Raw genomic sequence first — 57,671 nt, forward strand, 5'->3', positions numbered from 1 at the left:
TCAGTTAATATAGGATTGAAATTTTGCTTCGTACTTCTGTCTACAGTCAATTTTTTATGTTTTTTACTCATCACTAGTCACCGCTGTAGATACTCAAATAAAACTCACGCATATCTTTTGTTGATATCACCACAGAGCTGTTTTCATTTGGTTTAAAATCGCGCCTAGCATTTTGCCACGGCGTTTCAGTATGCGTCAATGCTTCAAGTTCATTAGCAGTCTTGTTCCCATACGTATACCAAACTGATTCCAACAGATCATTGACCTGGTTATCAAACGTAAGTTGCCGATTTTGAATCAGAATTGGATTCCATCCGTACTTTGCATAAAGCTTTGGAGAAACAGGTCCGTGCACCCAGGCTTGAAATTCATCGTTTTTGATTATCGACCGATTTAATAATGCCCAGCCTCATGCAACCGCATAGTAAGTGAGTTTCTGCAATTTTTTATCACTCATTGATTCTTTGTTTAAAAACCAATCAGCAATGTCCTCGACTGCATAGCCTGTGTCCATGATTTTCCCTCCAATCTATTGTTTCACAACAATAGTTTCACACCTTCAATTACATACTAAGTAATGTTGTGGCGTTTTACAAGCCATAACCCGCAACAATTACCTGAACTGATATAACTAAAATTATACTAATGAAATGTAAAGTATTGATGGCGTTCACGTAAAGGTTTTGTAAATAATCTGCGTCCCTTGGCAAAGCCAGACCAATCAACCACCGCTTCTTTATATTTATTCGCAAGACGACGCTTAACCCTCTTTGCACTCAATAGACTTCTGCCTGCTGAACATAGTAGTTAAAAATACTTTCATCACTAATAATCGCATGCCCCGTATCTGCAGGCGTTAACCCTCTCCTCGCTAAAAGCCAAGGGTCCTCCTCATGAGCAATACTTTCAAACTGGTCCTCACTAAGATGGCCATAGATATCCTGCACCTCCTGTAATACTTCGGAAATTTCAGAAGGAAAATAGACCCTATCCTCCTGTAGCGGAATAACATTATCCCCAAATTCACGGTACTGCCGTGAAAGTGTCGGAATTGCTGGACCATGCACCCAGGCCATAATTGATTCGCTGAATAATCGGTTATTGAGGTGTGCAACATCTTCATTATTGACTGTCAGCACCCAGGCATACGCGTAATAAACCATCTTCTGCAATTTTTGTCGTGACATTGAATTTCTAGATAAATACCAATTTGCCGTGTCATCCGCTGTGTAGGTTTTGTTGATCAAAATAAATCCTCCTGTAGTTATTAGTCGATAAAAATAAGTTTTTCCTAAAAATTCCAGACGCAATCAGCCACATTTTATTGTCATTTTATAAAAGCCTAAAGTGCTAGTGATTGGTCTTATCTATTAACTACTAACTACGAAAAATTGATGATATGTTTTATTTACCTTTTAATTAATCCCGTTAACTATTATAACAATCAACGATTGATTTAGCATGAAATCAGCACAAAAAAAGGCGCTACTCAGTGCAAACCGCACCACAGCAACGCCCAAATCCACATTCAATTAACACTCACAATCCTCAGGCAAACAATCACACTGAATCGTCTCCGGCGCACTCTTCGCCTTCTCAGCCAGCTTAACCTGCAGCGCAGCAATATCACTCTGGCTCAACGTGGTGTTCTCCACCAAATCCAGCAGCGTTTTCCCGCGCTTCATCGCACAGAGGTTATCAAACAGCTGTTCCGCAGTGCTGTTCATTGCGGTGGACTCGGTAATCGTAGCGTCGTACTTAAAGCGCCGGTCTTCGCGGGTCGTCTCCAGCATGCCCTTGTTCACAAGGCGCCGCAGGAGCGTCTTGACAGTGGAGGCGGACCAGTCGCGCTTCGCCTGCAGCATGTCGATCAGCTCGCGGCTGTATGCGCCGCCCTTGGTCCAGACGATGCGCATGACTTCCCATTCAGCTGGTGAGATCTCGGCGACTCTTGTTTCGTCCATGGTGGTTCCTCCTTTTTTATCGGTATTCATACGGGTAGTGTAACGCGTTTTGTTTACAGTTGTCAACAAAACAGTTTCCGACAAGATGTCCGGTATCTAGTTTACCGCAATTGGGCTGAAAAGTGCCAACTTTTTGGGTGACAGACTTTGTGAAATCCAGCAGTTCCCCAGTTAGTCGTGAGACCCGTGGGAAACGATATCCATCATTATCGGCTGTTGTAGTCGGGGGTATACCAATAGTGTTTCATCAGTTTTTAAACAGATGTCTTTCAATATGACGCATACTTACCAATTTTTCACATTTGTGAGCTAATGTCTTGTGTACAATTAGTTTATTCGTATAATGACAGTTAAGGGAAATTACCCCGAGCACTCACAAGGAGGAGATAGAGACTATGGTAAAAGTAGGTATTAACGGTTTCGGTCGGATTGGTCGTTTGGTGTTACGTCGGATTCTTGAATTGAAGGACCCCGACACTGAAGTGGTCGCCATTAATGATCTGACCACCCCATCCATGTTAGCTTATCTGTTCAAGTATGACACCACCCACGGGACGGTGCCATACGACGTGACCGCCACCGAAGACTCACTTGTCATCGACGGCCAAAAGTTCCGCGTTTACGCCGAACGTGACGCCACCAATATTCCTTGGGTCAAAGAAAATGGCGTTGAGATCGTTCTCGAATGTACCGGGTTCTACACCAGTGCTGAAAAGTCCCAGGAGCACCTCAACGCTGGTGCCAAGAAGGTCTTAATTTCAGCCCCTGCCGGCCCAATCAAGACCATCGTCTACGGTGTCAACGACGACACCATCAACGCCGACGACCAGATCATCTCAGCTGGGTCTTGCACCACCAACGCCCTGGCACCAATGGCTTACTTCTTAAACAAACATTTCGGTATCGAAGTTAGTACCATGACGGTTATCCACGCCTTCACCAGTTCCCAAATGATTCTCGATGGACCAAAGGGCAAGAAGCTGCGGCCTAACCGGACAGCCTCTGCCAACACGATTCCTCATTCAACTGGGGCTGCGAAGGCTATCGGATTAGTTATTCCAGAACTGGACGGTCATTTACAAGGCCACGCACAACGGGTTGCTGTCATTGACGGCTCCGTTTGCGAATTGGTTTCCGTCCTAGATACTAAAGGCGTTACCGCCGATCAGATCAACGACGCCATCAAGCCTCACACTGACGGCAACGATTCCTTCGGTTGGAACGAAGACAGCATCGTTTCATCCGACATCATCGGCGACACCCACGGGGGCGTGTTCGATCCAACCCTAACTGAAGTTACCTCAAACGGCGACTTCCAAGTTGTTAAGACCGCTACTTGGTTCGACAACGAATACGGGTTTGTCTCAAACATGGTTCGGACTGCTAAGGCTTTTGCTGAAAAGTAAGTCTGCTTTGATGCTTTTGATTTAGGATTTGAATGCGTAAAGGCAATCACCTGGTTGGTGGTTGCCTTTTTTGGTGGTTAACGTAAACAGCTGCTGTGCTTTCAGGAATTAAGAGTCATCAACTGAAAATTTTGAATTTTATTTATTTTAGAATCATCGTCCCCTGATTTATGGATCACTGTGTATTATATCTATAATACGATAAGTAAATCGCACTATTTTCCTTGTGTAACTGGTTGCTTATCCTGTATGATGTCCCCGAGGGAGCACAATTTATTAAGGGGATGATCATTTGAAAGTTACATCACGTTTTTTAATTACAGGCCTAGTCTTTGTCACGTTTGGTGTAATAAGTCAATCAAACAGTAAGTTTGCCCATGCAGCCAGCTATTCCGGAACGACGCCCACCGCTTTGCGAGGAAGCTACTACCGTTATGCTGGGCAAAAAAATGGGATAAGTTGACGATTACTGCGCATACCGCAACGTTAAGCGGGCCAGATTACAAGCAAACAATCAAATCATCAAGTAAATCTGCCGCTGGAAAGCTTGCATATAAGCGAACCGGTACGATTGCTGGTCGGAAATATTTCACGTTACAGGCAACGCTGAAAAACAGAACCAATAGCGATTTCCCTGAACAGGGGATGAGCCTAACATCACGCAGGATTTCTGGTAAGAAGGTCACTGTTGTCCGTGGGTATCAAGGCGGTTCCTGGTTTGACTTTATTAAGAGTCATAAGGTTAGCCATGATTATAATGGCTATGCTAACGGAAAATACTGATTAGATTTAAAAAGGACTGGCACAAAAGCCGGTCCTTTTTGGTTATTGGTATTTACAATAGCGAAGCGTCACTATCTATTCGGTCATCAAAGGACTTGAGGGCATGCGTACGTAATTTCTGGTTTTCAAAAGTGGACTTTAGAAACTGTCGGACATGCGATACTGGTACATGTAGGTCATGAACACAATAAAAACAAAAGTCTTCAAGACTATCCTGGATTATTAAATGTTCCTCGCCATACAAATCTACGTAGGCATAATTTTGATCCAACACAACCTCACGAATGTCAAAGTCATTACTACAAATTAACGGTGTATCGGTCAATAAACAAGCTGCAATTGAGCCAATTTCTCCGCGATTTGCGGTTGTTTTTACCCTTTTTCCTGCTACTTGTCGCTTTCGGTTAACCTTTTTAAATCCAGCTTGCACCATGTGAACATAGTTTTTGTAGACGCTGGACTCTGCTTCAGACAAAGACCTATCATCAAAAATTTTCCAATGTCTTTTAACAATTTCGGCATTTATATAGGCTCTTTCAGTTAAAAGTTCATCTAGTACAACTCTGTGAATAATGATTTCTTTGTATAGCCCATCAACCCAATCAAACACAGAATACTTTTTAAAAAAGGCCGCATAAAGAAGGATATTTGTGTCGATAAATGCCACCTCAAATTGTCTAATCATCATCTAAGTCCGCCGATTGTCTATGCTGTACAAGATACTGCTTTGCACGCTCTGGTTCCACGTTCGTCATCAGGTTAGCTGCTTCCATTAAGGATAGTTGTCCTTTTTCAACTAAATCATCCGTTAAATGGGCGAACGCAGCAAACTTTTCAAAGATAACTGGTTGATCTAAGGGACTTAACGGAAAATCTGTAGTGGCAAGAAAGTCCTGCCACTTTTTTTCTGTCAGTTTTACGATTTTTGGATTATCTAGGAGACCTAGTTCACTTAATCGTCTAGCCACAGCAACATATGGCACTGCTGCAACATTTGCAATTCTAATAACTGCTCGTTTGAGCTGACCGTCATCATCACTTTCCCGAACAAGCTTATGCCAACTAAGCCGTATTGCGTTTTGTGGCATTAAAATTGCAGCTGCAAAGTGGTCTGCCGCGCGCTCAGTATCAAAGCCTGTCCGTTTAGCTTGATCGCGGAGAATGTCGGCTGAAGTACCAAGGAGATCAGAGGTAATGCATAAATGCCAAAGTTCGTGGGCCGCACTAAAATAGCGATTTCTCAATGATTGGTGCGTGTTAAGTGCTACAAATGAATGCCCCTGGTACAAAATGGCGGCACCAGAATAACTAGAATCATCAACGTTTTGATAAATTAAAGTGGTCTGTTCACCCAAAATGGTTTCAATTTCAGACCCAATAAAAATATCAGGATTTAAATACTGGGATAAGAACGATTCAGCGGCATAATTAGCGATAATTTCAGCAAGGTTTGTGCGTTAATCATGGTTTCAGACATTTTGCTTGGCCTCCAAAAGCGATACGTACCGCTGGATATCCCACGATAAGGCATCTATTTTATCCTCAGAATCCGGCTTGCTTAAGTGTCCTCGAAGCTGAATTTGGGGTGTTACATCTGCCTGTTCCTCTGTATTTTGGGTAATCAATTCAATTGACATCCCCATAATAGCCGGCAGCTCTAAAATTATCTTTGTCTGAAGCTTACGTTTTTGATTTAAAATTTGACTTAGCAGTGCTGGTGTAATCCCTAGCTGATTTGCCAACCACTCCTGGGATTTTTGGTTTTGTGTCAACCAATTTCGAATATTATCAATAATGACTTGGCTGTTCATTTGCTTGCCTCCAACTCTGTGCTAAATTAGGTGTTTCCTCAAATTTAGTATACTTAATTCTGTTAATATTAACAACAATTATGATTAATTGTTAATAAACGAAGTGCCCTGTCAGTTCCGATAGCGCAACTATCCTGTATCACTGATCCCATTTAGATAAAAATAAAAGGCAACCACTTCAACAGTGATTGCCTGCGTTAAAAGTTGATAACCCATCAAATTTTAGAAAGTCTTTCCAATGTCTTTATAATTACTGGATCTGAATATACTCGCTTAAAAACACGTTCCTTATGTTCCTTTAAAAATCTTTTTCCTTCGGGACTGTCTTCATCTAGATAAGCTGGATTAACTAAATCGTCTTTATGATCATTCAATTCTTTTTTGTCCAAGATTATCCTCCCGTTCAATAACAGCAGTATATAGAATCCCGGCAGAAAAAACACTATTTTGCTCGCTACATTTAAAATAGCGCCAATTTTGGGGAAATACTATCCATACCTGCTTACTTCTTCCCCCGCTGATTCAACTTCTGAACAAGCGCTTTCAAATCCAAATAAGCCATAAAATTCGGCGCCGTCCCCTTCACCTGTTGCCGGGGCGTTTGCCCGGTTCTTGACCCACCACGCGGGTGATCATCGCTCAACCGCAACACCCTGACCTGCTCATCACGGGTCAGCACATACAGTTCATCGTCGCGCTTCAAATCATCCAAGAGTGGCATATCATGGGTCGTAAACCCGAGTGACGCTGCGTTTACGTTCATGGTGCTATCTGAAAAGAGGTCAACCAAATCGCGCACCAGCTACTGGTCCAGCTGCCGTTCGATGTCATCAACTAACAGCGTGGCACCACTTTTTAGCACGTCCATACATGCGTAAAACAGTACCAAACTGCGCATCGTGCCGTCCGACAGATAGTGGACCAGCTCAGAAAATTGGTTCACTACCACCTGTTGCCCGGTCTTATAGACGAGCACATCGTTCAACACCCGCCCGGCATCGTCGCGAATAAACGACAACGAGGCAATCGACGGGTCAATGTAGCGAGGAGCTCAGTAGGCACCTGATCGCCAAAGAGCTTCACGTGCGTCGTGGTCGTTTCCCCGACAAGCACCAGCGGAACCGGTTGCGCTTCAGGCACGATGACCCGGAAAACGGAATCCCGGGTGCCAGCAGCCGTTGCCCATCCGTCGATAACTGTGTGCGGTCAACCAACTGTTTCATTCGCGCCACGTGGCGGTTCTGCGATGACCCAACCAGTTTAGCGGCCGAATCATCCGCACTGGACTTCGCATACACCTCTTCACTGTCCACGACCCACTCAGTTGTTTCCTGCAAATCTAGCGCACCGCGGCCGCTCTGTTGCACAAACCGCGTCTTCACAACATAGCGCTGATCGTCATCCGTTGCCAAATAAGCGGTCACCGCAACTTCATCTTCCTGTGTCCATAATGCGCGCTGCAACACCGTTTGATTGATTGGTTTTTGCCCCAGATAAAAATCGTTCAACCCTTGAAACAGTTCGAGCAACGTACTCTTGCCCGTGGCGTTAATGCCCACAAGCCCGACGACCCGGTTCAAGCGCAACCGCGCGTTGAACTGCACCGTTCTGGACTGATATTCTCTCCCTGGCAGCCCATCCGTGTGGAGCGTAAGCGTTGTCCCGTCCTCGAACAACGCGTGCCCAAACAGCTTAAACCCAGTGAGTCTAATTACATTCGACATCCCCGAAAATCTCCTAAATTGTGCTTAACTGCGCCACCTAAATACTCAAGTAAAACTAAAGTGTTACGCCAAAATGCTTGAGGATTTATTGATAGTCTGTTAAGTTCATTTGTTCATATTCTATTATCCTAAAATGGCGCTTACATTACAATACTTATTTTTGGAAAGCAGCTTGATATAATTTTGGTATCGAATTACTTGATAATTTTAAGTAATTATTAGAGATTGTAATTTTTTGTAGACAAAAAGTATCAAAATAGTTAATGGCGTAAATGAATACGTTATATTATTGCAAAAAGGACTTATCTACTTCTCTGAACAACCTTAAAAAGTGAGGCCAATAACCATGGTTCAAAAAGAATTCTATAATTCTGAAACAGGAACGACATCAACCTATACTGAAGTGATTTTACCAGAAGTCGTTCCAGTTGGTGATATCACTGATTTACGAGTGACACACCACTACTGGAAGGACAGTGAGGGCGAGCTTTGGGGTGATTTTGAAGATCCAATGGAGAACCTACGAACAGACTTTGCTGTTTATCGTGCCAGAAAACACTACCTCTCGCCAACGCAAATCACACTCCTTAGGGCGTCATTAAATAAGTCAGTAGGCCAATTTGCAGAAATGCTTAACGATAAACCGTCGATGATAACACAAATGGAAACGAATCAAAGGATACAAACAGATGAACAGGAGCGAATATTGCGTACAATCGCAAATCAATTTAACGTGCGCTAACCGACATCACGGCGTATAATGAGGGCCGCGATAGAAATGAGAAACAAAATAAATAAACTGTAATATAAATAGGAGGCCCCCCACCATGAAAATCACCAGTGCATCATCCACCTTCACCATCCCAGACGAATACGGCTGCAACGTGACCGCGTCGCAACTCACGCACGGCATCAACCCGTGCTCGTTTCCCTTCGGCGTGACCGACATCCCAGCTGGCACCAAGTACCTGGCCGTCACCCTGCAGGATTTCGATACCATCAAGCTATTCGGCTTCACCTACATCCACTGGGTCATGGCAGACTTCCCCGTAACGGGCGATACAGTCGATTTCCCAGCCGATTTTAGCCAAACGACTTTGGCTCCCCAGGGCCGCAATTCCAATCATTCAGCAATGAAGCAACGCACCGACCCAGAGTGGGACACCTATGACAACCACATCAATCTGGAGACTCACTACACGGGCCCGCGCCCACGGTTTGGCACGCATAACTACCGACTGAACGTGTACGCGTTAAAAGATGCCATGGGTTTCAAGCAAGGTGAATTTGATCTCGCTGACGTGATGAATAAGCTGGATGATCTCGTGATTGACCAAACGGTTCAGAACTTTTCGTATGAACGTAAAATTGCTGCGGATAAATAAGTTAAAACAATGGTGCTCTTTATGGAGGACCATCTTTTTTCTGTTTTATTGAATGGTTGTTCTAAAATAAAATAGTACTTTTGCCTGTCCCCTAACCTTACCGCAGTGTGCTACACTGATACCAAATAACCATCACTGTTAAAAGAGGTGCGCCGCATGCTCAACAAAAAATATCTCCTCACTAAGGAAGACCGTGACGCCTACGATGCCGAACTCACAGACGCCCAACGCAACTTCCTGCAAAACAACATCTTCCATTTTGCGCAAAGCCTCTTCTTAAACCAGGACTTCGCGGATGGCCACCAATGGCGTTTGATTGCGCTCAACCACAACCCTAACCAGCAATTGCGTTGCGAATGCGGGCGAAAACTCAAGAACCAGTATGTCATCGAAGACGCCGAGACCCATGAAACGCACAAACTGGGGTCTACCCACTTTGCGATGCACATGGGCATTTCCGATAAGTTGGCCGGTCAAGTCGCCCGTCACGCGCACCAGTTCAATGTGGGCCTGGATGAAATTTTGTATAAGCACCACCGTGACCAGTTCCCAGATGAGGATTTTATTGCATATATCCAAAAACAAAACACCAGTCGCAGCAAGCAGATCCAGCGGTTTCTCGATAACGACCTACCACCCTACGACAGTTGGCTGGCAGACTTTCAGGATGACTATAACCTGATTTTAGCCACCAAACAGGCTGAACAGGATCGGGCTGAACATGACGCGCGACAAGCGAAACAGCAAAAACTTTGGGCCAAACAGGAAAAAGAACTACGGGCAGAGCAGCAAGCCTACGAACAAAAGATCAAGCAGGAAGAGGCGCGCTTTGCTGCTGAAAAACGGGCCAAGGAGCAAACGCTAGATAGCACCATCAAAGCCCGCCAACTCACCCACAAACAATGGCTGACTGAGCGGTACATGCCCTACCAGCAGTGGTCACGCAACCATGGCCGGAAACTCATCGAACCGTTTGCTACTGGGCTGACCAAGCGACCGATGAACGACCCGCACCCGATTTTTATCAGTCCGATCGAATGTGGCCTGATTGCGCTGTACCTGCACGACCATACGCCAGGTGACCTGATTACCGTCACCGAAACGGCGGCTTGGTTGGCTGAGATCGTTGGTGAAACTCAAGACGACCAGGCTGAGGCAACACAACGGTTGTCGAGAATTTTAGGACGCGTGTTTCAGCGATTAACAACACAGCGATTGCTGACGAGTGCCGGTGACGATGGCGCTTACTTTTTGATTAGTGATGCGTTTGCGGACTTGCCGGATTTTAAATCATAGTTTTAAGTGAGCAAGTTCTTGGTTTCGAAATCTAAACCCTTTAATCGCTAAAAGAACCTTATCGCTAGCACATCATTTTCTAGCGATAAGGTTCTTTTAGGCAGGATCCGCTCGGTCCTATTCGTTATCATTCATTAACGCGGTAACAGAGTTAAAACTCGAAACCTCATCCCGGTCTCTGCCACTTACCGCTTGATCAATTGTATGCTGAACGTCCTCAGCGGCAATCTCATCATCTTTTAGATAGTCATTTGCCATTTTCTATCACCATTCCTACCTGTGATTCATTGAAAACCCATACACGTTCTTTGGCGTGTTGCTCAGTATTTTCTGTCCCAAAATTGTTTAAATAATCTGCATGTTTATTGTTAATTGCATTTTTTGTCTGTCATCTCTTTAAACAGGACTCAGATTCCCAATTAATTCAACATAAGTATCTTAAACTATTTTAAAACGGATTAACCGAGATGTTCTCAATTAATCCGTTTTTCATTTTTTAATAGATGTACTGTTAATAAAAGCTTTTATAGCGTGCTACATAATCGACACGTTACCTTCATTCAGATCCACATCATGCAAATACGCAGTCTGATTATACACATCCAGAAACGCGCCGTCTGGTCGCAACGCCACAATGGACGTCGACAGATTTTTCAGTCCCAGCAGATGCTCATTTCCAGTCAGTTCCTTGATGCCAAGCTGAGAAATGCCGCCATGGGAAAACACCAGCGCGGTGTCATCGGGGCCAAGCTGCTCCCCAATCTCGCGAATGGCTTGCGCAAACCGTGCCCGCGCGGCCGCAAAATTTTCCACACCGATGGCATCTAATTCAGGAGTATTAACTCGTTGTGACAACTTACGAAACAACGCGGGCTGTTCCGCGACCAATTCATCCTTGGACTTGCCTTCCCAGTCACCAAACGTCAATTCCGCCAGGCCAGCATTGGTCTGCAGGGTTGGTACCGGCTGCGTGAAGTTGTCCGTCACCAGTTGCGCGGTGTGAATCGCCCGCTTAATTGGACTCGCAAAGACCACCTGGTAGCGATACTGATCTAAATACGCCGCTGCCTGCTGATACGGGGTCAGGTCATCCGTCAACAAGTCACTATCCGCATACCGCCCCTGAAGTCGGTGTTCCAAATTCCACTGTGTTTTGCCGTGACGCACAATAAAGATCCGTTTCATGACACCCTCCGTTTGACTACTGTTTAAACTTTACCGACCGTATCAGCCCGCAGTCCGCGACGCAGCGTTGCCACCGAAGTTACTTCATCGTGCGCGATGTTACCAAGGTTTACTTGTGGGCCATATTTCAAAATTAGCGCTGTTTGCTGCCCTTTAAGCGGTGCTTCGAAAATGATGTGGTCAATGCCGTCTGGTGTTAACGCATCCAGCTCGTCGGCCACGATGTTACCGTTGGCGTCATAGATACCAATGTTCTTGCCGGCTTCACGCGCTTCGATGATGACGTAGTTGGAACCGTTTTTCAGGTCTTCGTTCATCAAAGCCACCCGTTCAGCAGGTGTCAGGTCGTGGTCAAGTTCCGGATTCTTCTTCCCGACTTCGGAGATCACGTAGAACCCAGCTTGCTTGGCTTTGACGATCAGTTCGCCACGCGTTCTTGAATCAACCGTTGTCGACCCATCACTGACTTCGATACCCTTGAAGCCAAGGTTCTTCGCCTCATCCAAGAAGGCGTCGTACTTACCGGCAGCTACTGAAACTTCCAGCAACGTCCCACCAGGATAAGGAATGATTCCCGCAGCGTCGTACTTGGCAGTCTTGGCCTTGATCAACTCGCGGTCCATCGTGGCAGCCGTGCCCCAGCCAAACTTCGCAAAGGTCATGTAGTCACCCGCAGTGGCAATCAGGTCGTCCACTTCGTTTAAACCCAGCCCCTTGTCCAGAACCATCGTCTTGCCGAGTGTTTGGGATTTATTTTCCAGAAATTCAAATGCTTTCATGTCTGTAGCCTCCGTTAGTGTCGTTTTTGTGCATCGTCCAAGCTTAATGACGCTAGATTAACTGGGCCTTAAAACGCTCATTCGTATGTTCTAGTGTAAAACAGTATTGGAATTATGTTCAAGGTTATTATGGGTGAATTTTTTGTTGGGTGATAGAAAATGTAAATCACCTAATGCACCTGTGTTTTGTCTGAATCAGATCTATCAGTGATTGTTCTTATTATGCATAATTAATATGTACAAGCTCAGAGGCCTACCGCTCATACACCAAATACACCGTCGCCGCCGACGTATCGCTGCCATCCACAGCGGTCATCCGAACATGCGTCAACTTATACCCCGCATACCGATACCCGCCAGCAATACCCTTCACCGAAACAATATTAGCGCGTGTCGTCTGACCTAGCGATTCCTTCAATTGTAGCGTCTTACCATCCACTTGCCAGGTGCCCGAATCCGGATCACTCGAGTAATCTGCAGCCGTCTGTGTGAATTCTCCGTTCTTATTAAAAACCAGCTTACTAGCGCCACTATTGTGCTTTTCAATGGCGGACGGCAGCTCATTGGCGGGCGTCCCCACTAGAAAGTACCAGGGATTATGACGCACAGGTTGCCGCTTCGGCGTGCGATGGTAAAGGTGCACCCCAATACCTAGTATGACCACAACGATAATGACCCAAGTCAGGGCCTGAATGCGCCGATCACTGCGATACCGTTTTAAAAATAGTTGCCGTCCTGTTTCAAGTCGTTTCCCCACGTTCATCCTGCTACCTCCAGCCACCGATACGGTCACCCACTACCTGTTGTGGTCGTCTCTTTTTAAAAGCAGTATATCATAGAAGTGTTTTAACTGACCGATCAGGATCTGACCTCTGCTTAAAGACCATCAAACACAGTGTTAACCCTACCCCAAAATACGTATCATACTACTCGATAATCATCCTATATATACGTGTGGAATATCCATCTCACAAACCACCAAATTCAACTTATTTGCTGGTAATCCACGTGAACACTTGTGTTCAGCAAAGTCGCGACCCCCAACCCATAGATGTCAATCCCCAATATCAAGTAGCGACAGATTACCCCTGGTGTCCCAACTTCAAATTTTGGAATATCCTTAAATTCCCGTCCTATCGCCGTTTTGTGTGATTAGCCGGAGACCTGTCTAGCTACTATATATTGAAATTCCGTCTAAATGAAGATACTATATATAGTATTCACTACAGATTTTTGGAGGTACATATCGTATGCAAATGCTTAAACATGAAATCCTGGTTCAGTTGTCAGATGACTTCATTGAATCAGTAAAAAAACTGTGACACCTCACTGGGGCCCCTTAGGCTGGGTCACCTACAAGCGGACATACGCCCGTTATCTCGACGATAAACAAAGGACTGAGAACTGGGACGAGACCGTTAAGCGCGTGGTTGAAGGAAACATCAACCTTGACCCGCGGTTACACCAGGACGACCTGGATCCTCAAGTCTACGAAGAACTGACTAACGAAGCGCAAGAATTGTTTAAACTCATTTACGGGCTTTCTGCGACACCATCTGGCCGGAACCTGTGGATCTCAGGGACCGACTACCAGAAGCGTAACGGTGACTCCCTCAACAACTGCTGGTTCATCGGCGTGCGCCCACAACCATACGGCGACAGCCACATTGTGCCCGACTACCTTGATCATGATCAGGACGCGGTTTCAATGCCATATTCCTTCATGTTTGACCAACTCATGAAGGGCGGCGGTGTCGGCTTCTCCGTTGTTCAGGACAACGTAAAGCAGATTCCAGCCGTTGATCAGGCCATCAACATGACCATTTTGGTGTCACGGGACAGCGCCTCACACGATGAGTCAATCAAACTTGGCGCCGTTGACAAGGAAGACTGGCTCGCAAGTCACAGCCTCACGGACGGCCGCTACTACAAGCTGCCTGACACTCGCGAAGGCTGGATCCTCGCCAACGCCAACATGATCGACCTGCACTTCTTTGGGACCAACGCTGACCACGAAAAGAACCTGATTCTAGACGTCAGCGACATCCGACCAAAGGGTGCGAAAATTCACGGTTTCGGCGGGACTGCTTCCGGCCCAATGCCACTGATTGAAATGTTAACGGACATCAATGCCATCTTGAACGACCACGCTGGCCGTAAGCTGTCCTCCGTTGATTGTACCGACCTTGGAAACTTGATTGGGAAAACGGTCGTGGCTGGGAACGTTCGTCGTTCAGCTGAATTAGCCTTGGGCTCTGCTGACGACGATGCGTTCATCACGATGAAGCAGGATCAAGATAAGCTTTACCACCACCGTTGGGCATCCAACAACAGTGTTGCCGTGGACAGTTCTAAGACTGATTACGACGCCATTGCTGATTCCATTACCCACAACGGTGAACCTGGTATCGTGAACCTGGAGCTCTCAAAGAACTTCGGTCGAGCTATCGATGGTCGTCAAGAAGCCATTGATGGCAACGTTGAAGGCACTAACCCTGTGGTGAAATTTCACTCGCAAACGGTGAACCTTGCAACCTGTTTGAAGTCTTCCCACCAGTTGCTGTTGCACAAGGCTGGGATTTAAAAGAAGCCTTTGCGTTGGGAACACGTTTCTCAAAGCGGGTCACCTTCAGCCCATACGATTGGGAAGTTTCGCGTAACGTCATCGAAAAGAACCGTCGTATCGGGATCTCAATGTCCGGGATTCAAGACTGGATCTTAAAGGAATTCGGCCACCGTGTTGTGACTGGCTTCAAGGACGCTACTGACCCTGTGACTGGCGAAACGATCAAGCAACCCGTATACGACCAGGCCGCTATTGACCGCGTTGACGGGCTGTACAAGGCCGTTGTTGCTGCTGACAAGTACTACTCAGAAACCCTTGACTGTGCCCCATCGATCAAGCACACGACCGTAAAGCCATCAGGGACTGTTGCGAAGTTGGCTGGTGTGTCTGAAGGGATGCACTTCCACTACTCTAACTACCTGATTCAACGGATTCGGTTCCAAGACTCTGACCCGTTGTTGCCAGCGTTGAAAGCTTGCGGCTATTTCATGGAACCAGACGTTTACACCAAGAACACCGTTTGTGTGGAATTCCCAGTTCGGGCAGCCCACGCCGACAGTAGTGAATTCGCCTCAGCTGGTAACGTTTCGATGGCTGAACAGTTCGCAACTCAGGCCTTCTTGCAGACGTACTGGTCAGATAATGCGGTCAGTTGTACCGTGACGTTCCAACCAGAAGAAGCAACCCAAATCAGCCCATTGATGCGCCAATACCGCTTCGTAACGAAGTCAACGTCCCTCTTGCCATACGCGGGCGACGCCTTCCAGCAAGCACCTAAGGAACCCATCGCAAAGGATGTCTACGAAGAAAAGCTAACAGAGATCCACGGCGACGTGGCAACGGTCTTCGCAGAACAGAATGGCAACCATGATCAAAAAGATGTTGAATTGGTCGGCCAAACGGATTGTGAGGGTGGGGCTTGCCCAATTAGGTAGAGTGTGGAGCAAGGCGTTTTGAGGGCGGACCGTAAGCTAACTCTGGCAGAAATGCCCGAACTTGGCATTTGTGCCAGAGTTGGCTTACGCAGTAGCCCTCAGCCTTGCGGAACACGTTTCGGCTATGTAAAAGTCAACAGCCGTAGCCAACACTACTCATCACAAAAAGTACCATCCCAAAGTAACCAAACTGCAAACCAAAAAAGGTCTGAAATCCAGTATTTCAGACCTTTTCTACTAAACTAACCCAACAAAACAGGAGGCAACACCATGGTAAAAATCTACACCAAAGTCGGCGACCAAGGCTACACCAAGCAAGTATCCGGCAAAATGATTCCCAAATACGATCTACAAATTCAAGCACTAGGCGCCATTGACGAACTTGATTCATGGTTAGGCTACGTCATCGCTACCCTCTCCCCAAAGGCTGAGGAAATGAAGCCGGAACTGATGGACATCCAACGCAACTTGTATGAACTCCAAGCCGACATCATCGTCAAGCGTCACCATAACATTACGTTAGAGCTAGTCGCCCACTTTGAAGAAGAGATCGACAAACTCAACGACAAGCTGCCCGTCATCAAGGCTTTCATTTTACCTGGTGGGACGCAAACGGGTTCCAGCTTGCAGTACGCTCGTGCCCTAGCGCGAAAAGCAGAACGACAAACGGTCGAACTCAGCAATAAGCAACAGGAACTCGACGCCCCAATTTTGAAATACTTGAACCGGTTATCCGATTATCTGTTCATTTTGGCCCGGTATGCCAACTTCCTTGAAGGCTACGACGAAAACCGCAGTAAAGCTTAGATTCTAAGAGTGCTATCAATAGACAAAGAAACCCGCTGATCATGTGCAATGACCGCGGGTTTCTTTGTCTAAAACAGGAACAGCAGACACTATTTGAAAGATGTCCAAAATAGTGCTAACATTAATTTAAAAGATATACGTATAACCATAATGTTTTATAGTAGTATTCAGCCTATTTAACCCGTCAATTCTTAGAAAGAAGTCTTGATATGATGATTCGATTTTTCGGCCAACCCCAATTCACTGCTACTGATCACACGATCAAGGGTTATGAACTCTTTCTCCGGGAAAGTGTGGATCATAAGTGGGTCTTTCCGGATGACTTCAAAGCCTTCACAGCATACGAAACGGCAAACCTCTTGGTGCAGACCATCCGGCCAATGCCAAAAACGGTCACCTCAGTAGCATTTAACCTGGACCCTGACCAATTTGTCGACCCAGCCTATCAAACGTATCTGCCGAAGGTTCAGGAGCTGATTGCGCCGGTACGGCTGTTCGTTGAACTGACGGAACATCCGTGTGCGCCAAAGATTGCGAACGCTAAACTGGTCGAAGCAGCGGAAGGGTTTAAGGCCAATCACCTCTACGTTGTCTTGGATGACGTTGGCACCGGCAATAACACCCCACCGTTTGCAGAATTATTAGACAACAACCTTGCTGAATACAAGTTTGCGATGCAGAACTTTCGCGAATCGCACGACCCCCATGAGATCACCAAGAAGCTAGCTTACTGGCACAAGATGCTGATGATGAGCATAAGTGGTTTGTGATCGAGGGCTTTGAGACGAAGTACGAATTAAAGCTGTTGAAGGACTATCCAGCTGATCTGATTCAGGGGTACTATCTGGACCGACCGGGGTTGTTGCCAGCGGATGATCAGGTTATTTTGCCGCATCATCGGGCGTCGTAATGAAAATTAAAAACACGTAAAAGCGCCGTGACAAGCTGTCATGGCGCTTTTGCGTACAGTAGAATATTTAATCGGTACTAGTTTTCTTCTTTAAAACAGTTTCCCACTTTGGAAAGGCTCGGCGATACCAACCGTGAATCATCGAAAAGGCCTGCTGACCGGTTAAGGTACCCAGCATCAAAAAGCTCGGCAGAAATTGAATTAAATATCGACTCCGACCACCCTCAAATAACAGTAAATATACCATGCCGCCAATGATGGCCAGCCGGCATATTTGGCTGAATTTACGTTTATCACGCCATCCAAACGCCACCATCGTCAACAATAAGACCCAGGTAACTTGCGCAAAAAACCGAAAATCGCCGAGACGTGACCCATACAGATACACAAACGAGCGCAACGTGCCAGCAAATCCCTTTTCGTTTGGCACCGGATCAGCATTAATAAAGTGCCCTTCTTTGATCCACGCAAAAGTCCCGTCAGCAGTATCGTTTCGCTGCTTTTTAACCAAAAACTTGGCGTACCCAAGAACGCCCTTTGCCTTCAATCGTTTGATCAGAACCTTTTTTGAATAGTCCGAGCGCGCTTTAACAGTTGGTAGTTCTGCCATTTTTAGCGCATCCTTTGGATTATAACCGCCGTCACCTGAAACACCCATGCCCATAAAATGAATCGCCGGAATTTCACGATTTTTCTGCAATACGATATATGACTGTTCATTATTTAGTTTATTAAACGTCCAATAGCTGCCACCGGTAACACCAAGAAACAAAATGAGCAAAGCAAATCCGCGCCAGACCTCGTTTGGCGTCAAGACGTGTTTTCGCGGATGAAACATGTACAGCAATTCGACGATTACAATAGCAATAACGCCCACGATAGCAGACGGTTTCATCATATAAGCCAACACTGCGTTAAGACCAAACAGGATGGCGCCTAAACTGCGATACGTCCAATCAAACGACGCTTTATTGAGCATCGCAAAACCCAAAAAATAACCAGAAACAAACGGGAGCACCCAAGCATCCGTATAGGGCACGATGATCATTGGAAACAGTAACAGCCACATCGCGTGAATATAGAGCGCCGTCGTGGTTTGTTTTTTGTCGATCACATAAATGGTCACAATATTCAAAAGAGCCGAAATATCTACTAAAATGAGCGTTACTAGATCAAAAAGAAGCCAGGATGTCGACCCTACCGCCTGGGCAATTGCGTGTTGCGCTAATAGTAGCGGCATGTTGTTATAGTTCAAACTAAAATAGGCGACGATATCAGGAGTTTTCGTATCCGTCAGAGCTTGGTGAACAGCCCCCACGTCAAACCCAATTACCGGATGAAAGCTAAGCACAAAAACGACCTGCCAAATCACAACCGCAACAAAAAAGAGTGCTGCAGTCACTCGCGCATGCCGCACCAACACCGTCCATAACAGACGTTGAAAGTTTGGGTAGGTCTGATAGCAAATAACGATGCCGCCAAAAACAATTAAGACGCCCGTTGTAAACAAAGTTGTGCCAGCACCCGTTATTTTATTATCACCTAAGATAAGGTTCGGTGATGTCACCGCAAACAGCAGTGTCGCAAAGATAAAAATCAAAAATATACTCTGCAAACATCGGTTTCCAAATCGGAATAGTTTGGCCAATATGCCACTCCCTTACTCGTCGTCTCGAACGGATATACAGTATGCCCGGTAGGTGATTCACTGACCTCAATTCGGATCAGTTTCGCCTGTTCCTCACGCAAGGCTGGCGATATCAAGTCAAATAACCATACCGTGACATTTTCAACTGTTGGATTAATGTCTTTAAAATACGGCAACGTGTTTAAAAACTTCCCAGCAAAACTATTGAGGATGTCCTTGATCGTGTTTTCCAAATCATTAAAGATGATCATGTGATCGTTCAAACTGTGGATTTCACAGACGATCTCCCACGTATGATTATGTTCTTTACCCTCGCCATCTTCCCACCGCATCGCGTGGCTGGCATTCACATATGACTTAATCTTGTAGGTATGATACTGTCGTTCTTCTCCCATAATTACTTCCCCCGTTTACGAGTAAAATCGCTCTTGATAACCGATTTTATCTGCCTCGTTTCCTGACTAAACCGTGTTGAATTCCAGGTTGATTTTGCGTCAACCATACTATTTAAAATCCCGATATAGCGGATCCACGAACAAATGAAGTTATAAATTGGCAACGTAAACGCCACCCACCACTGTCTGACATAGTAGTGGCGCTCTTCACTTGAGCCCCTTAACAATTGGACCACACAAACGTAATTTAACAGACTGACCAATGCATATAGCAGATAAATGATAACGTAGGACATCCCCATCATAATGGGTGAATACCGTAAAAATAACAGTGCGATACTAGCAAACATCCAGATCATTCTTGGAAAAAGGAAAGTGTGATCCATCATCATCCGCCGTACCAAAAAGTTTTTAAAGAAATCAGACATGGTTGTTTTATCCGCATACTCATGCGTGACTTCCATTTCACCCTTTTGCCACCGTTGCCGTTGAATATAGAGACTATCCAAACTATCAATTGTTCAATATAGAAAATGGCTTCGGCACAAATCGCCACTTTTCGATGCAGCTTATCCCGAATTTGAAACGTCATATCTGTATCTTCGCCTATGGTGCCCGTGTTGTAGAGAAAGGTGTTCAACAGGGCTTCCTTGCGAAACGCAGAAAAGGCACCAGACATGGTAAACAACTGATTTTGTTGTGATTCAATACTGCGTCCTGATAAAAATGCCTGCGCATATTCAAAGTACTCGTTGTGTTGTAAAAAACTTTTACCCGGATGACGCCAATTGTCGATCATCCGGTGCTGCGGCAAAATAGTGCCCGTTAGTGCAGCCATCTCAAAATCATTTTCAAATCGCAGTACCATGTTCATTAAGGCATTCTTTTCGAGAATACCATCACTATCAATGTTGATCACATAGGTCCCAATCGCGTTATATATGGCCGAATTTAACGCTTTGGCCTTCCCCTGCTCAGTATGAAGCAACTGCATATTCATATCAGCAAACCGATTTTGAGCTCGGGTAAACACTTCAAAACTATCATCCGTGCTTTGGTTGTCAGCTAAAATGACCTGAACCAACTCGTGCGGATACGTTGACTCTCGAATGGATTGAATACAGGCAAACAAAGTATCTTCAGAATTGTATACAGGCACCACAACAGAAATAAACGGCATCTTATCAGGCATCGCTAATTTTTTCGGCCGAAACGTTTTGAAAAAGAGCCGAATTCCCTGGACAAACGCTGGTAAAATTTCAACCACAACAGGAATTAATGCCCAGGTCAGCCAAAAGCCCATTTTAAAAACCGTTTGCTGTAACCAATACATCATGGGCTAGTCTCCTTTCCGAAAACTAAGCCGCTTACGCCACCGATCGCGCCACTTAATAAAGTTGCGGTACAGACTGTGTGAAACTTGCGTGTAAGTAAACACGTTATAGTACATCGCAATGACCAGTGTGTAGAACACAAGCCGGCCAATGATGGTATGCGCTAAATAATATTGCCCGCCACCCATAAAATGAACGATCGTCACCACTACGGTCAATCTGATCACATTGGCACCGTAGATCCATAACGTCACAACGACACCAAAGAAGACACGTTCCACACTGTTGTACATTGGGAAAAAGGCAACCATCCCAATATACGCTGTCGTTTCAATAATGCCAGAACACTCATAATCAATACTCATCATGACCGGTTGTGTTGGGTTATTGATGGCCACCAACCCATAACGGTTCATGACGTCACACATCCCAGTCACGTCGCCGACCCATTTCACGCCATTGATCACTGCGTGGGTGAAAAACCATATCCAGTACGGATCACTCAACGATATAAGGATAAAAAAGAGCCCGGCACTCCCCACAATAAAATGAAATGCCGAGAGACCTGCTCTTTTTAATATCGATAAGGCATACAGCCAAACGACAATACCAATAATTAAATAGATGCTCATTTATTACCCCGCCGCTTTTTATTCTTTCCGCGTGCATTTTTGACAAGTGCCGCGCCAGCGATGACGAAGCCAGATGCGACTATTACGGCTGGGCCAGTGCTCCCACCAGTATCCTTGACAGTCCCCTGCCAACCATTCGAATTGGTTAACGTAATCGAACTTGCTGACGAATCAGATGTTCCGCCCAATGCTGAGAATGGAATGGCACATTCGAGCTGCCAAGTAGTGTTCGTGGTTGTCCCACTGCCCGAAGTTTCTTGAAGGTTCTTTAAACCGACGTAGGCTGTCCCGCTGGTTGTATTATCACTACCACCAGATGAAGTTCCAGATATCTACCGAAACTGCCTGCGAGTCGCCAGCTTTTGACAAGTTAGCCGAGCCAAAGGTAATATAATATGTTTGGTCGCCGACTTTTAACTCATAGCCATTACCCTGAAAATTATTACTTGATTGTGACAATTTGGGTGTTGATTCAACATAGAAGTAAACGTTCTTGTCATCCGACAGCAGGCTCACTTCAACACTATTATCATTATCGATATTGATATCGGTAGGGTTCTTATCAGCCCAGTCGGCATACTGGCCGTCGATCGTAATTCCTAAATTGCCACTGATGTTGTTGTTATTCGCCTGTGATGAACTTTGTGAAGTAGCACTATCAGAGCTCGACATGGCTTCTTGCGCGTCAGTCTGTGAGGAACTACTGTCACTTTCTGATGATGCTTCTTTCAGTGTTGTCGCCACCGGCGTTCCAGCCAAACTTGGACCCGTCAAACTCACGTCACCTAAAACGGACAAACTTTTGCCGACACCATTGGATAAGCCAGCGTCTTTCAAGTTAACGGTCGCATCTAAAACCGTTGCTGATTGACTAATTGTGGCAGTCCCGACCACCGTCCCTGTCGAATTATCTAAAACGTTGACTGTACCGTCCTTATAAGCACTTAATTTAAAGACCTTATTCACTTTTGAAAAGCCACTACCATATGAAGCTGAGAACGTCTTAAATATTTCTGTAGTTGATTTTTCTGTTTCAAGATAGACATACAGATTGGTCCCATCATTGCTTGCCCCAAGTCTTGCTGGTTTAGCTTGGAGCAATTCAGTGGTATTGGCATCTGTCCAAGAAGGTTCACTGGCGTTTGCCGCTTTTGTATACAGCGGACTTGCTAAAATAGATAACACTCCCATACACGTGAGCGCAGCTAACATTATTTTTTTCTTCATAGTCATTCCCCTAACTATTCAGCGCGACGTGACACCCGAAATCGTCGTTCATTATAAATTAAATGATGAACGCCATTACGTATTTACTCTACATATTATTATACGCTTATACACTAACGTTTGTTAAGTCTTAATCAACACATTACAGTTTATTTGTATTACATTTTGATAACATCGTGTGCATTTCAATTGCTACAATATGACTTATATTATCGGAAGATTCCAGCCATTGCAAAACAAAAATTGTTAAATTGTTGCTTTATTTGCATAGACTTGGTAAATGCGGGGTAGATGTGGTTGTTTTCAGCACAATTTTGAGATAGAGCAAGGTAGTACTAAATTTAGTGTTCTAGTTTATCTAGCCTAAACGTGTAAAAAAAGGCCGCTCCCGGCCATATAAGGCCCCTAAACCAAAATCCAAAATCGGAATTTTAGTTTAGGGGGCCTTATATTCTGGGAGCAAGTTCGCCTTTTTTTACACTCTCACAAAAAACACCCACCAGGCCTTACTGGGGAATCCCTGGTGAGTGTTCCTTTTATCGATAGTAATCTCAGCCATGTCCAGCCGCAGTCAGCATACGCTGACACCAGCTGAAACCTGGCTCACATCGGCGGCCAGATGATGACTGAGTGAGACATGGACCCTCCGTGGTGGCCGGTCGACCGGCAAACATGCCAGTTAACCGGTTTTTAATATTGCGTCATCGTTACTCGGCACGGTGGAGAGTGCACAACCTACGATGACGGCAGTGCCCGTATCAAGCAGCGCGCTACAACAATGAAAAGCACCTGCTGCGGGTGATGACCGGCAGAAAAATCCTGTTCTGCACAGGCATTTTGAACCCGCAATAACGACGACACAAACCCAACGAACGATCCGTGATCACAGAAGACCAGGAAATGATTACCCATCTGCCTACTCCTAGACAGTAAGATGCTGAACGGAATACGATCGGAGTGGGCGTACCCCGCCCGGTAAGTCTCTTAGCCTTCCTAACCACCAATGTCAATTTCGTAATCGGTGATTAGTGATCATAGTAATCCCCCCTTATCATTTCAAAACAAGTGTCCTGAAAAAATAAGCTTACTATCTGTATTCATAAGTTTACCTAAATTAAAAACGGCCTTCAAAGATTATCACTTTCCGAATGCTAAAACGGGTATTGGCGGGGACAGGTTATCGCACTAGTGAAGTGGGTTATCCTCAATTGTTCTTATTATTTTGACACATCTGTTCAAAAAACAACTTAGGATTGATAATTGTTGCGCGTATGCCTGCTGCATCACTGTTATCGCGGTGTGTGCTACTATTAAAGGCCGAATTTGAGCACAAGGTTCAATGTCAGAAACAGACTGTCTTTTATCACTCAGAAGTGATAAAACGTGAAGATCTATTCTTTGCCGGCTGGATGTCTACATTAAAAATCTAAGTTATTTTTCATGAAAGCGATTCTTTTAACACGCTAACGCTCTCATTTTCAGAAACTTTAACAAATTGATGCTAACCCCTTATCAAGCGGGCCGTTTTCTGATATAGTAGGGCCTATTGTCTTTTGAGGATCGGCTCAAAGCTGTGGCGAGTTCGCCCACGGCTTTTTTCTACGGTCTTTGTTGAAAACTTATTGCGTTTGTTTACATTTTTTACAGTGTTTTGATTACTTGTTCTATATTTACATTGCTGATGCGTGCGCTTGATGGGTGGATTGACCCTTCTTGGGCACCGCTGTTTTCGTTTATATTGTCGAAACGTGCTCCGGGAGGCAGAGGACTCCTGCGTAAGCAACTCTGGCAAAAATGCCAAGTTCAGGCATTTCTGCCAGAGTTACTTACGCTCCGCCCTCTAACCGCCTCCCTCCGCACTCTATGAAAGGAGCCCCACTTGCGCGATCTTACCCAAGGAAACCCACTTAAGCTTATTTTGATTTTTACCCTGCCATTATTCATTGGTAATCTTTTTCAACAACTCTATAATTTCTCAGATGTCCTCATTGTGGGTCAGACCTTGGTGTTAAGCCACTCGCAGCGGTTGGCTCCACCAGCAGCCTTAACTTTTTGATTATTGGCTTTGCGAACGGCCTCACTGCTGGCTTTGCAATCGTCACCGCCCAACGCTGGGGTGCTCGGGATCTACCCGGGGTTCGCAAGAGTTTTGCGACCAGTATCGTGTTCAGCATCGTCGTCACGATCGTCTTAACAGCGCTAAGCCTGCTCTTTTTGGACCCCGTCATGCATATGATGAGCATTCCAGCCGACATTTATGGCAACGCAAAATTGTTTATCTCGATTATTTTTGCCGGCATCTTCTCTTTCGTGCTCTTCAACATGCTCTCTAACGAATTGCGGGCACTTGGGATTCACGGACACCGCTGTTCTTCTTGATCATTGGGACCGTGTTAAACGTGATCCTGGAATTGTTGTTCATCCTTGTGTTCCACTGGGGCGTTGCCGGCTCCGGCCTCGCAACTGTGACGTCACAGCTTGTCTCAAGCCTGTTATGTATCGTCTACATCATCAAACGGGTTCCGATCCTGCACGTTGAATGGTCTGATTTCAAGGCTGTGCCTGCTGAGTTTGCCAACCATGCACGTTACGGGTTGCCCATGGCATTCCAGACATCGATCATCGCCGTTGGCTCCCTGTTCCTGCAATCCGCACTGAACAGTCTTGGCACCGACGCCGTGGCGGCCACAACTTCAGCGTCCAAGATAGACCAGCTCGCAACCTTACCCATGATGTCGTTTGGCATTACCATGGCCACTTACACGGCCCAAAACCTTGGTGCTGCCCAATTTGAACGGATCATCAAGGGCGTCAAGCAAGCCCTGATGGCCTCCGTCAGTTTCAGTATTCTTGTCGGCGTGCTCATCATTCTTTACGGGCAACGGATGGTGATGCTGTTCATTGGCAACCAGGACGCTCACGCACTGACACTGAGCCAGACCTACTTTAACATTGTTGGGGTCTCCTACTGGATTCTGGCGATTCTGTTCATCGTGCGTTACACCCTACAGGGACTCGGTCAAAGCCTCATGCCGACCCTCGCTGGGGTTGCAGAACTCTGCATGCGCTCGTTTGCGGCCTTCATTTTGGTCCACTACTTCCAGTACGCCGGCGCTGTTTTGCCAGCCCGCTAGCATGGCTAGGGTCGACGCTGGTATTGATTACCTCCTACGTGACCGCGATGCACACGCTGCACAATATGCAACGGATGCAAGAGCAAGTTACCGGTAACAATGACCCGCAATTTACCGAATCGTTCATCCGTCGTGTTGAGCAAACCTTTAAAGTGACGGTCAATAAAGCAACGTTGGCACGGTTAAAACATACTGAACCAGCACCAAAACCGTTAGATAACGAAGCTTAACGATTAAGCCTCTCACCGCCCGTCCATGACGACGCGGTGAGAGGTTTTTTGTCTCCGATGTGTCTATACCAATCCGCTGGTCACAACCTTAATGATGACCCAAACCTTCTAAGAAAACCGCCACAACACAATTTTAAAAGACTGTTTCACATTGTTCATAATGTTGATAATATATACCATTAACTATTTACGCATGCAACAATAACTGCTAGAATACTCACATAGAGGTTACCCAAAAACCTCTAAGTACGTCTAGCGAGATCTTTCCATGAGGGATCTCTCCTTATTCCCATCAACGTTATTCCCCTAAATAACGCTGACCAAAGCAAATGGCCCGACAGTTTATGACGCTGTGTGGGTCACTTTTAGAGTGTGGAGGGAGGGCGCTCAAAGGTGGAGCCTAAGTGACTTTGTCCGTAAAAGCCCGGGCTTGGCTTTTACGGACAAAGTCGCTTAGGTGCAACCCTTTGAGCGCCCTCCCGAAACACGTTTCGGCAATATAACTGAGACCCACATCGCAATTAAATCGTTGAAAATAAGAATCACTAACTTCTCACACAAAAACACCAGCGGAGGAATAATTTGCAGCCCTCACCACCACCAACCCCCACCAAACCTAAGGCTTAACATAAGCAAACCCCTCATCCTGCCGTTTCACCAACTCATAAACACCAACCGGCACCACCACGATACCGTGCTGAATCGTCGATGGATCGACCTGATGACCGGCCATCGCTTTTGCACAAGCCACAACCTTGACGCCCGCATTGATCATTGGTGCCAGATCAACGCCTGAAGCTGTTTCCACACTGATAATTGCCTTACCGTTGACCAAGATCTCAACGGCCCCGGTCTTACCCTGTTTGTCCATTTCCTGCAAGTAATTTGCAACGTTGCTCAAAACGGCCGACCATTTTTCTGGTTCATTAATATGAAAGATCACGTTCATGTCTATCTCACCTTCCGTGTTGCTGTTACCAGCACCTTATGACGCGCAGTTCTATCGCGCTATCCTCTTTAATAGTACCCGAAGTTACCCGGTTTGTGCAATCGCTTTCTTATTAGAATCTGAACATTCACTATGGTGATACGAAAGGAGAACCTGTTAATGGATCTCGGACAAAGACTGCTCCAAGAACGCCAAACAAAATTTTCTCATGGCTTATACCATCACACTCAAGTGTTAACAGCCTACCAAAATACACGAATAGATGGTAACCATTTATCCCTAGCACAAGTCAGCGCGCTTTTTGAGACCCGCGCTATTTTCAGTGACGACCGGCATCCCGTCTACGTTGATGATGTGTTTGAAGTCAGCAATCATTTCAAACTTTTCGATTACCTACTAGATACTTTCAACTAACCGCTGTCTAACACCACTTTTAAGGCCTGGCATCAGATACTCAAACGCGGCACCTGTCAGGCCGATGATTGGCGGTATAACGTTGGCGGCTTTAAACGATTTCCAAACAGAATTGGGCCAATAGTATTCGTCTCACCTGAACAAGCGCCAGCGCAATTAGCGACCTTGTTAAGCGCCTGGGAAAACGACCCAGATTTCTCACTTCAGGGTCTGGCAACGCTTCACGCCGAATTTGAAAACATCCACCCGTTCAGTGATGGCAATGGTATCATCGGGCGCTTGCTAGTCATTAAGGAGGCGCTTCGTTTTGACCAGTTCCCATTGAGTATTCAACCCACTCATCAAAGAAGGTACATCCAGGGGTTACGGCGGTTCACAACTGATCCGAAATATTTGATTGCCCTATTCAAAAGCGAACAGGCGGTTTACCAAAAACAAATCTCGTTTTTTTACCCATCTGGCTGGATTAGGCCGCCTGCCTTTCAGCCGAATCGTCCACCGTTTTGAGCTTTATTGTTAATTAAGTCAGATTTCAAAGCACCGCGCACCATAAATAAACCGTTTTCAAGTACACTGTAAGAAAACCACAACGGGCGGTGATTCCTATGAGTCAAACACGAAAAATGGGCTTTGCCTCAGTCTTTCTTCTCGGCATCAATAGCATCATTGGATCGGGTATCTTTCTGTTGCCCGGCGAATTATACAAAGCCGTTGGGCGCTTCAGCCCTATTTAATCTTGCTAGCAGCAGCCTCTTCCATCCCGATCATCCTGTGTTACGCCAAAATGGCGGCGACCTACACCGAAACAGGTGGCGCCTGGTTCTACGCCTATGAAGCCTTTGGGCGTTATCCCGGGTTTCAAATTGGCATCTTCAGCTGGTTGCTAGGCGTGATTACGTTAGCGGCCGAAATTGCCGCGTTTATCAACATTGCGTCGGTTCTGTGGCCCGTCCTTAAAACACCAAGCGCGTATATGATCACCAGTATTGTGCTGATTTTATTGCTGTTACTGATCAATCTCATTGGCGAAAAAGCGACTCAACTGGCGGACAATATCTCGTCTGCGATGAAGATCCTCATGCTGGCACTCTTCATTGGCGTGGGTCTCGTGGTCCTTCACTTTAGCGGCCAATCGGGCAGTGTTGCACCCAGTGGGACCGACGTCAACGGCGGATTTAGCACCGCCTTTTACATGTTTTCCGGGTTTGCCTTCTTACCAACTGTCGCGAGTGACATGCAAAACCCCGGGCGGGACATTCCACGGGCGCTCCTTGCCGTTATTTTAACGGTTGCCGGCATCTACTTTCTCGTGCAGTGGCTAACGATCTCACAGTTGGGTGCCGGGGTCATGAACCAGGCCTCACCCGTTGTCGCAGCGTTTGAACAACTAGTTGGCCCGCTTGGCAAGCAGATCATGACGCTGGGCGTGATGGTCTCCATCCTAGGTGTCACCATTTCAACCTCGTTTAACACGCCCTTCGTAGCCTCCTCACTCGCCTCAGAAGAACACCTGCTACCCGCCTTTTTCGGCAAACAAACTAAGAGCGGTACGCCTTGGGTTGCTGTTTTGATCACCCACATCGTTGCGGTCCTCCTCTTGCTGTCCCGTGACTACCTTTTTCTGGTATCCTGCGTGGTGATGGTGTCGCTGATTCAGTACGTGACAACCTCCGCCGCGGCGTTTAAATATCAAAAACCACAGTCAAAATACACGCTACCGGGTGGCAAAATGATTCCCGTCATTTCGCTGATTGTCTGTGTCTACTTATTCGCTGGCCTGAAACTGAACGCGATCCTGCTCGGCGTTGGGATCTTTATTCTAAGTATCCTACTGTATTGGGCCGACAAACGCTACGGGACGCCTCGTGAGTTAAACCACACCACTAAATAACCTACAAAAAATGTCACCGTAAAAGGGGCTTTTCATTGTTGGGTGAATCAAATATTGCTGACATGCCGCTTCGTTCCACCGTTCGGCCCTGCAGGCTGAAGTGGGGTCGTTCTGGGGAGTTATTGAATGTCTTGGCAGAAATTCAAGGATCTTCTACGTCTCCCTTGGTCGTAACCGGCTACAGGACAGCCGCTAACGACCACCAACACCACAGCTTGCAATGCCGAACGGTTCCACTACGCTAAAATTCTGGCGTAGTCGTCAAAGTTAATAAGTCTTCAAAAGTAGCATCACAAAACCTCTATATTAATCGTTACTAGTGACTAATACGTCATGAGAAGCATTGCTATTAATAGCCTTATAAGCAGTCGAGGGCGGATTCTTTGCGAACTAGTTTTAACGCAATTGTGATGCTTAACTAGTGGTAAAAAGTAAGTTCAACGTTAGTGGAATGCAGCAATTTGGCACGGAGCTGTGGTGTCGACATCAGTTGGCGACAGTACTTTGGTCGGTTACTGATGTGCGAGACGACTGAGATCCACTCGAGAGCTGCGCAGCAGAAATCGAGTTAGCTCAGTCGCGAGCCACCACAGCGGAGTGCCAAATTGCGGAATGCAACGGACTATCACCTAACATTTAAAAGGCCCCCGTAAAAACAATGCGGTGGCGTTTTTCGTAGTTTCTATCGTGGTCCTTAACCCTGATACCCAACAATTTTTGCGGTGAAGCGTTTCCAACTCGCAGTACCGCCAATTTCAACTTTTGAATTCATGACAGAAGTTGTACCATTGAAAGTGGACTGCTAATCAGCACGACACTAAAAACGAAAGAAGCGAACCCCTTGTCTAGACGCAATATTCTCATCGTTACCTGCGCCCTGCTCCTGTCAAACGCCATGAGTGGGCTGGATAACACGATTATTAACACCGCACTTCCTGCTATTATATCTGACCTTCACGGGATCGAGCTCATGGGCTGGATCGTCGCGGTCTTCCTACTGGGAACGGCCGTCAGTACCCCGCTTTGGAGTAAACTCGGTGAACACGTGGGCAACAAAACGGCCTACCAGTTTGCCGCAATGTTCTTCGTGGTGGGCTCCCTGCTTGAAGGCCTTGCGCCAAACATCTGGTTTTTAATTATTGCGAGAACCATCGCCGGAATCGGAAACGGCGGTGTGGTGTCTCTGCCATATATCATTTACGCCCACATGTACGAGAACCCCCGCAAACGGATGCAGGTCCTCGGCTTCGTTTCAGCCAGTTACAGTATCGCCACCATCGTGGGGCCGCTGGTCGGCGGATACATCGTCGACGCCTTCAGCTGGCACTGGGTCTTCTATATCAACGTCCCAATCGGCATTATTTCCGCATTGTTGGTCCAGCTGTACTACAAGACCAATCCCAAATACATCCGCAAGTCGCCCGTCGACTACCTCGGCGCGGTACTGATGACCGTGGGCTTGATCAGCTTATTAGCCGGCATCGAACTGATCGGTGACGGCAGTCCGGTTGTGATTGCCGGATTGCTGATTGTTGCTGTCATCCTATTTGCTGCGCTGATGCATGTTGAAACGCACGTCAGCGAACCGATCATCCCCAGCAGCCTGTTTCGCAACCGGCCGCTGGTCATCGATTTTGTCCTGTTTGCGCTCATCTGGGGGGCCTTCATTGGATTTCTGATCTATAGTCCCATGTGGGCCCAGGGTCTGCTTGGTACCTCGGCACTGATTGGGGGTGCGACCCAGATTCCAGGATCGGTCACCGACCTCATTGGTTCAAACTCAGTTGCCCCGCTCCGGCGTCATTTAACACCCCAGCGCGTCGTGGCGTTAAGTATCGTGGCGTTAACCATGACCTTTGTCTTGATGTTGCTGTTTGGCATCCACACACCATACTGGGTCATCCTGCTGGCCGCAGCGTTTGAGGGCTTCGGAAACGGCGCCTGCTTCAACGAGTTGCAGGTAAAAGTCCAGCAAGATGCTGACCCGCACGACGTCCCGATTGCGACCTCCTTTAGTTTCCTCATCCGCATGCTCAGCCAGACGCTCACCGCAGCTGTTTTTGGCATCATCATGAACAACGCGCTCCGCAGAGGTGTAGCGCAATCCGGCGGGACCATCACCATGAAGATGATGAACAAACTCTCCGATGCCACTAATCTCAGTGCGTTGCCGGCAAAACTGCTGCCTCAAATGCGTCAGATTCTATACAACGGTCTGCATAACATTATGCTGGTCGCCTTGATTTTGATGCTGCTGTCATTGGCCTTAAACATCTGGGCACTTAAACTCGAACACGAAAAATACGCCCGTTTGCGCAAGGTCAATGCGCAACAGGTGCATTCTTAACAGAAAATTCAAAAGAACCGACAGCCCAATCCGAGTGATTGCGCTGCCGGTTCTTTTTTAAATTCAGTATTTATGCTGGTGTTTTCCAAATTATGGTGCAGAACGCCGTTAAATACTAATCGGATCCCACAACTACTTCAAATGGTTCTTCAACATATACGCCTCATACTCATGTTGAACGATCTGGTCAGTACTGCCTTCATCCGACGTCGTAAACACCCGTCTCAGGTGACTGACCTGGGTTTGAGACGCGGCATCAACGCCGCTCTCAACGTTTGGACGACCATCACATCCTGGCGGCCGAACTTGCGTGAACACACTCGCAATCGTTCCCAGGGCTGGCAACGTTGCCGTTTTCTTGCCCGTTGTGGCATTCTTCGTGTACATCCCCATCCGCCAATAAAAGATCTTTTCGGTATTGAGATGTTGCTGCCCGTTATCGTCAACGTTGATGTGCAACGCCCCGATAATTTGGGTTGGCATCACTTGTTTTGGTGTTGCTTTTTTCTTCTCTCTCATTTAACGCTCCATCATTTTAATCCTGACCACAACCAAAAAATGCCTGATTAAATTGGTTGCTTCCTCATACTGCGACAAATAACCAATGACATGCTCCATATTCCTAAAATGATGAACAGCCAGATATTATCTTACCATGACTTTGCGGTTTTTGTTATAAATTCCGCAACTCTTTAAGTAAATTTGTCCTTAATTTTTCAGTCAATTTTTTCTTATGATGACGTTGGTGTGGCGCCATGCTCGGCGTGAATCGTCGCCATTGCCGAAATAACAGTGTTTCTCAGAATTTCATCCGTAATGAACGGTTGCCGCTTCAAAATCTTAAAGCACTGGTCGTGAACCCGACCCAGCAAAAGGCGCATCGACCGGTGCTGCGTATGGCCGTTATGCATGAACCGGTAGTCAAACGTCAGCCAGCTTGGAAAGAATCGGCTGTCAAATGACGGTACCCGCGCGGAATGCATAATGTCCATAATACCGGCTTCGTTCAGTCGCAGTTCGATACGCGACACGCCCGTTCCTGTTTTCTCGTGCAGCAGCGCCATTTCCGTCGTGTTTAAAAATCCGTGGCCGCGCTGGTCATGCATGCGCTCGACGCTCTTCATATACAAGTAATAGGACGCGCGATTGCCCGATTCAACAATGATGGCGTCATTAGTCTGCCGCACTTTTTCCTCGTGGTCTTCGGTGCTCTTGGTAAAGAGCTTAAGCTGCTCAGCATCCGCTAAAAAATCGTAGTTAAAGTCAACCCGGTGCAACCGCACGTGGGTCAGTAAAGGAAGGACCATTTCGTTCACAAACATATACAGCGGCTCATATTTTCGTTGGTCGATATCGGCCACAAAATGGCAGGGGTTAAACGTCAACGAGACCAGAAAGTGCGTGTCGTCTTCCGGCTTCATCGCCACTTTAAGCGACTGCGACATATGAAACCATCGCGGCTTTTCTAGCTTATCCAGCATGATGGGTGACTGATAGAACCGCGGCGCATCATCCACATCAAACCCAGCATCTTTCATCAACCGAAAAACATTCTGTGGTTTAAACGTGCAGGACCACGCCTTACGCGCCATTTTGTCGCCGCCAGGCACCACGGCCGTTTCACAAAAATTAGAACCGAACGCCTGCATCAGCCCCATCAACTGGGTCACGTGGATCAATTCAAGATCCCCTTGCAAGATGATCTGGTCATTAAACACCGTTGGGACAAATGTTTTACTGATACCACGACGATACGTTGCCAGAAGTTCCTGCCAATAGACGGCGACCTGACGCGAGATCGTCATATCCAACTGTGGTGCCCCAACCTGTGTCAGTCGGTTAAGATCCTCTGTAACCCCATCGCGAAGATGCGCTAACCCCTCGTCCATTCAGTTTGCCCCCTTTTCGATTTAGATTTGCTGGTACGCTGGTTGATCATGCCTATGTACGTAAACACTTCTTGTCACTCATTATACATGTAACCGTGGTCATTATACCGCTTATCGCTCATTAATTTAAAGACTCAGGTTATTTTTTCACAAATTTTCTTAATCATTACAGATTTTCAGTACTTTTGCAACAATTTCGCCTACTCTGTGTTCGAATTTTTAGGGAGTACCCCGCTGACCCGTTATATAATATTGACTATACATGTCGTTTTTAACCAAGCAATTCCACTTGTTTATTTAGGGGATACATTAAGGGGTCAATCGTTATATGGATATTCGAACCAAAAAGACGCGAGCGCTCATCGCAAATACTTTTCTGACGTTACTGAAAGAAAAGCCGATCGACCACATCTCCGTGGCTGAACTGACAACCCAGGCACATATCAATCGCAGTACGTTCTACCGCCACTACACCGATATCTATAACCTCAGGGACACCATCACCACAGCATTCAGCGACGAGATCGTCACGCATTTTGACGAGCATCTGCCTGAAATGGAACACGGTGAATATCGCGGCTGGATCACGGAGTTGCTGGACTACTTGGCTGTTCATAAGGACGCCATCATTTTAACCAACAAAAGTACGGATGACCCAACGATGATCAACCGGCTACGCACCATTTTCATCGATAAGATCTTCCACTACCAAAATATCAAAGTCACCAGATTTTCAAGAATCATCGCAACGGACTACTGTGTGTCAGGCACACTGAGTTTAGTGTACGACTGGATCACTGGGAAATTGGATGTGAGTGAGGATCAGTTAGTTGAGGATATTGATAAGTTTATTGGGGATGTGCAGAAATAGAGTGTGGAGGAAAACGGTAGGAAGCGGAGTGTAAGCCAACTCTGGCCAAAAAGTCCGGGCCTGACTTTTGGCCAGAGTTGGCTTACATGCAGCTTTCTGTTTTCCGAAACACGTTTCGGCAATGTAAACTACCCCCAACGTCGCAAGGATTCCTCACTGCTAACAAAACCACAACACTACCTGTATAAACGCCCAACACAAAAAAGCACCACACCAACGGCGGATTGCTGTTAGCGTGGTGTTTTTTAAACCCCTATTCCAAAAACGAATAAGCACCATAGCAAACTGCTCATCCCTTAAGATACAGAGTGGTCTGCTATGGTGCTTCTTGATTACGTTGCTCTAAATGTTACTACTTTCTAGGCGTCATAGCCGAAACGTGTTCCAGGAAGCAGAGGCTACTGCGTAAGCTGGCTCTGGCACAAATGCCAAGTTCAGGCATTTCCGCCAGAGTCAACTTACGCTCCGCCCTCTAACCGCTTCCTTCCACACTCCTATACAACACAAGCGTCCATATCGCCGTTTTAAGCGACTTTCCCGCTCTTACCGGTATTATTATGCAACACTAAAACGTGCTCTGATGTCCATTTTCGACCCCCTAGACGGTTTTAAACAGACATCCTTATCTTTTTATGTAGAGTGTTCACCAATCCGCGGCCTCCAAACCGTATGAATTGCTAAACACTACTCCTATGGTGAAACGTACTAGCTGCGAGCCAGTGCTTCGAGCTGGGCCGAAACTGTTGGGTAAGCTAATTCAGCAACTAAATCAGTTAACTCAGCTTCAGTCAGCGTAACCCGGACAAAGACCCAGTCGCGCATTAGGCCAGCCACCCCATAAACAACGGCTGTCACTTGCGCTTCGTTGCGATCATCCGTATCGACACCTGAAAGGGTATCGGATTGCATGATCCGGTCTTGAACTAAGTCAAAGAAGAACTGATTGCCGTCATCAGTTGACAGCAAATACTGCAGCCGTTCGCGATTATCATTTAGGTAATCGATCATTTCCATGGTCGCTACCTTAAAGGCACCCATTGTCAGGTTTGGTCCTTCAAATGAAAGTTGGCCATCAAGGTCACCCTTGACCTGAGTCATAATTTTACGCTTCAGGTCGTACACATCATGATAATGTGCGTAGAACGTACTCCGGTTCACCCCAGCCAAAGACGTTACTTCGCAAACGGTAATCTTGCCGATTGATTTCTCGTTCAGCAATTTCAGAAACGCACCTTCAATAGCAGCTTGCGTTCTTTCTATACGCTTGTCCATCTTGCCACCTCCTCGTTAGTATGACAATTCTGAAACAATATCCAGCACTTACTGGACATTTGTAATCTTATATTAACAAAAAGTAAATGTCAAAAGAAAGTTACCAATGTTGCATTTTAAACACGTGTTCAATATCTCAATTCCATATTTATCAGCCGATTATTTGAGGAAGTTATAACGGGTTTATAACCCGACACAATGGTATAATGTGCGCAATGCCGAGGGAGCAGACCAACGGGTAATAAAGGGGTGTCATTTACCATGGTAATAGATCGTCGAACGATTCGTACCCAAGCTGCGATCGAAACGGGCTTTATTGAGGTGCTCAGTCAAAAACCGCTCAACAAAATTACGGTTTTGGAATTAACGGAGCAGATCAATATTGGTCGGGGAACTTTTTATAGTCACTACAAGGATTTATTCGACCTGTACAACAGGATTATGCAAGAAACGACCAGAACCCTAAGCCGGTTATTTGATGAAAATTATCCGGATCCGGGAACTGACAGTTATGAATTCTTTGCTAATCAGATGATCACCTACGTCGACGAGCATCGCAAACTGTTTACCAGTCTGATGCACAATGACTTGGGTGCAAATTTGCGATTCAACTCAAGGAAATGCTAATGCGAAAAGTCGAGGAGCACCAAAACATCACAGGAACAGATACCCGGGAACACGGCCGCGTATCCTTCACCTGCTCAGGTGTGATCGGTCTGATGGTCGACTGGCTGGATGATAAGCTAGCAATTTCGGCGGATGATTTAAGCGATTTGGTGGCGGAGTTGATTGTGAATATGTATGCCTAGAGCGTGGAAGAAGGCGGTTAGAGGGCGGAGCGTAAGCTGACTCTGGCAGAAATGCCTGCACTTGGCATTTGTGCCAGAGTTGGCTTACGCAGGAGCCTCTGCCTTCTGGAACGCGTTTCGGCTTGAAGACAGTAGAAAGCCAGAGCGTGGAAGAAGGCGGTTAAGGGGCAGAATGTAACGGACTCTGGCAGAAAATCCCGGGTTTGGATTTTTGCCAGAGTCCGTTACATGGCCGCCCCTTGCCTTCTGGAACGCGTTTCAGCTTGAGGACAGTAGAAGACAGTAGCTTCTACCACTCTGTGACGTTAACCCACCCACTAAATTCGTGGATGTAAAAACAACAGCGCAGACGAACCTCAAAAGCTTTCCCAACCATAGCGCAGTAACCGCGTCAACTCTATCGCGCTATCGTGGAAAAAGGTAGACATCAAAACACATTCAACACTGTCGAACGTCGCAAATTGTAATTATCACATCCATAAGCATCACATATATCATTGCGTTGCATAATAGAAAAGACAGTTTCTTATTCAGTGAAGGCTGAATTGGGAACTGTCTTTTTTGGGGTTTACAGATATTGATTGTATGGGTGAGATTTCTAATGTTACGTTGTTGGTTTATTAACGTCGGCGTAACCGAGTAACTCATTATCTGTTTGCTAGAGGCCCTCTTTACACTTGTTCCTCGCTGTCCTCGAGACTAAATCGGCTACAAGAGGCAGGGGGCTACTGCACAAGGGACTTCGGCCAAAAAAAGGCAGGGCCGGCCTTTTTCCTTACTCTTCTAAAAGCCCTCTTTATACTTGTTCCTCGCTGTCCTCGAGACTAAATCGGCTACAAGAGGCAGGGGGCTACTGTGTAAGGGAGTCTGGTCTAAAAGGCAGACCCGACCTTTTAGACCAGACTCCCTTACACTCCGCCCCCTAAGCGCCTCTTTCCGCACTCTTCGAAAAAAAAAGCCCTCCACCCGGGTAGCAACCCCGGGGGCGGACTCTCAAACGGTTGGCGGATAATCGGGCCGCCAGTGATTCATTGCACCACTATTGCTAGTGGTTGCTTATATTATATAACGGGTTGGGGCTGACGCAAAGGAAACTGCTTAGTGCCCTACCTGCCGATCAGATGTGTCATGTCACTCACGAGCAATTGTCTCACTGGCAGGTCAAGACCCGCTAGATAGACACTCAAGAAAATGGCCAACAAGGCCGCTACTGCAACTAACGCCCACATGGTTTTCACTAACATCTGACCGACACCTTTCTCTTATCCGCTGATCAGGCAGGATCCGGGTCGACGTACCAGCCGTTATCTAACAGCTGGTGGTAGTGGCGCCCGACCGGCACCCATAGTTTTGCCTTTAGAATGGACTTGCACTCGTCCCAAAATAGGACGTCGTTGCGTTCATCCAGTGACAGATTCAACTTGATGTATTCCCCCTCTTCGGTTTGCGCGATGATGAAGGGGTAAAAGATTTTAACAAGCTGTGCTGCGATAATGTTTTTAATGGTTGTGTTTTGATCGATTAACATAGAAATCACTCCTTTTTGAAGTGACTTAATCATATCGAATTCGTGGAGGCGAAAACAGTACCAAAAAAAGAATTTATTCTGAGTTTTTTTCAGATTACGCAGTGGGCTGCTCAGCCGTGAACTGTTTGTGAGCTAATCGGAACGAGTGGTCACATGCCGCGGCAACGCTGGTTTCATGGGTCACGATGATGACGCACTTGTTTTCCTCGTGAGCCAGTTTCTGAAAGAGGTCAACAACGTCTTTCGTGTTGGCTTCGTCCAAATTACCAGTCGGTTCGTCAGCGACAACGAGATCCGCGTCACAGGCCATGGCCCGCGCAATGGCGACTCGTTGCTGCTGCCCACCTGATAGATGGGTGACATTTTGACCCATCTGATCCTCCGCTAATCCAAGTTTTCCTAGCAGTTGTTTTGCGTAGGCTTTATCACCCTGGTGCTTGGAGTTCGTAATGGCCATGGCGGTCATCACGTTATTGACCGGTGACATGTAATTAAACAGGTTATACGCCTGGAAAACGATGGAGACGCTGTGTTTTCTGTAATTGGTCAGGCCAATCTTGCGGATGTCCTTGCCATTGAGCTCGATGCGCCCAGCTTTAGGCGTATCCAGACCAGCGACTAACGAGAGGAAGGTCGTTTTCCCGGATCCGGACTCACCAACGACTGCGTAGGATTGACCCGCTTCAAAGTTTAAATTAACGTTTGAAAACAGTGCATCATCTGGGTGGCTATACCAATAGCCTAAATCAATAATATCTAACATTTAAACCCTTCCTTTCATTAATCCAAGAGGATCTTTTTCGGCTGCAATCGTAAAATGTTGCCGGCTGCCAGCATCACTGACAATAGTGTGATCACAAGGCCCATCGCACCGAGTTTAACAAGTTGCACAGCGGACAATTTCACTTCAAGATTTGTCTTCTTAAGTGAGGCCGAGCGCGCACCCATCATTGATCGGTTACCCATTTGACCACCCATTCTGCCAGATGGCGCCTGCCCGGTGCCCTTCATCCCGCTCGGTGCTTGTGTCCCTGAGCTAGAACTGGTCGAGAGGCTGGACGTCTGCTGACTCACGAGCTGATTGCCCAGCTTGTTGCCGATAAACTGTCCGCCGATGCCCGCAATCACGAGGCTGACGAACATGACAATGCCCATTTCAACAAAGAACTGACCAATAACCTTGCCGCGTGACTCGCCAAGGGCTAGCAGGACACCAATTTCATGCCGGCGTTCGCGAATCTGCAACATGATGATCAACGCAAGAATAATCGTGCCGGCAATCGCAACCAGCCAGACGATCTTGTTGGCAAAGGATTCAACGCTGGCCATCGACGCCTTCACACTCTGGTAACTAGCATCATCCGTGCTCAAACTGTACTTGCTGGTATTGATAAGTTTCTTCCCGGCGGTCTTCACGCTGCTGACCTTGCTTGGGTTCGACACATTAAATGTCACTGAGTCGGCGGTATTCTTATACTTAGTACCCTTCACGGTGTTTGCGAACGTGTACGATGTGTAAATGGTATTCGATGGGTCGCTCGCACCAAAGCCCATCGACGTCGAGGCACTGGACTTCGCCTTGTAGATGCCGACGATCTTCAAGGTGTACGTCTTCTTACTGCTGGTCGTCTTCACCTTGATGGTGTCGCCCGTTTTCAGCCATCTGCCTTAGCGAGTTCTGACTCGATCACAGTATTATTGGTGCCCGTATCAGCCGTTGTCAGATTGCGACCGGACGTGATCTTATCGGTGCCATCTGAGAAATTGCTGGCCGACGCGGTGCTGGTTACCCCATCAATGGTGATGTCACCAGTACTCGTTGATGAGCCGAACCCGCGACCGCCCATTTGCGACGAGGCAGTGCTCGTGCTGACCGTATCGAAGCCGTCAGCGTTAACGGAGGTCGTTGAGGTGGCGTTGTAACTGGAAACGTTATTGAGCTTCGCAATCTTCTTAGCGTCACTCAATTTGACTGGCGAAGTCGTCAGTGTCGGTCGACTGCTGGAGCTGGAAGACCGGCTCTCTTGCATCTTCTTAAAAGCGGCGGCGCGATTGGCGGACAGTGTCACGGTTGCCCCGACACTTGCCTTGGCTTGCTGGGTCGCCTTATCGGCTGCGCTGTGAATCAGCAGCCCCGCAAACACAAATAACATAATGGCTGACATGACGATCAGCATTAACAGGGAGCGCCCTTTTTTGGCGAGCAAACTCAGCCAGGCGCGTTTGAAAAAGTTCATACTTATGAGCTCCTTTGACATGTTTTTTCGAATCCATAATAGCTGGTCGTGTGCACCACCCTGAAACTGGATGTGGTACAACTGAACATGTCATTTTTATACGCTGACTGACTTAAAGATAACTTAAAGCAGCGGTTAGGTATGGCTGATATATTGGCCGGCCGTGTAAACCTTAAGATGCCGAGTTTGACAAATGACCGGATGCGTAACGATGCGCCCCATTCTGAGTCAGTCGTCTTAATTTTGGTTAAATCCCGCGAAAGGTAATTAAGAATACGATAAGCGGTGACTTAAGCTTATTTGTATGTCGCAAATGCTTCTCCAGATTTGAAGTTGTATCGTACAACCGCTACGCAAAGCACAAAAAAAGGATGGCGTCCGAGATGCTACGTCATCTTTTTTGAGTATTTATTTGAAGTAGGCTGTGTAAAACAAGTACAGCCCCAATAACATGGCCGCAATCGAAATCACCGTTCGCGTGAGTTTAACCGGCACATGTCTGACCGCAATCGGTCCCATGTAGCCGCCAATAAACATGCCCACCGCTAGCGGAACCGCCAAGAGCCAGTAGACCTTGGTCGTGAACGCATAAATGATCAACGACAATATATTGGTCATAAACGAGGTAAAGTTCTTGATCGCATTGCTGACAACAAACGGTGTGGTTAAAGTCACCGTTAAAATGGACAGTAAAAAGATCCCGGCCGCAGCACCAAAATATCCAATGTAGATACCGACCAGAAAGATGGCGCCATTTTTCAATCCGCGTTTGACTACCCCATCGGGCTGCCGATTCTTGGGTGACACAGTATGTTGACCCGCTACCAGCATGGCCACCCCAGCGCCGAAGATCATAAACGGCACGACCTTCTCAAAACTGGACGACGGGGCGTATGCCAAAATCAAACACCCAATGATGCCACCAGCCATCGCAACTAGCGCAACGTGCCACATGATCCGCCGATGACCATGGAGCTCCTTACCTGACGCCATCGTAGACCCTAACCCGGTGAAAATTAACGCCGCGGTATTGGTCACGTTCGCGCTGACCGGTGGTACACCAATGCTGAGTAGTACTGGATAAGAAATAAGTGAGGCGAGACCCGCAACGGCGCTGATAAAGCCGGCAATCGTTCCCGCAATCAGTAAGTAACCTGCAATTAACACTGCATGCACAGTGAGTTCCTCTTTTCTCTATAACTTGTTCTCACATTACAGTATACCTTATCCGCAGCAATGACTCATTCGATAATCATTAGAATTAAGTAGACGAAAAACCACCGCATTATTTTTCATGTGCGATGGTTTTTTTATTCCTAATCCGTTTCCGCCGCTTCATCCCGTGCCCCTTCAGGCACCAGACCCTGCAGCAAAAACTCAACGATTTCATTCGTGGTGGTCTCAACATCCAACGGCTTATTGCTCATCACAATATTAGGGATCAGGTATCCCAGCAGGACCCCTGAAATCGTCCGGATGATGCGCATGGCATCCCAGTCGACCAGTTCGCCACGTGCTTGGTAGCAGGAGAAGACCTGGTTAACGGACGTTTCAATGACCAGGACCAACCGTGATGTCAGACCCTCCAGCATGCTTGGATTCTTCACGATTTCTTGGATGAAGATCCGCATTTCCTGGCGGTTCTCCATAATGTACTTGATTCGGTCGCGAACGGCGTAACGTAGTAACACGCTAAAATGTTCTTCCGGCTGACCACTGGGATCCTTTAAGAAATCAAAGATCACTTGTGGCAGGATATCGTTCACGAAAGGATCCAGCACCGCCTTTAACAGCGCATCCTTGGTCTTAAAGTGCTTGAAGACAGTGCCTTCAGCACAACCGGCAAGCTTAGCGATGTCTTGGGTACTGGTATTTTCATACCCCTTTTCGGCAAATAAAATTAAACTAGCTTTTAAAACGCTCTGTTGTTTGATGGACAATGATGAGTTGTCAATGTTGGCATCAAACAAGGTTTTCACACCTGTGTGGTCCATGGTACGCACCCCGATTTTAATTGTGTTCGTTTAGGATTGGACAACTGCAGCAGCCTGACCCTTTGCGGTTGGCGTTGCGTGGGTTTGAGAATCCTGCTGAGCAGCGGCCTTCTTGGCCTGTTCCTCAGCAAGGTTCTTGTTGGCGGTCGCCATCATCAACCGAATCCGGTTCAGCTGGTTCACAACTGAAGTACCGGGATCGTAGTCAATGGCGGTGATGTTTGAGCCTGGGAACTGGCGCCGCAACTCTTTGAGCATCCCCTTACCAACGATGTGGTTTGGCAGGCAGCCAAATGGTTGCATACAAATGATGTTTGGCACACCACTCTTCAACAGTTCGATCATTTCACCGGTCAGGAACCAGCCTTCACCTGTTTGGTTTCCCAGTGACAGGATCTGGCTCGCATCGTTGGCCACTTTTTCAATAGCTTCAATGCCGTGGAACCGCTTGGATGCCTTCAAGGCTTTTTGCATTGGCTGTTCAGCCACTTGATGACGTCCAGCGCAAATTTCGCAAACCACTTGGCCTTAATGGATGAGCCCAAATGCTGATACTTGTAAATTTGGTTGTACAGTGAGTAGTTCATAAAGCCGACAATGTCAGGAACAACAGCTTCGGCACCCTCATTTTCCAAGAGGTGAACCACGTCGTTATTAGCGATTGGGGAGTACTTCACCAGAATTTCACCAACCAGGCCGACCTTTGGCTTCACAACGTCGCGTTGCGGTACCGTATCAAAGTCCTTTACAATCTGGTTGACGTTCTTCTTGAATTCCTTGAAACTCCCCTTTTCGATGGATGGTTGAACCAGCTTAAGCCAGTCTTCGTGCATCTTATCGATCATGCCCGGTTCCGTTTCGTAAGGCCGCGTGTGATAGGTGACCTGTTCGAATAAATCACCGTACAGGAAGGCAATGGCAACCCGCCGCAACAGTGGCAGCGTGAACTTGAAGCCGGAGGTCGATTCGACCCCTTGGTTCCCCAATGACAGCGAAACGACAGGGACTTTTTGGAACCCAGCGTCCTTCAAGGCTTTTCTGATCAGCGGAATGTAGTTCGTTGCCCGACAACCGCCACCAGTTTGGGTCATCATAACAGCGGTCTTGTTTAGATCATACTTGCCTGATTGCAAGGCTTCGATCATTTGACCAATGGAAATGATGGCTGGATAGCAGGCGTCGTTGTTGACAAACTTTTGACCAACATCAACGGACTTGGTATCGTGCATCGGCAGGTTGACCACGTTATAACCGGAGGCCTTCAAGGCAACGTCGACCAGCCCGTGTTGGTGAACTGGTGACATCATTGGCAGCAACAGGGTATAGCCTCTTTTTGCATTTCTGGGGTAAACTCAACTGGCTTGTCATCCTCATGCAGCTTCACTGGCAGGATCTTTCTGGTCTGACGTTCCTTAACGGCGGCCTTCAATGACCGAAGCCGAATGCGAACGGCACCCATGTTAGTCCCTTCATCGATCTTCAATGAGGTGTAGAGTCGGTTGTGTTGACTCAAAATTTCTTCAACTTGGTCAGAATCAATGGCGTCGATCCCGCAACCAAAGGAGTTCAGTTGAACGAATTCCAATTGCGGCATCTTGGCAACCACCCGAGCGGCCGCAAACAACCGTGAGTGATACATCCACTGGTTCACGACACGCAGCCCCTTGACGTCACCCAAATGGGCAACAGAGTCTTCAGTCAGGACGTGGAAGCCTTCAGCTGTCATCAGTTGTGAGATTCCGTGGTTCACTTGAGGATCCAAGTGATAGGGCCGGCCAGCAAGCACGATGCCGTGTTCGCCAGTGTCGCGTAACATGGCCAGCGTATCTTCACCGCGGTCACGAATTTGTTGCTTAAAGTGTTCGAGTTCCTTGTAACCTGCGTCCAGAGCGTCGGCAATTTCAGCCTTGCTGATGCCCCAGTCCTTAAACGATTCGTAAAGGTTTTCAGTCGTGGACTTCTTGTCGGCAAGGTTCAGGTATGGCGAGATCAGGTTGACCTTGCCGCTGGTGATCTCATCGACGTTGTTGCGGATAACGTTTGGATATGATTGCACGATCGGGCAGTTAAAGTGGTTGGCTGAATCCTTGTTTTCTTCCATTTCGTACACAACGGCTGGGTAGAAGATCTGCTTGTAGCCGCGGTCGATCAGGGCTTGGATGTGGCCGTGCACTTGTTTTGCGGGGTAGCAGACCGTATCACTCGGAATGGTCTCCATCCCTTTTTCGTACTGTTCTTGGGTCCCCTTGTGCGACAATTCGGCCCGAATCTTTAACTTCCGGAAGAACGTCTGCCACAACGGGTAGTTTTCATACATATTTAGAACACGTGGAATACCGAGTTTACCACGAGTGGCGAGCTTGGTCCGCAGTGGCCGGTAGCTGAATAATAGCTTGTACTTTTCAGCGACCAGGTTGACCTTACCGTTATCCTTAGGCATCCGGTAACCCAAACCGCGGGCTTCCCCACGTTCACACCGGTTCCCAGTCACGAATTTCCGGCCGTCATTAAAAATGGTAATGGTCAGCGGACAGTTGTTTTCACAGCCGCCACAGTGCATGTATTCCTTCTTAAAGGACAGGTTGTCCATTTCTTCAGGCTTCAGCAACGTGGTCTCGTCGCCTGTGCTGTAGTTTTCTTCGGCAATTAAAGCAGCCCCGTACGCGCCCATCAGACCAGCAATGTTTGGTCGAACGACCTGGGTGCCAGCAATTTTTTCGAAGGCCCGCAAAACGGCTTCGTTGTAGAAGGTCCCACCCTGACAAACGATATGGTGGCCCATGTCTTCCACGCGGCGCATTTTAATGACCTTAAACAGGGCATTCTTGATGATGGAAACCGACAGACCAGCAGCGATATCACCGATCGTGGCGCCTTCCTTTTGAACCTGCTTGACCTTCGAGTTCATGAAGACGGTACACCGTGAGCCCAAATCAGAGGGGTTCTTGCTAGCAAGGCCGCCTGGGCGAAATCACGAATGTTGTACTTCAAGGATGTTGCGAAGGTTTCGAGGAATGACCCGCAACCTGATGAACAAGCCTCGTTCAGTTTAATGGTTGAGAGCGCGTCGTTTTTAATGGTCATGGCTTTCATGTCCTGACCACCAATATCGAGAATAAAGTCCACTTCTGGATCAAAGTAGTGGGCAGCGCGGTAATGGGCCACCGTTTCCACTTCACCGACATCGACTTGGAGGGCGTTCTTGATCAAATGCTCGCCGTAACCAGTGACGGCCGTTTTCCCAATCGTGATTCCCTCGGGCATTTTACTGTCCATGTCACGCAGGATCTGCTTCGTTTTTTCCAGCGGATCACCGTCGTTGCTGTCGTAGTAGGTGTAAAGGAGTTTGTTGTCATCAGAGATCAGCGCCACCTTAGTGGTCGTTGATCCGGCATCAATACCGAGAAAGGCTGTACCGCGGTATGACTCGAGGTCGCGGGTCTCAACCTTAGCTTCAGCGTGACGCTTACGAAATTCCTGCAGCTCGTTGTCATCATTGAATAGTGGTTCCAGTGAAGAACTCGGGTGCATCCCGGAGTCGTCACCGTTTTCCAATTTGTCGATCAGCTCATCCAAGTTCGTTTGTGGTTGGTCCACAGCGTAGAGACAAGCGCCCTTCGCAACGAAGAGTTGGGGGTCTTCTGGGAAGATGACCTGTTCAGGTTTTAATTTCAACGTATCGATGAACCGCACACGCAGTTGATCCATAAAGTACAGTGGCCCACCTAAGAACGCCACGTTACCCTTGATCTTATGCCCAGCAGCTAAGCCGGAGATGGTTTGGTTAACCACGGCTTGGAAAATGCTGGCGGCGATGTCTTCCTTACGGGCACCATCGTTGATCAAGGGTTGGACGTCGGTCTTAGCGAACACGCCACAGCGGCTGGCAATCGGGTAAATCGTTTCCGAGTTTTTGGCCAATTCGTTTAACCCGTTGGCATCCGTCTTCAGCAACGTTGCCATCTGGTCGATAAAGGCCCCGGTCCCACCGGCACAGCTCCCGTTCATCCGTTGTTCCAACGAAGCGCCAAAGAACGTGATCTTGGCGTCTTCACCACCAAGCTCGATGGCGACATTGGTTTCCGGAATCAGGGTTTCGACAGTCTTTGTGCAGGCAATCACTTCCTGCACGAATTTCAGTTCAAGTAAGTTTGCCAGACCGATCCCACCAGACCCGGTAATCGTAAACGAAATCGGTGTCTGAGAATCAATCTCAGCAATTGCTTCCTTCATAATCTTTTCAGTAGCGGCCTTCACGTCAGAATAGTGACGTTCGTACCGGGCAAAATGGGTTTTGTGCTGGTCATCCATGATGACTAATTTAACAGTGGTCGATCCCACGTCGATCCCACCATAGTAATGTTGTGCTGTCATTCGATTCACCTCTTAAGTCAAATATCTCATTTGGTTACATCTCAAGCTGTGCCCTGCAATGCTACGGTTCATTCCAAATCATGCAACGCGATTTCTCCCCCGCGCAGCAACATCACAACCAGCCATTACGTTGTTATCTTTAGCTAGTGTAGTGAGCACTCACTTTGTAGTGTAACAGGGATGGTTTGGCTTTGATATAGCATATGAAAACATTCCCTTTATATCAGAATGGTATTCTGATGATATAACAACAGACGTTATATTTCATAACTGAAATGAGTTGGAATTATCGTTGTAGTGAATATTTCTGGTGAAATAGTGCTGAATTTAGGGTAAATCCGGTAATTATTGGGTGGATTTTCATTGTTTTTGTCAAGTGATTAAAAAAACGACTCGCGCAGAAATTATTTTTGCGCGGGTCGCTCATTTTTTGAGATTTATAGGAAGATGATAGTGTAGTGGGTTGTCACTTTAGTGTAATTGCTAATCGTGGTTTGGTGATTTTTCCTCCCGCTCAAAATGTTATACTTTTTAGTTCTTTCAGAGGTAATATGACCACAATGACTTCATTTCCGGCATCGAAAGTACTTTGATCAAAATAGTTGCTCATCAGAAGAAACGAAAAAAAGCGTTCTACCCGGTTAAGTAGAGCGCCTTTTTTAATACCTATTTCTGCTTAATCCTCATCATGCTTGCGTTTCCGCTTAAAGCCAAACAATCCAGCAAGGGTGGCCAGAATACCCAACCCTGCAACTTCAGCTGCTTCAGATGATTGATTAGTTTCATTCGTCTGTGGTAACTGATTATTTGTCGTTTGCCCGTCAGCGTTTAACCCTGCAGTCGTGTCAGTATTACCAGAAACGTTGGTGTCGCCATTGGTATCAGTCGTAGTGTTAGACCCGTTGCCATCAGCACTAGCCGCATTTGTACTGGTTGTGAGGTCAGTCGCCTGACCTGCTTGACCAGTCGTGCCAGCCTGTCCGGCGGTGCCACTCGTGCCATTACCGGACTGGTTATCCGTCTTAGAAACTGCCGAAACGTGACCCGTTTGCTTCTTACCAGTTGTGCCAGTGTTACCAGCCGTGGTTGTCGTCACGTCTGACCCACTACCTGAGCCGCCTTTGCCAGAGGTTGCGTCCGACCCAGAATTAGTCGAACCACTCCCTGTGTTCCCAGTGTCAGTGCCGGTCGAACCAGAACCTGTTCCCGTAGCATCGGACCCTGAACCAGTTGAGCCACTATCAGTTCCAGTACTGCCACCCGTAGTTGGCGCATTTTGGGTGTAGTAGTAAACGATATCCGCATTCGTGACACCGTAGTAAGTGCCGTCAGCGTTTGTCGGCGTGCTTGTCAACGTGTAACCGCTGACTGTGGCTGCACTGCTGGTGTAAGCCGTGCCATATGCACCACTCAGCGTCGTATCAGGTGAAACGGGTGTTGTCGTGCCCGCAATGTAGTAGTGAACGGTGACACTTTCGGTATCGGGCGCATAAACATACGTCACGTCAGGTGTCCCTTCACTGTAGGTCCCGTCAGCGTTCGTTGGCGTTGCTGTCAACGTGTAGCCGGTAACCGTTGCCGGTTGCGTCGTGTAAGCCGTCCCGTAAGCGCCTTGTTCAGTGGTATCAGCGCTTAAGGTTTCGCCGTTCGCATCGACATAGTGAACAGTGACCGTTTCAGTATTAGCGGTATAAACGTAGGTAACATCCGGCGTTGTCACAGTATAGGTCCCGTCAGCGTTGGTTGGTGTCGTTGACAGTGTGTACCCCGTAATGGTCTTCGGTGCAGTGGTATAGCTGCCGCCAAAGCTCCCGTTCTTCGTGGTATCCGTACTGATCGTGTTGCCATCAGCATCGACGTAGTGGACCGTCACCGTTTCTGGATCCGCCGTGTAGACGTAGACAACATCAGGATTCGTGACGTCGTATGTCCCACTGGTCTTCTCAGTCATGCTGTTAAGCGTATAACCAGTAAGCGTTTTGGCAGTTGCCGCATAGTCCGTGCCATAATTGCCAGATAGCGTCGTTGAATCAGAAATGGTATTGCCGTTCGTATCTTCATAGCGAACAGTTACCGTCTCCGGATCAGCGGTGTACACATAGACCACATCTGGATTCGTGACAGTATATGTCCCACTGGTTTTCTCAGTCATACTGTTGAGGGTATAACCGGTAAGCGTCTTAGGTGTGGCGGCATAGCCCGTCCCATAATTACCAGTTAGGGTGGTTGCGTTTGAAATGGAATTGCCGTTCGTATCTTCATAGCGAACAGTTACCGTTTCAGGATCGGCGGTGTACACATAGACCACATCAGGGTTCGTGACATCAAAAGTGCCGCTTGTCTTCTCAGTGTAGCTATTCAGTGTGTACCCAGCGATGGTCGCTGGTGTTGCCGCATAATCCGTCCCGTAAGCACCCGTTAAGGTTGTTGGGTCAGAAATTGTCTTACCAGTCGTATCCTCATACCGGACCGTCACGGTTTCTGAATCGGCGGTATAGGTGTAAACGACATCCGCGTTCGATACGCCGTATGTTCCGGTCGCATTGGTTGGCGTCGACGTCAACGTGTAGCCGGCAATGGTCTTCGCTTGTGACTCGTACGAAGTGGCATAGTCACCCGTCAGGACTTCAGAATTAGCAATTGATTGCCCATCCGTATTTTGATAAACCACGGTGACCGTTTCAGGATCTGCGGTGTAAGTGTATACCACATCCGGTGTATCCACAGTGTAAGTCCCAGTTGTGTTGTCCGTTGAACTTGCCAACGTGTACCCTTCAATTGTCTTAGGTTCAGTTGTGTAGCTCCCGTTATAGACCCCTTCAACGGTTGTCGGATCAATAATGGACTGACCGTTACTATCTTCATACCGAACAGTCAACGTCTCTGGGTCTGCCGTGTAAACGTAAACCACGTCGGGGTTCGTTACACAAAAGCTACCACTTGTCTTTTCGGTATAACTGTTCAACGTATAGCCGGAAACAGTAGCCGCTTCAGCCGAATATGATTCATTATAATTTCCGTCTAAGGTCGTTGATGGCCAAATGGTCTTGCCCGTTGTGTCTTCATACCGAACAATGACAGTTTCTGGATCAGCACTGTAAACATAAACCACTTCGGTATCGGTCAACCCATAAGTCCCAGTGGCGTTCGTTGGCGTCGTGGTGAGCGTATAGCCTCAATCGTGGCCGGCGCCGTGGTGTAGGCACTGTTGTAAGCCCCGCTCTGAGTGGTACTTGCCTGAATGGACTGGTTGTTTTGGTCAACATATGAAATCGTCACCGTTTCAGTATTCGCTGTGTAAACGTAAACCACTTCAGGATTGGTCACGTCATAAGTGCCTGTGGCGTTCGCAGGTGTCGTCGTCAGCGTATAGCCATCGATCGGGAGCGGCGCCGTTTCGTAGTCACTCTTATACGCCCCGCTCTGAGTGGTACTTGGGTGAATGGTCTGGTTGTTTTGATCAACGTAGGAAACCGTAACCGTTTCGGTATCCGCTGTGTAGACATACGTCACAGCAGCGTTTGTCACGTCCAGCGTGCCCGTGGCGTTGCTTGGTGTCGTGGTCAACGTGTACCCTTCAACCGTTGCTGGATTTGTTTCATAGGGACTGCCGTAGTTCCCGGAAACCGTCTGATCAGGACTAATGGTCGTGTTGTTACTATCAACATAGTGCACAGTAACTGTTTCAGTGTCCGGACTGTAAACATAGGTCACATCAGCGTTATCAACTTGGTACGTTCCAGCGGCATTGGTTGGCGTGGTTGAGACGTGGTAGCCCGTAACCGTCGCAGGAGTTGTGGTATATGGTGTATTGTATGCGCCGGTCGACGTGGTATCGTCCGAAAGTGATACGCCATCCGCATCAACATAGTGCACAGTAACCGTTTCAGTATTTGCCGTGTACGTGTAAATGATGGCTGGCGTGTCCGTCGTAAAGATACCGGTTGCGTTGCTTGGTGTCGTCGCAACTGTGTACCCATCAAACGTTGGCGCTGAAGTCTCGTACGATTCGCCATATTTACCTGTTGCGGCACTATCGGGTTCAATCGAATCCGTCGTCCCCGCCAGATAATAATGAATCGTCGCTGTTTCATCATTGGCCGTGTAGTAGTAGATCACGTCAGCATTGTTCGTGCTCAACGTCCCAGTCGCATTGGCCGGTGTTGCAACCAGCGAGTAGCCAGTGACCGGTTCAGCCGAAGTGGTATATGGTGACCCATAATCACCACTCACCGTTTGGGAAGCGGCCAATGATTGAGTGGTCCCATCAACGTAGTAGTATACGTTAAATGTTTCAGTGTCAGCCGTGTACGTTACGGTCGTTGTCTGATCAGTCGGCGCAGTGGTCGAAGTCGTCGCCGTAAACGCTAGCCACGCTTGCTGTATACCCGGTCACGTCAGGCGTCGCAATAGCGTTAATGTCGCTATCAGCAACCAAGTGGTCGTGCCAGTCGTCGCATCCGTTGTGCCAGTCCAAGTGACCTGTTCACTCTGGGCAGCCGGTGTTGCATCACCCGCGCCGGAATAGTTGACTGTGTATGTCACATCAGTCGTTTGTGTGCTGTACCGCGGGCCAGTAACAACGTAGTAGGTTGAACCAACCACGCTGGTATCATCCGACCCCAGATTTTCAACCATGGTAATAGCTGTTGGGTCGGTGATCAAGGTTCCCGACGACACATCGTAGATTCCGAGCAGCACGCTGTTGGCATCATCTGGCATTGCCTGACCGACAGTCGCACCGGTAATGTCAGCGACTTTAGTGCCGCTGTAAACCGTCCCAGTCACATTGGTATAGCTGCCAAGTTCAGTCCCCTGAACGTAGTTGCCATCGGCGTCTTCCGTGGCTGAATACCAAGTATCAGTCAATGTATGAACCGCCTGCAAGGTCATCGTTTTATCCGTTGTCGTACCCAGTGCAACGGCATTCCCAGCAGCCAGTGTCCCACTACTGTAGGACTGAACAGCCGTCGTATATTGCCATGACTTCCCAGTTGTGATACCTGTTAATTGGTCTGAGTTGATCGTCAGGTTATACGAAACTGTGGTCGTTGCTTTGGATGCTAATGGGATGTTGGAAACTGAGAAACTGTCCGCAGTCGTTGGATCCGTAACCACAGCCCCATCCTTGTAGTACGTGACGGTCGCGCCGGTCACCGTGGCGCCAGTACTGGTCGTGACGGTGACTGGCCCAGTCAATAAGATCGACTGGGTATTTGTCGTTGGGTCAATCAGGCTGACGGTTGTGTTGCTGTCCGTCAACGCTGTGGTGGTCCCGTTATACAGAATCGTTTTCCCAGTGGCACTGTCTGTTGAAACGTTGATCGTCCCAGTCGAGACCTGAGCGGCTGAATCAGCAGAACCCTGAATGGAATCGTTGGTGTTAAAAGTTGCACTGGCGATGACTGTCCCCAAGATTTGATCAGAAGTGTTCGTGACGTTGTACAGGTTCCCCGCGTTCAGATCAGCGGTGACGCTGCCGAGCGTCGTCAACTGGTCGAACTTGGTGCCATTTGATGCCGTCCCTGATAATGTGGCACTCGGTTGCACAAAGATGGTGTTACTTGAGGCAATTGCCGCGCCAGCTGGGGCATCAGCATTGACTACGACCGGGATTGAAATCGACGAATTCTTCAGATAATTATCCAACCCTGAAATACTGATTACTTGTTGGTCACCCAAATTATCTAAATGCGTAATAGTCACAGCATCCGCGCTTGAAGCAATACCGCTCCCATTTGAATTGCCAACTAAGGATGCCGTAATCGTGTCATCTGACGCAAAGGATGTATATTCTGGAGCAATAACGACAACTGTAATTGGATTTGCCTTTTCGTACGCTTCAGCAGTTGCACCGGAATCGCTCACCATCAACCCAACGCCAGTCGAATATAGCGCGCTGTTGACGCTGTTGGCAATAACGGTGGCAGACAACGTTGCCGTATCACCGAGGTTATAATAATTAGTTCCCGCTGGTGTGTTGGAATTCACGATTGATAGGGCATCAGTCCCGTACCCACGGGTTGTCGGAACGGTCTTTGTCGTCACCTGACTGCCGTCCGTGAGCGTGTTTGTTGCGGTTGACGCCGCCGTAACAGTTGTGACACCACTCGTATTATAGGAAGTGAGCCCCACCGTTAATTGTGGTGTGTACTGCGTCGTGGTTACTGGCGTCGTCATTGCAGTATTTTCTTGAATCTGAACACTCGTGACGGGATCGGTATCGGTTCCAATAGAAGTGGCATAAGTCCCGGTTCCAGAAACATACGCAACTGTTTGCGTTGCCCCGCTCGCCGTAGTAAAGATAAACGAGATATCGTTTGAAAGGCCCATTTTAGCTAGATTGGCGTCAGACAGTCCAGAAACGGACTTAATGCCTACTGGCGCATCCGCGTTACTGCTCGTCACGTTCAGATCGGCGTTTAATGTGCCGCCATACGCGTAGCGTTTAATGTGCCGCCATACGCGTAGTTAGAGGAATCTAACACTGTCCAATTTAGCTGCGTACTCCCATTCGCACTGTCGTCAAACGTGCTCAGATCAGAGTTCGAGTTTGAATTAAAACTAAGCGTATCGATGGCTGAAACCGTCTGATTGGTATACTGCAATAACGTTGCCCGTGATGACGGGTTAGAATCCGTCACTGTCACCGTCGATCCATCGACGTTCCAAGTCATTGCCAAATTCGTCCCAGTATAAGTCGTGGTCGTAGTGGGCGTTGTAACGGCGGAAATCGACACTTTTAAATTCCCTGCTAAGCTCGACAGACTCGCAATCGTCATACCTTCCGGATAGGTGACCGTAATGGTATTGCCAGTTTGAGTCACTGTCATCCCCTTAGCGGTCAGCGAACTATCAAGTGACGCCGCGGTCACTTCGACCGTGGATGGCAAGTTGAAGGTTAAAGTCGACGGACTGCTCAATGTCGTAATATTGGAATTGGTCGGAATGGTTGAGTAATCACCAGGATAGCGGTTACCAGACAGATCGACCGTCCAGGTAATATCTTGAACAACTGTCCCGTTTTGAATCAGCCCGCCAGTAATGGTTGTCGAGCTACCAGCATTAAACAGGTTATAGCCAAGGTTAGCTGTTCCATTGTTTGCTGAGTATGTCTTATCCACAACCACTGTATTAGTGGCCACGGTCGAGCCATTCAAGGCCACCGTAACTGGAACGGCATCCTCAGCGTCGCCAGTCGCAAGTGTATTATTTGCGGTGTTATTAAAGGAATAGTAAATATTAAAACTAGCCGCCGAAACGTCACTGTTAAAGGTAACAGTCACTTGCGGTTCAGACACGTTGTTCACCGTAGTGCTACCCGTGGTAGTTGTCGCACCACTCACCGAGGCCACACTGTTAATGGTGAACCCATTTGACCCCATTGTGACCGTCAATACGTCGCCACTGTTAAAGGCGCCGCTCACGTTCACAACCGTCGTCCCGGTTGCCGTGGCAGTCGTGGTGTTGTAAATCACTGTTCCGGATTCATTCGCGGCCCCACCATTGATTGAAGTGCTGACCGCATCAATACTGGTTGCAGCGGGCGTAGCACTAGCCGCTAGGACCCGGGTGATCACAACCGGGGTAGTAGTGGCTTCAAGGCCAGTTACAGAGATCGACTCATCCGCGGCGGCAACAGTGGTGTCCCCGCTCACGTTATCGGCAACGCTGGCCGTTTCATCCGTGCTCAAGTCAGGGGTCACGGTGGCATCATCAGGTGTCGTAGCGGTTGTCCCACTCACGTCAGTTGCCGGAGTCGTCAACGTTGCATCACCGGTGGCTGTTGACCCCGTTGTGTCAGACGCACTAGTGGTGTCACTGCCATTGTTGCTGCTCGTTGTGTCTGTTACCGTACTATCACCATTTGATGACGTGTCGTCAGTGGTTGTTGCAGCTGAAGTGCTGTCATCAGTCGCAGTAGTGGTCTTGTTGGCGGTTTCACTTGAGCTGTCGTTGTTAGATGTCGATGTGCTGTCAGTGCTCGTGGCCGCAGTGGTGTCTGCATCACTCGTCGACGTACTATCAGCAGTCGTTGTCGTAGTGCTATCTGCGTCACTCGTATCCGTCGCCGTGTCAGTATCACTGGCTGTCGTATCCGAGCTGGTGTCAGACGTGTCACTCGTACTATTAGCGGTTGCATCGTTAGCCGAACTCGTGGTGTCACTTGCTGCACCCGAATTTGAATCAGCAGTTGTCGACGCTGCGTCAGCCGTGCTGTCAGTCAAAACAACGCTGTTCGCATCGGTCTCATCATCAGTGTTCGCTGCACCAGCAGTTGCGGCACCCGTAGTCGGTGTTGCAGATTCACTGATCTCATCATCCGCAAACGCGTGCTGCGTTGAGTTTAACGTTGCGGTCACCCCAAACGTCACGGTCGCGATTCCTGCGATCAACCACGTTTTACCTGCCTTGTAAAGGCGGTAGTGCTCCTTGCGGTCGCCTAAACTCCGCTGCAGCCGACGACGCTTCTTCTCGATTGTCTTCTTCATAGAACGTTCCTCCAATTGATGCCTGTTCACCAGTATGTTTGCTACTATTTCCTCGTTTAAGTTCCCCAAGATAAACGACACTATCGTCGGATGGCTTGTGATTAACTATAAACTGACAAGTCATTACTTATGGTGTATAAAAGAAAAATAGGACAAAACAACTTGTTTATACCGTTAAATATATCAATCTCTATACGCATGTTCAAGCAAGGTGCACTGTGGTTTTACCATCATGTATACAGATAAGGCCTTATTTGTTACTTAATATATTAAGATTTCAAAAAACACTTATTTCTTATTAGTAGATTGCATTTCCAAGCTAAAATTTTTACATTTTTAAACAAGTGTGTTAACAAACATATTATTTTATAAATTACGATTTGTTATCGCTATTTGATCCAAACCAAAAAGCACGTTGAGAGGTCTCTTTGATCTCTTAACGTGCTTTTTTATTCGTATGAGTGACTTAATGAACGCTTAGTTGTGTTTCCGCTTCAACCGGAAACCAAACAGTCCGGCTAATAGTGCAAATAGTCCCAACCCAGAAACTTCCGCAAGTTCACTGGCCGAGTCGTTTTCGTTCGTTTGTGGCAACTTGGTCGTCTTGGCCTCGGTTGCACTTGATTGACCTGGTTCAGTATTAGTGGTCGTCCCAGTAGTCAGAGAAGTGCTGTTACTGTCCACCGTTGCATTCGAACCGGCTGTTGCAGCACCATTAGTCCCCGATCCAGCGTTGGCTGAACCAGTCGTTCCAGTACTCTTCGCACCAGTAGTTCCAGAAGCGGCCGCAGTCGTTGTCGAAACGGTATCGCCACCACTTGTACCATTGTTGCCAGTAGTCGTGGCTGCTCCGGTCGTACCAGAGGTAGCGCCAGTCGAGCTGCTGGAAGTTGTTCCAGTACCATTACCAGTTGTTCTTCCAGTATCATTACTACTTGTCGTCCCAGTATCACCAGTCGTACTCCCAGTATCACTACCGGTTGTCGTACCAGTGAAGTACCAGTATTACCAGTCGTTGTACCGGTTGAAGTACCCGTGCCGGTTCCAGTATCACCACTTGTGCTACTGTTCAGCGTGTAGTAGTAAATAACAGCTGAATTGTCAGTCCCATAGGTGCCCGTTGCGTTTGCCGGTGTGGTCGTCAGCGTGTACCCAGAAACCGTCGCAGCAGTGCTCGTGTACGCTGTCCCGTACGCACCAGTCAGCGTGGCGTCTGGGGCAACTGACGTGGTCGTCCCGTCAAGGTAGTAGTGAACGGCCACCGTTTCTTGATCTGGCGTGTAGGTCACCGTTGCCGTTTGGGCAGTCGGCGCCGTTGTCGATGTCGTTGGCACATCGCTGAAGGCAGTCGCCGAATCAGCGGTATAACCGGTGATTGTTGGTGTTGTCACGGTTACCGGTGCATCCGCCGTCCACGTATAGGTGTCGGTCGTGGGATCAAGTGTCCCTGTCCAAGTCACGTTATTAACAGTAGCCGCAGGGGTTGCATCACCAGCACCAGTATAGTTCACAGTGTATGACACTGTAGTCGTTTCAGTAGCCGGTGCCGTCACAACGTAATACGTCGTCCCTGCTACTTACCCGTCAGCCGTTTCGTTTTCGACCATGGTCAGTGCAGTCGGGTCAGTGACCATCGTGCCAGCGGACTCATCGTAGTAGCCCACGACCACGTCACCATTTGACGCCGTATCACCAACGGCCAAATTCGTCACGTTCGATGCGCTATAGGTTGTGCCCGTTGTCCCAGCATACGTGCCGACCTCTTCGCCAGCCACATAGTTGCCATCCGAATCCTGGGTTGCAAGATACCAGATATCCGTCAAGTTGTGAACGGCCTGCAAATTCATCGTCGTATCTGTCTCGGTGCCAAGTGCTGTCGCGTCGCCGGCTGCCAGTGTCCCATCGCTGTAAAATTGCACAGCCGTCGTGTATGGCCACTGAATCCCAGTCGTTGTCCCTGCCAAAACGGTGCTATCCACCGTCATCGGGTAGGAGATCGTGACGGTCTCGCCTGTTGAAACAGGTAAATTAGTGACCGTAAAGCTTGCGGCCTGAGTCGGATCCGTTGTTGTGGTCCCTGTCGACGTGTCATACGTAATGGTTGCGGTTGTGATCGTGCTGCCATCACTGGACGTAATCGTTGGTGCGCCAGTCAACGAAATGACCTGCGTGCCATCACTGGCCAAATTGACCGTGGTCGAACTGCCCGTCACGTCAGCATCTGAGCCGTTGTACAACATTGTTTTACCAGTGGCCGTGTCATCATCGGCGTTGATTGTCCCAGTTGTGAGCTGGGCCGCTGCGTCAGCAGATCCCTGAACGGCATCACTCGCCGCAACCGTTTGACTGGCTTCAACGGTTCCGATTATCTGGTCAGGCGTGTCCGTGACGTTGTACAGGTTCCCGGCTGCGTAATCGGCTTCAACACTGCCCAAACTGGTCAGGGTCGTGCC

51 protein-coding genes and 6 pseudogenes (1 of these 57 running past the window's edge) are annotated in these 57,671 nt (G+C 47.7%); 18 read left to right on the top strand and 39 right to left on the bottom strand.

Features of this window, described 5'->3' with window-relative positions:
• Positions 1-73 precede the first annotated feature (73 nt).
• From JCM11969_RS05480 to JCM11969_RS05495, 3 genes are all read right to left on the bottom strand, one after another.
• Positions 74-385 carry a Panacea domain-containing protein gene (locus tag JCM11969_RS05480; protein WP_369523198.1) on the bottom strand — a complete coding sequence of 104 codons (312 nt, stop codon included), beginning with the start codon at positions 383-385 and terminating at the stop codon, positions 74-76.
• Between the two features lie 391 nt (positions 386-776).
• Positions 777-1,247 (bottom strand): Panacea domain-containing protein, encoded by a 471-nt coding sequence (locus JCM11969_RS05490; protein WP_202813401.1) that lies wholly within the window; start codon positions 1,245-1,247, stop codon positions 777-779.
• 285 nt (positions 1,248-1,532) lie between these two features.
• The gene (locus JCM11969_RS05495; protein ID WP_054709197.1) at positions 1,533-1,964 is read right to left on the bottom strand and encodes a CopY/TcrY family copper transport repressor; all 432 of its coding nucleotides are present in this window, start codon (positions 1,962-1,964) and stop codon (positions 1,533-1,535) included.
• 395 nt (positions 1,965-2,359) lie between these two features.
• Here JCM11969_RS05495 and gap point away from each other — a divergent pair, with 395 nt between their 5' ends.
• Both gap and JCM11969_RS05505 read left to right on the top strand, forming a co-directional pair.
• The gene (gene gap, locus JCM11969_RS05500) at positions 2,360-3,370 is read left to right on the top strand and encodes a type I glyceraldehyde-3-phosphate dehydrogenase (RefSeq protein ID WP_054709200.1); all 1,011 of its coding nucleotides are present in this window, start codon (positions 2,360-2,362) and stop codon (positions 3,368-3,370) included.
• A gap of 459 nt (positions 3,371-3,829) precedes the next feature.
• Positions 3,830-4,153: a hypothetical protein gene (locus tag JCM11969_RS05505; RefSeq protein ID WP_054709203.1), complete on the top strand. Its 324-nt coding sequence runs from the start codon at positions 3,830-3,832 to the stop codon at positions 4,151-4,153.
• A 52-nt stretch (positions 4,154-4,205) separates the two neighbouring features.
• Here the strand turns inward: JCM11969_RS05505 and JCM11969_RS05510 are convergent, their stop codons facing one another.
• The 7 genes from JCM11969_RS05510 to JCM11969_RS05535 form a co-directional block, all read right to left on the bottom strand.
• Positions 4,206-4,841, bottom strand: coding sequence for a hypothetical protein (locus JCM11969_RS05510; RefSeq protein ID WP_054709206.1), 636 nt, complete (start codon positions 4,839-4,841; stop codon positions 4,206-4,208).
• The gene (locus tag JCM11969_RS05515) at positions 4,831-5,508 is read right to left on the bottom strand and encodes an ImmA/IrrE family metallo-endopeptidase (RefSeq protein WP_054709209.1); all 678 of its coding nucleotides are present in this window, start codon (positions 5,506-5,508) and stop codon (positions 4,831-4,833) included. The genes JCM11969_RS05510 and JCM11969_RS05515 overlap by 11 nt, the downstream gene beginning before the upstream one ends.
• Before the next feature lie 114 nt (positions 5,509-5,622).
• Positions 5,623-5,964 carry a helix-turn-helix domain-containing protein gene (locus JCM11969_RS05520; RefSeq protein ID WP_054709211.1) on the bottom strand — a complete coding sequence of 114 codons (342 nt, stop codon included), beginning with the start codon at positions 5,962-5,964 and terminating at the stop codon, positions 5,623-5,625.
• 215 nt (positions 5,965-6,179) lie between these two features.
• Entirely contained in the window at positions 6,180-6,353 is a 174-nt protein-coding gene (locus JCM11969_RS17590; protein ID WP_156319262.1) for a hypothetical protein, read from the bottom strand.
• 113 nt (positions 6,354-6,466) lie between these two features.
• Positions 6,467-6,763, bottom strand: coding sequence for a hypothetical protein (locus JCM11969_RS05525; protein ID WP_156319263.1), 297 nt, complete (start codon positions 6,761-6,763; stop codon positions 6,467-6,469).
• Between the two features lie 3 nt (positions 6,764-6,766).
• Complete coding sequence (locus tag JCM11969_RS05530; protein WP_156319264.1) at positions 6,767-6,982, bottom strand: hypothetical protein; 216 nt, start codon at positions 6,980-6,982, stop codon at positions 6,767-6,769.
• A 61-nt stretch (positions 6,983-7,043) separates the two neighbouring features.
• On the bottom strand, positions 7,044-7,688 hold the full coding sequence (locus JCM11969_RS05535) for an ATP-binding cassette domain-containing protein (RefSeq protein WP_054709219.1): 645 nt from the start codon (positions 7,686-7,688) through the stop codon (positions 7,044-7,046).
• 346 nt (positions 7,689-8,034) lie between these two features.
• On the opposite strand from JCM11969_RS05535, the gene JCM11969_RS05540 reads away from it, so the two are divergent.
• From JCM11969_RS05540 to JCM11969_RS05550, 3 genes are all read left to right on the top strand, one after another.
• Positions 8,035-8,430 carry a transcriptional regulator gene (locus JCM11969_RS05540; protein WP_054709221.1) on the top strand — a complete coding sequence of 132 codons (396 nt, stop codon included), beginning with the start codon at positions 8,035-8,037 and terminating at the stop codon, positions 8,428-8,430.
• An 85-nt stretch (positions 8,431-8,515) separates the two neighbouring features.
• On the top strand, positions 8,516-9,073 hold the full coding sequence (locus JCM11969_RS05545) for a YbhB/YbcL family Raf kinase inhibitor-like protein (RefSeq protein ID WP_054709223.1): 558 nt from the start codon (positions 8,516-8,518) through the stop codon (positions 9,071-9,073).
• A 156-nt stretch (positions 9,074-9,229) separates the two neighbouring features.
• The gene (locus tag JCM11969_RS05550) at positions 9,230-10,369 is read left to right on the top strand and encodes a hypothetical protein (protein ID WP_054709224.1); all 1,140 of its coding nucleotides are present in this window, start codon (positions 9,230-9,232) and stop codon (positions 10,367-10,369) included.
• A 117-nt stretch (positions 10,370-10,486) separates the two neighbouring features.
• Here the strand turns inward: JCM11969_RS05550 and JCM11969_RS17595 are convergent, their stop codons facing one another.
• From JCM11969_RS17595 to JCM11969_RS05565, 4 genes are all read right to left on the bottom strand, one after another.
• Positions 10,487-10,627 (bottom strand): hypothetical protein, encoded by a 141-nt coding sequence (locus JCM11969_RS17595; protein WP_156319265.1) that lies wholly within the window; start codon positions 10,625-10,627, stop codon positions 10,487-10,489.
• Between the two features lie 276 nt (positions 10,628-10,903).
• Positions 10,904-11,554 (bottom strand): histidine phosphatase family protein, encoded by a 651-nt coding sequence (locus tag JCM11969_RS05555; protein WP_054709225.1) that lies wholly within the window; start codon positions 11,552-11,554, stop codon positions 10,904-10,906.
• Positions 11,555-11,577: 23 nt separating this feature from the next.
• On the bottom strand, positions 11,578-12,333 hold the full coding sequence (gene comA, locus JCM11969_RS05560; RefSeq protein WP_054709228.1) for a phosphosulfolactate synthase: 756 nt from the start codon (positions 12,331-12,333) through the stop codon (positions 11,578-11,580).
• A gap of 253 nt (positions 12,334-12,586) precedes the next feature.
• The gene (locus tag JCM11969_RS05565) at positions 12,587-13,096 is read right to left on the bottom strand and encodes a lipocalin-like domain-containing protein (protein WP_054709232.1); all 510 of its coding nucleotides are present in this window, start codon (positions 13,094-13,096) and stop codon (positions 12,587-12,589) included.
• A gap of 487 nt (positions 13,097-13,583) precedes the next feature.
• Between JCM11969_RS05565 and nrdJ the strand changes: the two are divergent.
• The 4 genes and pseudogenes from nrdJ (at position 13,584) to JCM11969_RS17600 (ending at position 17,551) form a co-directional block, all read left to right on the top strand.
• Positions 13,584-15,834, top strand: a pseudogene (gene nrdJ / locus JCM11969_RS05570) (ribonucleoside-triphosphate reductase, adenosylcobalamin-dependent).
• A 270-nt stretch (positions 15,835-16,104) separates the two neighbouring features.
• Positions 16,105-16,641, top strand: a complete 537-nt coding sequence (locus JCM11969_RS05575) for a cob(I)yrinic acid a,c-diamide adenosyltransferase (protein WP_054709234.1) — start codon at positions 16,105-16,107, stop codon at positions 16,639-16,641.
• A 209-nt stretch (positions 16,642-16,850) separates the two neighbouring features.
• Positions 16,851-17,411, top strand: coding sequence for an EAL domain-containing protein (locus tag JCM11969_RS05580; protein ID WP_054709235.1), 561 nt, complete (start codon positions 16,851-16,853; stop codon positions 17,409-17,411).
• Entirely contained in the window at positions 17,408-17,551 is a 144-nt protein-coding gene (locus JCM11969_RS17600) for a hypothetical protein (RefSeq protein ID WP_156319266.1), read from the top strand. The genes JCM11969_RS05580 and JCM11969_RS17600 overlap by 4 nt, the downstream gene beginning before the upstream one ends.
• Positions 17,552-17,618: 67 nt before the next feature.
• On the opposite strand, the gene JCM11969_RS05585 is transcribed toward JCM11969_RS17600, so the two are convergent.
• The 7 genes and pseudogenes from JCM11969_RS05585 to JCM11969_RS17605 form a co-directional block, all read right to left on the bottom strand.
• Positions 17,619-19,151 (bottom strand): TIGR03766 family XrtG-associated glycosyltransferase, encoded by a 1,533-nt coding sequence (locus tag JCM11969_RS05585; protein ID WP_162231453.1) that lies wholly within the window; start codon positions 19,149-19,151, stop codon positions 17,619-17,621.
• On the bottom strand, positions 19,148-19,594 hold the full coding sequence (locus JCM11969_RS05590) for a 6-carboxytetrahydropterin synthase (protein WP_082409194.1): 447 nt from the start codon (positions 19,592-19,594) through the stop codon (positions 19,148-19,150). Before JCM11969_RS05590 ends, JCM11969_RS05585 begins: the two co-directional genes overlap by 4 nt.
• A 2-nt stretch (positions 19,595-19,596) precedes the next feature.
• Positions 19,597-20,930, bottom strand: a pseudogene (locus tag JCM11969_RS05595) (TIGR03111 family XrtG-associated glycosyltransferase).
• A gap of 3 nt (positions 20,931-20,933) precedes the next feature.
• Positions 20,934-21,560, bottom strand: a complete 627-nt coding sequence (gene xrtG, locus JCM11969_RS05600; protein WP_054709237.1) for an exosortase family protein XrtG — start codon at positions 21,558-21,560, stop codon at positions 20,934-20,936.
• The gene (locus tag JCM11969_RS20325; protein ID WP_369523199.1) at positions 21,557-21,892 is read right to left on the bottom strand and encodes a Firmicu-CTERM sorting domain-containing protein; all 336 of its coding nucleotides are present in this window, start codon (positions 21,890-21,892) and stop codon (positions 21,557-21,559) included. Before JCM11969_RS20325 ends, xrtG begins: the two co-directional genes overlap by 4 nt.
• Complete coding sequence (locus JCM11969_RS05605) at positions 21,867-22,787, bottom strand: Firmicu-CTERM sorting domain-containing protein (protein ID WP_156319268.1); 921 nt, start codon at positions 22,785-22,787, stop codon at positions 21,867-21,869. The genes JCM11969_RS20325 and JCM11969_RS05605 overlap by 26 nt, the downstream gene beginning before the upstream one ends.
• A 735-nt stretch (positions 22,788-23,522) precedes the next feature.
• Positions 23,523-23,699, bottom strand: coding sequence for a hypothetical protein (locus JCM11969_RS17605; RefSeq protein ID WP_156319269.1), 177 nt, complete (start codon positions 23,697-23,699; stop codon positions 23,523-23,525).
• A gap of 967 nt (positions 23,700-24,666) precedes the next feature.
• Between JCM11969_RS17605 and JCM11969_RS05610 the strand changes: the two are divergent.
• Positions 24,667-26,151, top strand: a pseudogene (locus tag JCM11969_RS05610) (MATE family efflux transporter).
• A gap of 616 nt (positions 26,152-26,767) precedes the next feature.
• Here the strand turns inward: JCM11969_RS05610 and JCM11969_RS05615 are convergent.
• A complete protein-coding gene (locus tag JCM11969_RS05615; protein WP_054709239.1) occupies positions 26,768-27,100 on the bottom strand; it encodes a DsrE family protein in 333 nt (110 codons plus the stop codon).
• Positions 27,101-27,259: 159 nt separating this feature from the next.
• On the opposite strand from JCM11969_RS05615, the gene JCM11969_RS05620 reads away from it, so the two are divergent.
• The 5 genes from JCM11969_RS05620 (at position 27,260) to JCM11969_RS05635 (ending at position 31,752) form a co-directional block, all read left to right on the top strand.
• The gene (locus JCM11969_RS05620) at positions 27,260-27,514 is read left to right on the top strand and encodes a hypothetical protein (protein ID WP_054709240.1); all 255 of its coding nucleotides are present in this window, start codon (positions 27,260-27,262) and stop codon (positions 27,512-27,514) included.
• A gap of 3 nt (positions 27,515-27,517) precedes the next feature.
• The gene (locus tag JCM11969_RS05625; protein WP_082409195.1) at positions 27,518-28,021 is read left to right on the top strand and encodes a Fic family protein; all 504 of its coding nucleotides are present in this window, start codon (positions 27,518-27,520) and stop codon (positions 28,019-28,021) included.
• Positions 28,022-28,119: 98 nt separating this feature from the next.
• On the top strand, positions 28,120-28,248 hold the full coding sequence (locus tag JCM11969_RS19730; RefSeq protein ID WP_263850012.1) for a hypothetical protein: 129 nt from the start codon (positions 28,120-28,122) through the stop codon (positions 28,246-28,248).
• 2 nt (positions 28,249-28,250) lie between these two features.
• Positions 28,251-29,405, top strand: a complete 1,155-nt coding sequence (locus JCM11969_RS05630) for an APC family permease (protein WP_162231454.1) — start codon at positions 28,251-28,253, stop codon at positions 29,403-29,405.
• Positions 29,406-30,246: 841 nt separating this feature from the next.
• Positions 30,247-31,752, top strand: coding sequence for an MFS transporter (locus tag JCM11969_RS05635; RefSeq protein ID WP_082409197.1), 1,506 nt, complete (start codon positions 30,247-30,249; stop codon positions 31,750-31,752).
• A gap of 132 nt (positions 31,753-31,884) precedes the next feature.
• Here JCM11969_RS05635 and JCM11969_RS05640 read toward each other — a convergent pair whose 3' ends face one another.
• Together JCM11969_RS05640 and JCM11969_RS05645 are read right to left on the bottom strand one after the other, a co-directional pair.
• Positions 31,885-32,271, bottom strand: coding sequence for a DUF5839 family protein (locus JCM11969_RS05640; protein WP_054709244.1), 387 nt, complete (start codon positions 32,269-32,271; stop codon positions 31,885-31,887).
• Between the two features lie 212 nt (positions 32,272-32,483).
• Positions 32,484-33,641 carry a hypothetical protein gene (locus JCM11969_RS05645; RefSeq protein WP_054709248.1) on the bottom strand — a complete coding sequence of 386 codons (1,158 nt, stop codon included), beginning with the start codon at positions 33,639-33,641 and terminating at the stop codon, positions 32,484-32,486.
• A gap of 328 nt (positions 33,642-33,969) precedes the next feature.
• Here JCM11969_RS05645 and JCM11969_RS05650 point away from each other — a divergent pair, with 328 nt between their 5' ends.
• On the top strand, positions 33,970-34,512 hold the full coding sequence (locus JCM11969_RS05650) for a TetR/AcrR family transcriptional regulator (protein ID WP_054709252.1): 543 nt from the start codon (positions 33,970-33,972) through the stop codon (positions 34,510-34,512).
• Between the two features lie 705 nt (positions 34,513-35,217).
• Here the strand turns inward: JCM11969_RS05650 and JCM11969_RS05655 are convergent.
• Positions 35,218-35,784, bottom strand: a complete 567-nt coding sequence (locus JCM11969_RS05655) for a TetR/AcrR family transcriptional regulator (RefSeq protein WP_054709255.1) — start codon at positions 35,782-35,784, stop codon at positions 35,218-35,220.
• A 261-nt stretch (positions 35,785-36,045) separates the two neighbouring features.
• Between JCM11969_RS05655 and JCM11969_RS05660 the strand changes: the two genes are divergently transcribed.
• Both JCM11969_RS05660 and JCM11969_RS05665 read left to right on the top strand, forming a co-directional pair.
• Positions 36,046-36,411, top strand: a complete 366-nt coding sequence (locus JCM11969_RS05660; protein ID WP_054709258.1) for a TetR/AcrR family transcriptional regulator — start codon at positions 36,046-36,048, stop codon at positions 36,409-36,411.
• Positions 36,411-36,593 carry a TetR-like C-terminal domain-containing protein gene (locus tag JCM11969_RS05665; protein WP_054709261.1) on the top strand — a complete coding sequence of 61 codons (183 nt, stop codon included), beginning with the start codon at positions 36,411-36,413 and terminating at the stop codon, positions 36,591-36,593. The genes JCM11969_RS05660 and JCM11969_RS05665 overlap by 1 nt, the downstream gene beginning before the upstream one ends.
• Positions 36,594-37,699: 1,106 nt before the next feature.
• Here the strand turns inward: JCM11969_RS05665 and JCM11969_RS17610 are convergent.
• The 14 genes and pseudogenes from JCM11969_RS17610 to JCM11969_RS05730 form a co-directional block, all read right to left on the bottom strand.
• Positions 37,700-37,837, bottom strand: a complete 138-nt coding sequence (locus JCM11969_RS17610; RefSeq protein WP_156319270.1) for a hypothetical protein — start codon at positions 37,835-37,837, stop codon at positions 37,700-37,702.
• 29 nt (positions 37,838-37,866) lie between these two features.
• Positions 37,867-38,121, bottom strand: coding sequence for a hypothetical protein (locus JCM11969_RS05670; RefSeq protein ID WP_054709264.1), 255 nt, complete (start codon positions 38,119-38,121; stop codon positions 37,867-37,869).
• Between the two features lie 94 nt (positions 38,122-38,215).
• Complete coding sequence (locus JCM11969_RS05675; protein ID WP_054709267.1) at positions 38,216-38,884, bottom strand: ABC transporter ATP-binding protein; 669 nt, start codon at positions 38,882-38,884, stop codon at positions 38,216-38,218.
• Between the two features lie 17 nt (positions 38,885-38,901).
• Positions 38,902-40,358, bottom strand: a pseudogene (locus JCM11969_RS05680) (ABC transporter permease).
• A 408-nt stretch (positions 40,359-40,766) separates the two neighbouring features.
• A complete protein-coding gene (locus JCM11969_RS05685) occupies positions 40,767-41,534 on the bottom strand; it encodes a sulfite exporter TauE/SafE family protein (protein WP_054709270.1) in 768 nt (255 codons plus the stop codon).
• 140 nt (positions 41,535-41,674) lie between these two features.
• Positions 41,675-42,352 carry a TetR/AcrR family transcriptional regulator gene (locus tag JCM11969_RS05690; protein ID WP_054709273.1) on the bottom strand — a complete coding sequence of 226 codons (678 nt, stop codon included), beginning with the start codon at positions 42,350-42,352 and terminating at the stop codon, positions 41,675-41,677.
• Between the two features lie 30 nt (positions 42,353-42,382).
• A pseudogene (locus tag JCM11969_RS05695) lies at positions 42,383-46,726 on the bottom strand (acyl-CoA dehydratase activase-related protein).
• A 676-nt stretch (positions 46,727-47,402) separates the two neighbouring features.
• Positions 47,403-49,853: a MucBP domain-containing protein gene (locus JCM11969_RS05700; protein WP_054709277.1), complete on the bottom strand. Its 2,451-nt coding sequence runs from the start codon at positions 49,851-49,853 to the stop codon at positions 47,403-47,405.
• Positions 49,854-49,883: 30 nt separating this feature from the next.
• Positions 49,884-51,112, bottom strand: a pseudogene (locus JCM11969_RS05705) (MucBP domain-containing protein); the annotation flags it as partial.
• Positions 51,113-51,118: 6 nt separating this feature from the next.
• Entirely contained in the window at positions 51,119-53,134 is a 2,016-nt protein-coding gene (locus JCM11969_RS05710; protein WP_054709283.1) for a beta strand repeat-containing protein, read from the bottom strand.
• Between the two features lie 14 nt (positions 53,135-53,148).
• Positions 53,149-55,218, bottom strand: a complete 2,070-nt coding sequence (locus tag JCM11969_RS05715; RefSeq protein WP_054709286.1) for a KxYKxGKxW signal peptide domain-containing protein — start codon at positions 55,216-55,218, stop codon at positions 53,149-53,151.
• A 477-nt stretch (positions 55,219-55,695) separates the two neighbouring features.
• Positions 55,696-55,902, bottom strand: a complete 207-nt coding sequence (locus JCM11969_RS05720) for a hypothetical protein (RefSeq protein WP_054709288.1) — start codon at positions 55,900-55,902, stop codon at positions 55,696-55,698.
• Positions 55,878-56,771 carry a MucBP domain-containing protein gene (locus tag JCM11969_RS18290; RefSeq protein WP_054709290.1) on the bottom strand — a complete coding sequence of 298 codons (894 nt, stop codon included), beginning with the start codon at positions 56,769-56,771 and terminating at the stop codon, positions 55,878-55,880. The genes JCM11969_RS05720 and JCM11969_RS18290 overlap by 25 nt, the downstream gene beginning before the upstream one ends.
• A 24-nt stretch (positions 56,772-56,795) precedes the next feature.
• Positions 56,796-57,671, bottom strand: the 3' portion of a protein-coding gene (locus tag JCM11969_RS05730; RefSeq protein WP_156319271.1) for a hypothetical protein. 642 nt of this gene lie beyond the right edge of the window; only the last 876 of its 1,518 coding nucleotides appear in the window; its start codon lies off the right edge, out of view; its stop codon occupies positions 56,796-56,798.

It is taken from the genome of Secundilactobacillus paracollinoides DSM 15502 = JCM 11969 (assembly GCF_001311135.1).
GTDB classification, from domain to species: Bacteria; Bacillota; Bacilli; order Lactobacillales; family Lactobacillaceae; genus Secundilactobacillus; species Secundilactobacillus paracollinoides.

Coding starts and splice junctions, on each gene's coding strand:
- JCM11969_RS05495 (WP_054709197.1), bottom strand. CDS start 1,964: ATGGACGAAACAAGAGTCGCCGAGATCTCACCAGCTGAATGGGAAGTC.
- gap (WP_054709200.1), top strand. CDS start 2,360: ATGGTAAAAGTAGGTATTAACGGTTTCGGTCGGATTGGTCGTTTGGTG.
- JCM11969_RS05510 (WP_054709206.1), bottom strand. CDS start 4,841: ATGATGATTAGACAATTTGAGGTGGCATTTATCGACACAAATATCCTT.
- JCM11969_RS05520 (WP_054709211.1), bottom strand. CDS start 5,964: ATGAACAGCCAAGTCATTATTGATAATATTCGAAATTGGTTGACACAA.
- JCM11969_RS05535 (WP_054709219.1), bottom strand. CDS start 7,688: ATGTCGAATGTAATTAGACTCACTGGGTTTAAGCTGTTTGGGCACGCG.
- JCM11969_RS05540 (WP_054709221.1), top strand. CDS start 8,035: ATGGTTCAAAAAGAATTCTATAATTCTGAAACAGGAACGACATCAACC.
- JCM11969_RS05545 (WP_054709223.1), top strand. CDS start 8,516: ATGAAAATCACCAGTGCATCATCCACCTTCACCATCCCAGACGAATAC.
- JCM11969_RS05550 (WP_054709224.1), top strand. CDS start 9,230: ATGCTCAACAAAAAATATCTCCTCACTAAGGAAGACCGTGACGCCTAC.
- JCM11969_RS17595 (WP_156319265.1), bottom strand. CDS start 10,627: ATGGCAAATGACTATCTAAAAGATGATGAGATTGCCGCTGAGGACGTT.
- JCM11969_RS05555 (WP_054709225.1), bottom strand. CDS start 11,554: ATGAAACGGATCTTTATTGTGCGTCACGGCAAAACACAGTGGAATTTG.
- comA (WP_054709228.1), bottom strand. CDS start 12,333: ATGAAAGCATTTGAATTTCTGGAAAATAAATCCCAAACACTCGGCAAG.
- JCM11969_RS05565 (WP_054709232.1), bottom strand. CDS start 13,096: ATGAACGTGGGGAAACGACTTGAAACAGGACGGCAACTATTTTTAAAA.
- JCM11969_RS05575 (WP_054709234.1), top strand. CDS start 16,105: ATGGTAAAAATCTACACCAAAGTCGGCGACCAAGGCTACACCAAGCAA.
- JCM11969_RS05580 (WP_054709235.1), top strand. CDS start 16,851: ATGATGATTCGATTTTTCGGCCAACCCCAATTCACTGCTACTGATCAC.
- JCM11969_RS05590 (WP_082409194.1), bottom strand. CDS start 19,594: ATGGGAGAAGAACGACAGTATCATACCTACAAGATTAAGTCATATGTG.
- xrtG (WP_054709237.1), bottom strand. CDS start 21,560: ATGAGCATCTATTTAATTATTGGTATTGTCGTTTGGCTGTATGCCTTA.
- JCM11969_RS05605 (WP_156319268.1), bottom strand. CDS start 22,787: ATGAAGAAAAAAATAATGTTAGCTGCGCTCACGTGTATGGGAGTGTTA.
- JCM11969_RS17605 (WP_156319269.1), bottom strand. CDS start 23,699: ATGGGTAATCATTTCCTGGTCTTCTGTGATCACGGATCGTTCGTTGGG.
- JCM11969_RS05615 (WP_054709239.1), bottom strand. CDS start 27,100: ATGAACGTGATCTTTCATATTAATGAACCAGAAAAATGGTCGGCCGTT.
- JCM11969_RS05620 (WP_054709240.1), top strand. CDS start 27,260: ATGGATCTCGGACAAAGACTGCTCCAAGAACGCCAAACAAAATTTTCT.
- JCM11969_RS19730 (WP_263850012.1), top strand. CDS start 28,120: ATGAGTCAAACACGAAAAATGGGCTTTGCCTCAGTCTTTCTTCTCGGC.
- JCM11969_RS05640 (WP_054709244.1), bottom strand. CDS start 32,271: ATGAGAGAGAAGAAAAAAGCAACACCAAAACAAGTGATGCCAACCCAA.
- JCM11969_RS05645 (WP_054709248.1), bottom strand. CDS start 33,641: ATGGACGAGGGGTTAGCGCATCTTCGCGATGGGGTTACAGAGGATCTT.
- JCM11969_RS05650 (WP_054709252.1), top strand. CDS start 33,970: ATGGATATTCGAACCAAAAAGACGCGAGCGCTCATCGCAAATACTTTT.
- JCM11969_RS05655 (WP_054709255.1), bottom strand. CDS start 35,784: ATGGACAAGCGTATAGAAAGAACGCAAGCTGCTATTGAAGGTGCGTTT.
- JCM11969_RS05660 (WP_054709258.1), top strand. CDS start 36,046: ATGGTAATAGATCGTCGAACGATTCGTACCCAAGCTGCGATCGAAACG.
- JCM11969_RS05665 (WP_054709261.1), top strand. CDS start 36,411: ATGCGAAAAGTCGAGGAGCACCAAAACATCACAGGAACAGATACCCGG.
- JCM11969_RS17610 (WP_156319270.1), bottom strand. CDS start 37,837: ATGTTAGTGAAAACCATGTGGGCGTTAGTTGCAGTAGCGGCCTTGTTG.
- JCM11969_RS05670 (WP_054709264.1), bottom strand. CDS start 38,121: ATGTTAATCGATCAAAACACAACCATTAAAAACATTATCGCAGCACAG.
- JCM11969_RS05675 (WP_054709267.1), bottom strand. CDS start 38,884: ATGTTAGATATTATTGATTTAGGCTATTGGTATAGCCACCCAGATGAT.
- JCM11969_RS05690 (WP_054709273.1), bottom strand. CDS start 42,352: ATGGACCACACAGGTGTGAAAACCTTGTTTGATGCCAACATTGACAAC.
- JCM11969_RS05715 (WP_054709286.1), bottom strand. CDS start 55,218: ATGAAGAAGACAATCGAGAAGAAGCGTCGTCGGCTGCAGCGGAGTTTA.